At 65.3% G+C, this 41,625-nt stretch carries 42 protein-coding genes and 1 pseudogene; 25 read left to right on the top strand and 18 right to left on the bottom strand.

What is annotated here, in order from left to right; all coding sequences use genetic code 11:
- A partial coding sequence (locus tag ACR652_RS23920; RefSeq protein ID WP_434508976.1) for a DUF72 domain-containing protein occupies window positions 1-380 on the bottom strand: 380 nt, incomplete at its 3' end.
- A 115-nt stretch (window positions 381-495) separates the two neighbouring features.
- Between ACR652_RS23920 and rplM the strand changes: the two genes are divergently transcribed.
- Window positions 496-975: a 50S ribosomal protein L13 gene (gene rplM / locus ACR652_RS23915; RefSeq protein ID WP_434508975.1), complete on the top strand. Its 480-nt coding sequence runs from the start codon at window positions 496-498 to the stop codon at window positions 973-975.
- A 3-nt stretch (window positions 976-978) separates the two neighbouring features.
- The gene (gene rpsI / locus ACR652_RS23910) at window positions 979-1,473 is read left to right on the top strand and encodes a 30S ribosomal protein S9 (RefSeq protein ID WP_434508974.1); all 495 of its coding nucleotides are present in this window, start codon (window positions 979-981) and stop codon (window positions 1,471-1,473) included.
- A 162-nt stretch (window positions 1,474-1,635) separates the two neighbouring features.
- On the opposite strand, the gene ACR652_RS23905 is transcribed toward rpsI, so the two are convergent.
- The 3 genes from ACR652_RS23905 to ACR652_RS23895 all read right to left on the bottom strand — a co-directional run bounded on the left by ACR652_RS23905 (window position 1,636) and on the right by ACR652_RS23895 (window position 4,080).
- Window positions 1,636-2,517 (bottom strand): hypothetical protein, encoded by an 882-nt coding sequence (locus ACR652_RS23905; RefSeq protein WP_434508973.1) that lies wholly within the window; start codon window positions 2,515-2,517, stop codon window positions 1,636-1,638.
- A 71-nt stretch (window positions 2,518-2,588) separates the two neighbouring features.
- Window positions 2,589-3,791, bottom strand: coding sequence for a glycosyltransferase family 4 protein (locus ACR652_RS23900; RefSeq protein WP_434508972.1), 1,203 nt, complete (start codon window positions 3,789-3,791; stop codon window positions 2,589-2,591).
- Window positions 3,792-3,918: 127 nt separating this feature from the next.
- Window positions 3,919-4,080, bottom strand: coding sequence for a hypothetical protein (locus ACR652_RS23895; RefSeq protein WP_434508971.1), 162 nt, complete (start codon window positions 4,078-4,080; stop codon window positions 3,919-3,921).
- Here ACR652_RS23895 and ACR652_RS23890 point away from each other — a divergent pair.
- Window positions 4,079-4,549 (top strand): cupin domain-containing protein, encoded by a 471-nt coding sequence (locus tag ACR652_RS23890; protein WP_434508970.1) that lies wholly within the window; start codon window positions 4,079-4,081, stop codon window positions 4,547-4,549. The two genes, ACR652_RS23895 and ACR652_RS23890, sit on opposite strands and share 2 nt — an antisense overlap.
- Before the next feature lie 29 nt (window positions 4,550-4,578).
- Window positions 4,579-4,932 carry a DMT family protein gene (locus ACR652_RS23885; RefSeq protein WP_434508979.1) on the top strand — a complete coding sequence of 118 codons (354 nt, stop codon included), beginning with the start codon at window positions 4,579-4,581 and terminating at the stop codon, window positions 4,930-4,932.
- 2 nt (window positions 4,933-4,934) lie between these two features.
- Here ACR652_RS23885 and ACR652_RS23880 read toward each other — a convergent pair whose 3' ends face one another.
- A complete protein-coding gene (locus ACR652_RS23880; RefSeq protein WP_434508969.1) occupies window positions 4,935-6,269 on the bottom strand; it encodes a peptide MFS transporter in 1,335 nt (444 codons plus the stop codon).
- Between the two features lie 112 nt (window positions 6,270-6,381).
- Between ACR652_RS23880 and ACR652_RS23875 the strand changes: the two genes are divergently transcribed.
- From ACR652_RS23875 to ACR652_RS23865, 3 genes are read left to right on the top strand one after another with little or no spacing between them, the layout of a single operon-like run.
- Window positions 6,382-6,804, top strand: a complete 423-nt coding sequence (locus tag ACR652_RS23875; protein ID WP_434508968.1) for an SxtJ family membrane protein — start codon at window positions 6,382-6,384, stop codon at window positions 6,802-6,804.
- A gap of 16 nt (window positions 6,805-6,820) precedes the next feature.
- Window positions 6,821-6,973, top strand: coding sequence for a DUF5989 family protein (locus ACR652_RS23870; protein ID WP_434508967.1), 153 nt, complete (start codon window positions 6,821-6,823; stop codon window positions 6,971-6,973).
- Between the two features lie 9 nt (window positions 6,974-6,982).
- Window positions 6,983-8,818, top strand: coding sequence for a carbamoyltransferase family protein (locus ACR652_RS23865; protein ID WP_434508966.1), 1,836 nt, complete (start codon window positions 6,983-6,985; stop codon window positions 8,816-8,818).
- A gap of 160 nt (window positions 8,819-8,978) precedes the next feature.
- On the opposite strand, the gene ACR652_RS23860 is transcribed toward ACR652_RS23865, so the two are convergent.
- Both ACR652_RS23860 and ACR652_RS23855 read right to left on the bottom strand, forming a co-directional pair.
- On the bottom strand, window positions 8,979-9,446 hold the full coding sequence (locus tag ACR652_RS23860) for a flavodoxin family protein (RefSeq protein ID WP_434508965.1): 468 nt from the start codon (window positions 9,444-9,446) through the stop codon (window positions 8,979-8,981).
- A complete protein-coding gene (locus ACR652_RS23855) occupies window positions 9,443-9,616 on the bottom strand; it encodes a hypothetical protein (protein WP_434508964.1) in 174 nt (57 codons plus the stop codon). The genes ACR652_RS23860 and ACR652_RS23855 overlap by 4 nt, the downstream gene beginning before the upstream one ends.
- A 171-nt stretch (window positions 9,617-9,787) precedes the next feature.
- Between ACR652_RS23855 and argC the strand changes: the two genes are divergently transcribed.
- Window positions 9,788-10,702 (top strand): N-acetyl-gamma-glutamyl-phosphate reductase, encoded by a 915-nt coding sequence (argC, locus tag ACR652_RS23850; RefSeq protein WP_434508963.1) that lies wholly within the window; start codon window positions 9,788-9,790, stop codon window positions 10,700-10,702.
- A gap of 80 nt (window positions 10,703-10,782) precedes the next feature.
- Here argC and ACR652_RS23845 read toward each other — a convergent pair whose 3' ends face one another.
- Together ACR652_RS23845 and ACR652_RS23840 are read right to left on the bottom strand one after the other, a co-directional pair.
- Entirely contained in the window at window positions 10,783-11,805 is a 1,023-nt protein-coding gene (locus ACR652_RS23845) for a transglycosylase SLT domain-containing protein (protein WP_434508962.1), read from the bottom strand.
- 215 nt (window positions 11,806-12,020) lie between these two features.
- Window positions 12,021-12,491, bottom strand: a complete 471-nt coding sequence (locus ACR652_RS23840) for an outer membrane protein assembly factor BamE (protein WP_434508961.1) — start codon at window positions 12,489-12,491, stop codon at window positions 12,021-12,023.
- A 190-nt stretch (window positions 12,492-12,681) separates the two neighbouring features.
- On the opposite strand from ACR652_RS23840, the gene ACR652_RS23835 reads away from it, so the two are divergent.
- The 9 genes and pseudogenes from ACR652_RS23835 (at window position 12,682) to ACR652_RS23795 (ending at window position 21,546) form a co-directional block, all read left to right on the top strand.
- On the top strand, window positions 12,682-13,275 hold the full coding sequence (locus ACR652_RS23835; RefSeq protein ID WP_434508960.1) for a YceD family protein: 594 nt from the start codon (window positions 12,682-12,684) through the stop codon (window positions 13,273-13,275).
- A gap of 210 nt (window positions 13,276-13,485) precedes the next feature.
- Window positions 13,486-14,559 (top strand): phosphate acyltransferase PlsX, encoded by a 1,074-nt coding sequence (gene plsX, locus ACR652_RS23830; RefSeq protein ID WP_434508959.1) that lies wholly within the window; start codon window positions 13,486-13,488, stop codon window positions 14,557-14,559.
- Window positions 14,556-15,545, top strand: a complete 990-nt coding sequence (locus ACR652_RS23825) for a beta-ketoacyl-ACP synthase III (RefSeq protein ID WP_434508958.1) — start codon at window positions 14,556-14,558, stop codon at window positions 15,543-15,545. The genes plsX and ACR652_RS23825 overlap by 4 nt, the downstream gene beginning before the upstream one ends.
- Before the next feature lie 409 nt (window positions 15,546-15,954).
- A pseudogene (locus ACR652_RS23820) lies at window positions 15,955-16,284 on the top strand (integration host factor subunit alpha); the annotation flags it as partial.
- A 237-nt stretch (window positions 16,285-16,521) separates the two neighbouring features.
- On the top strand, window positions 16,522-17,910 hold the full coding sequence (gene radA / locus ACR652_RS23815; RefSeq protein WP_434508957.1) for a DNA repair protein RadA: 1,389 nt from the start codon (window positions 16,522-16,524) through the stop codon (window positions 17,908-17,910).
- A gap of 128 nt (window positions 17,911-18,038) precedes the next feature.
- Window positions 18,039-18,650 carry a CvpA family protein gene (locus ACR652_RS23810; protein ID WP_434508956.1) on the top strand — a complete coding sequence of 204 codons (612 nt, stop codon included), beginning with the start codon at window positions 18,039-18,041 and terminating at the stop codon, window positions 18,648-18,650.
- A gap of 104 nt (window positions 18,651-18,754) precedes the next feature.
- Window positions 18,755-20,242 carry an amidophosphoribosyltransferase gene (gene purF, locus ACR652_RS23805; RefSeq protein WP_434508955.1) on the top strand — a complete coding sequence of 496 codons (1,488 nt, stop codon included), beginning with the start codon at window positions 18,755-18,757 and terminating at the stop codon, window positions 20,240-20,242.
- 11 nt (window positions 20,243-20,253) lie between these two features.
- Window positions 20,254-20,811, top strand: a complete 558-nt coding sequence (locus tag ACR652_RS23800) for a Uma2 family endonuclease (protein ID WP_434508954.1) — start codon at window positions 20,254-20,256, stop codon at window positions 20,809-20,811.
- A gap of 3 nt (window positions 20,812-20,814) precedes the next feature.
- Window positions 20,815-21,546, top strand: a complete 732-nt coding sequence (locus ACR652_RS23795; RefSeq protein ID WP_434508953.1) for an SDR family NAD(P)-dependent oxidoreductase — start codon at window positions 20,815-20,817, stop codon at window positions 21,544-21,546.
- Window positions 21,547-21,630: 84 nt separating this feature from the next.
- Here ACR652_RS23795 and ACR652_RS23790 read toward each other — a convergent pair whose 3' ends face one another.
- On the bottom strand, window positions 21,631-22,155 hold the full coding sequence (locus ACR652_RS23790; protein WP_434508952.1) for a DUF992 domain-containing protein: 525 nt from the start codon (window positions 22,153-22,155) through the stop codon (window positions 21,631-21,633).
- Between the two features lie 270 nt (window positions 22,156-22,425).
- Between ACR652_RS23790 and ACR652_RS23785 the strand changes: the two genes are divergently transcribed.
- A complete protein-coding gene (locus ACR652_RS23785; protein WP_434508951.1) occupies window positions 22,426-23,259 on the top strand; it encodes an EcsC family protein in 834 nt (277 codons plus the stop codon).
- Between the two features lie 3 nt (window positions 23,260-23,262).
- Here the strand turns inward: ACR652_RS23785 and ACR652_RS23780 are convergent, their stop codons facing one another.
- The 4 genes from ACR652_RS23780 to ACR652_RS23765 all read right to left on the bottom strand — a co-directional run bounded on the left by ACR652_RS23780 (window position 23,263) and on the right by ACR652_RS23765 (window position 26,703).
- Window positions 23,263-24,468, bottom strand: a complete 1,206-nt coding sequence (locus tag ACR652_RS23780; protein WP_434508950.1) for an alginate O-acetyltransferase AlgX-related protein — start codon at window positions 24,466-24,468, stop codon at window positions 23,263-23,265.
- A gap of 3 nt (window positions 24,469-24,471) precedes the next feature.
- Complete coding sequence (locus tag ACR652_RS23775; protein WP_434508949.1) at window positions 24,472-25,980, bottom strand: MBOAT family O-acyltransferase; 1,509 nt, start codon at window positions 25,978-25,980, stop codon at window positions 24,472-24,474.
- A gap of 97 nt (window positions 25,981-26,077) precedes the next feature.
- On the bottom strand, window positions 26,078-26,467 hold the full coding sequence (locus tag ACR652_RS23770) for a PIN domain-containing protein (RefSeq protein ID WP_434508948.1): 390 nt from the start codon (window positions 26,465-26,467) through the stop codon (window positions 26,078-26,080).
- A complete protein-coding gene (locus tag ACR652_RS23765; protein ID WP_434508947.1) occupies window positions 26,464-26,703 on the bottom strand; it encodes an AbrB/MazE/SpoVT family DNA-binding domain-containing protein in 240 nt (79 codons plus the stop codon). The genes ACR652_RS23770 and ACR652_RS23765 overlap by 4 nt, the downstream gene beginning before the upstream one ends.
- Before the next feature lie 131 nt (window positions 26,704-26,834).
- Between ACR652_RS23765 and tyrS the strand changes: the two genes are divergently transcribed.
- Complete coding sequence (tyrS, locus tag ACR652_RS23760; RefSeq protein WP_434508946.1) at window positions 26,835-28,097, top strand: tyrosine--tRNA ligase; 1,263 nt, start codon at window positions 26,835-26,837, stop codon at window positions 28,095-28,097.
- Window positions 28,098-28,227: 130 nt separating this feature from the next.
- On the opposite strand, the gene ACR652_RS23755 is transcribed toward tyrS, so the two are convergent.
- Window positions 28,228-31,743, bottom strand: coding sequence for an AsmA-like C-terminal region-containing protein (locus ACR652_RS23755; protein WP_434508945.1), 3,516 nt, complete (start codon window positions 31,741-31,743; stop codon window positions 28,228-28,230).
- Between the two features lie 283 nt (window positions 31,744-32,026).
- Between ACR652_RS23755 and ACR652_RS23750 the strand changes: the two genes are divergently transcribed.
- Window positions 32,027-32,491: a peroxiredoxin gene (locus ACR652_RS23750; RefSeq protein ID WP_434508978.1), complete on the top strand. Its 465-nt coding sequence runs from the start codon at window positions 32,027-32,029 to the stop codon at window positions 32,489-32,491.
- 60 nt (window positions 32,492-32,551) lie between these two features.
- Here ACR652_RS23750 and ACR652_RS23745 read toward each other — a convergent pair whose 3' ends face one another.
- Window positions 32,552-33,514, bottom strand: a complete 963-nt coding sequence (locus tag ACR652_RS23745) for a tetratricopeptide repeat protein (protein ID WP_434508944.1) — start codon at window positions 33,512-33,514, stop codon at window positions 32,552-32,554.
- A 108-nt stretch (window positions 33,515-33,622) separates the two neighbouring features.
- Here ACR652_RS23745 and ACR652_RS23740 point away from each other — a divergent pair, with 108 nt between their 5' ends.
- The 5 genes from ACR652_RS23740 to ACR652_RS23720 all read left to right on the top strand — a co-directional run bounded on the left by ACR652_RS23740 (window position 33,623) and on the right by ACR652_RS23720 (window position 37,695).
- Complete coding sequence (locus ACR652_RS23740) at window positions 33,623-33,943, top strand: YbjQ family protein (protein ID WP_434508943.1); 321 nt, start codon at window positions 33,623-33,625, stop codon at window positions 33,941-33,943.
- A 49-nt stretch (window positions 33,944-33,992) separates the two neighbouring features.
- Window positions 33,993-35,216 (top strand): ribonuclease D, encoded by a 1,224-nt coding sequence (rnd, locus tag ACR652_RS23735; protein WP_434508977.1) that lies wholly within the window; start codon window positions 33,993-33,995, stop codon window positions 35,214-35,216.
- 492 nt (window positions 35,217-35,708) lie between these two features.
- Entirely contained in the window at window positions 35,709-36,077 is a 369-nt protein-coding gene (locus ACR652_RS23730; RefSeq protein WP_434508942.1) for a hypothetical protein, read from the top strand.
- Between the two features lie 278 nt (window positions 36,078-36,355).
- Window positions 36,356-36,721, top strand: coding sequence for a group I truncated hemoglobin (locus tag ACR652_RS23725; protein WP_434508941.1), 366 nt, complete (start codon window positions 36,356-36,358; stop codon window positions 36,719-36,721).
- A 17-nt stretch (window positions 36,722-36,738) separates the two neighbouring features.
- Window positions 36,739-37,695, top strand: coding sequence for an FAD-binding oxidoreductase (locus ACR652_RS23720; RefSeq protein WP_434508940.1), 957 nt, complete (start codon window positions 36,739-36,741; stop codon window positions 37,693-37,695).
- A 251-nt stretch (window positions 37,696-37,946) separates the two neighbouring features.
- On the opposite strand, the gene ACR652_RS23715 is transcribed toward ACR652_RS23720, so the two are convergent.
- Together ACR652_RS23715 and ACR652_RS23710 are read right to left on the bottom strand one after the other, a co-directional pair.
- Window positions 37,947-39,479, bottom strand: a complete 1,533-nt coding sequence (locus ACR652_RS23715) for a Ppx/GppA family phosphatase (protein ID WP_434508939.1) — start codon at window positions 39,477-39,479, stop codon at window positions 37,947-37,949.
- Window positions 39,472-41,625 (bottom strand): RNA degradosome polyphosphate kinase (locus ACR652_RS23710; protein ID WP_434508938.1); only part of this gene is annotated, 2,154 nt, incomplete at its 5' end. The genes ACR652_RS23710 and ACR652_RS23715, both read right to left, overlap by 8 nt.

The following is a 41,625-nucleotide window of genomic DNA, read 5'->3' as shown; positions in this document are numbered from 1 at the left end:
GCATCGAACTTCTTGGTCGGCGCGAACTGCCAGAGGATAGGTCCGAGCTTGTGCTTCAACTCGCTGAGGCCGCTCTTGAGGAACATGTCGATCGATGGCTTGGCTTCGGCGAGGATCTTGCGATTGGTGGTGAAGCGGTTGGCCTTCACGGCGAAGACGAAATCGTCCGGTGTCTCATCGTGCCATTTGCGGAAGGTCGTCGGCTTCTGGGTGGAATAATAGGTGCCATTGATCTCGATGGTCGTGACCTGGCGGCTGGCATATTCGAGCTCCCGGGTCTTGGGATGCTTGGCCGGGAAGAACATGCCCCCGCGCCATGGCTCGAAGGTCCACCCCCCGATGCCGACGCGGATTTCGCCCGATTGTTTGCCTTTGGCCATGATTTATACGGTATTATAGTACCGCTACCCTGAAATGCGCTAAAAATGGCGCTTTCTGCTTGCCCGGTCCAAACCGATCCCGTACATCGCGCGCCTTGTCCGGAGACATAATGCCATGAACACCTACTCGGCGAAGCCGTCCGAGATCGAGAAGAAGTGGATCCTGATCGACGCCGAAGGGCTTGTCGTCGGCCGCCTCGCCTCTGTCATCGCCATGCGCCTGCGCGGTAAGCACAAGCCGACGTTCACCCCGCACATGGATTGCGGCGACAACGTCATCGTCATCAACGCCGATAAGATACTGCTGACCGGCGATAAGCTCCGTCAGAAGACTTATTACCACCACACGGGTTATATCGGCGGCATCAAGGAACGCACCGCCGGCCGGATCATGGCAGGCAAGCACCCGGAACGGGTCGTCGAAAAGGCCGTGGAGCGCATGCTTCCCAAGGGGCCGCTCGGCAAGCGCCAGATGTCGAACCTGCGCGTCTATGTCGGCACCGACCACAAGCACGAAGCGCAGCAGCCGGTGAAGCTGGATGTTGCCGCGATGAATCCCAAGAACACCAACTTCAAGAAATCGAAGGCGGCTTAATCCATGGCTGAGGAAGTCAAGAATTTCAGCGATCTCAAGTCCACGCTGATCAAGGCGAAGCCGGCCAACGCGCCGGAAGAGGGCGCAGAGAAGAAGGCCAACCGCGACTCCAAGGGCCGCGCTTACGCGACGGGCCGCCGCAAGAACGCCATCGCGCGCGTCTGGATCAAGCCGGGCTCCGGCAAGATCACGGTCAACGGCCGCGACGCCGAGGCCTATTTCGCCCGGCCGGTGCTGCGCATGATCCTCCAGCAGCCGCTGGTCGTCGCCAAGCGCTCGGGCCAGTACGACCTGATCGTTTCGGTCGCCGGCGGCGGTCTCTCGGGTCAGGCCGGCGCGGTGCGCCACGGCCTCGCCAAGGCGCTGACTCATTACGAGCCGGAGCTGCGCTCCCCGCTCAAGAAGGAAGGCTTCCTCACCCGCGACTCGCGCGTGGTCGAGCGCAAGAAATACGGCAAGCGCAAGGCTCGCCGGTCCTTCCAGTTCTCGAAGCGCTAACGGCTGGGAGCGCTGCTCTCAGCGCTTCCAGGACCATGCAGAACACATCAAAGCCGGGCGTCGCCCGGCTTTTTTGTTCCCAGTCTCCTGGTCAATTTGCCGATGAGCCGGGCGCGCTTCGGCACACCATGCACCGGCCGGAAAAGCATCAGCCGGCACATCTCAAAATCTGAATGATCCGAGATAGTAATCCGGATAATTCGCGTCACAGGGCGCATCCAGATCCGTCGGGTAGAGCTCGTCGCTCTCGGAAACCGCATACATCGCCCTGTTCGCGAACGAGACCTCCAGCACGTTGGGGATCACCACATTCGAGAGATTGACCAGCGGGCTGCAGTTGTTTCCGTGCACATGAAACACGGAAAAGCGGCGATCGAGCTTCTCGAGCACGCGTCTGGCAAGCCTGTAGAATCCGGCCTCCGTCAACTGGCTCAGGCCGTGAAATTCGCAAATGATCTGCGAGACATATTCAAAGCATTCATCGGGCGTGCTGTCGATGACCGCCCACTCGTCCCCTTCGATATCAATCTTCAGGATGAGATGCGCATCACTGTTTGCGGAGCCCCGCTTTATGATCTCCGGAAGGGTGACGGAGTCTGCCGACGGCAGGGGCGTCACTTTCTTTTTGTGAAACGCAAGCAGGGGGTGCTGCGTTGGGGCGGCCTCGATCGTGTGATCGAACTGCTCGACAGGAATGCCGAGCTTCGCCAATGCAAAATCCCAGTTATCATCATTGCTGATGCCCAGCGATAATGCCAGGGATATCCTGGAGGGATCGTCGATCTGGACGTAGCCGCCATCATTCGGGCTGCCGAGTCTGATCTTGCTGTAGCCATCCACTCGATGGGGTCTCAGCAACCTGAAAAATTCCAGGATCGCTTTTTGCGATTCAGCGGAACAGTCGGGCGACGCAATCCGGCTATCGAGCTGTCTCTGGATTTGCTGCAGCCGAAGCCGCAGCTCATTCATCCTCCAGTCAATGTCATTGACCGAGGGAGGCAGAGTCCTCTTTCGCCATTCATCATAAATGTCCTTCAGTTTCATCTGGTCCGCTTCGATGGATGGGAAAGGAACGGCGACGACGGCTGGGCAGCCGAAGCTGAGCCTATCAGATTTCAGTTCGAGCAGTTGACTCTTATTTCGTCCAAGCTCCGAGCCATCATAGAGCCGACTTTCTCAAATGAAAGCTCCGATCGGATCGTCTCCCGAGCCGCACGGCCGAGTTTGCGCCTCAAGTCTGCGTTGTGGCTCGCGAATCGAAAGAGCTCCACAGCAGCGTCGTGTTTCGGCTCCGCCCACCATTGCCCTTCCCAAGCGATATACTCGCCCTCCCTCACCCGTCTCATATCGAAATCGACCAGCAAGCTGTTCGCTGGCGTCATGAAATCGAGATTTCCAGAGAACTTGGTCCCTATGACAAGCTTTCCGGCGGCCATGCATTCCGCCAAATTGAGACCGAACCCTTCTGACCGGTGGAGCGATACGAACACATCCGTCGCAGCCTGAAGTTGGGCGATTTCGACCGGCGACATGACCGCGTCGATGACGCGGATGTTTGCGTTTGATGCTGCAAGCGTCTTCAGCTCACGCTCGTAACGGTTTCTGAATGCGGAGCCATGACATTTGACAACCATCAGCGGGGAGGATTCAGCCGTTCCCGGAAAGGCGTCGATAAATGCCCGGATTGCGCCGAGAGGATTTTTCCGCTCCGGATAGGAGCTGAAATCGAAGGTCGTCAGAAAAATCGGTCGATCTGGAGGAAGGCGCAGCTCTTCTCTCGACATCGTCTGGTCCAGATTGTTGATCTGGACAGGCAGGGGGATAACCCTGACCCGTTTCGACGTTGCCGTCTTGAGAGAATTGGCGACGAAAGCGCTGGGAACCCAAATCTCCACCAGATCTTCGATCGCCCTTGTCCATATTCCGGGGAAGACTGGCAGCTCCCAAAAGAACAGCCCAATCTTTCGATTGTGAGAGAGACAGGATGGATCGACAAGACCTCTGAGATGTTCCTGCAAGATCGCATTGGCGTTGATGGCGAGCAGCGCCATATCGTAGCGGTTCTCCAAATGACCGGCGGATGGATAGAAGATCTCGTTTTTGGTATGGCCGGAGGAGAGAGCATGGCAGGAGAGTGGAAGCCCGGTGGATTTATAGGCTTCCGCGAGAGTTCGCGCCGCCTTTCCGAGGCCGTTCTCGGTGCTGAAAAACCCGTATATGGCGAGGCCGGGCTGACGAGTCGCCAGGCTTTTCGCCCACTGCAAATTCCTGGCGAAACTCGATAGGTTTTTTGCCGCCTGATTGACGCTCGTCAGCATTCGCTCTTCCCATATGAAGCAGGGCGCCATTTACATCCGGGCGAGCGCTGTTCTTTTTTCCAAGGTATTCGCGAAGTTGCTGAAATGTAACGCAATGCGCAGGTCAACCTCCGGCGCGAACCGGAGCTCATTTTTCATTAAAAAGTAATAAAAACGACACACGAATATTGTCGACTGGTAAACTTGACTGTTTTCGCGAGACCAGTTCCCTGCGCGCCTCTATGTCTTTTTCAGATGCCCCCGGCGCCGCTATCATGAGGCGCTGCTCACAGATGGAGACGCTGATCATGCGCGCATTGCCGTATTTTCTTGCCGGCCTGTTCGTCGCCCTCCCCGCCCTCGCCGCCGACCCGTCCGTCATCGGCGAGAAGAACGCCAAGGACGTCGTCACCATCCGCGCGCCCGAGGCGGCGACCTCAAAGCAGACCTTGCCGTTCTTTCCCGGCGTTTCCGGCCAAAACGCCGGCGCCAGGGGGCTGTCGCTGCTGAAGGTCGTGATCCCGCCGGGCGGCTCGGCGGCGCCGCATGTTCACAAGGGCTACGAGTCGGCGATCTATCTGCTGCAGGGCACGGTCGAGACACGTTACGGCGAGAAGCTCGAGAAGCGCGTCGTCAATGTCGCCGGCGACTTCATCTTCATCCCCGCGGATGTGCCGCATCAGCCGACCAACCTCAGCCAGACAGAGCCCGCGATCGCGATCGTCGCGCGTAACGATCCCGACGAGCAGGAGCATGTGATCCTGTTGCCGAAGCAGTAGACCGACGAAACCGCAACGAGGACTCCATGCTGACCTTTCTGCGCGCGCCGACTGTCGCGCCCATCCTGCTCCTCATCCTGTCCAATCTGTTCATGACAACGGCCTGGTATGGCCATCTCAAATTCCCCCGCCTGTCGATGCCGCAGGCGATCGCCATGGGATGGCTCATCGCGCTCATCGAATATTGCCTCGCGGTTCCGGCGAACCGCATCGGCTATGGCGCCTATTCCGCCGCGCAACTGAAGACGATTCAGGAAGTCATCACGCTGGTCATCTTCACCGGCTTTTCCTTCCTCGTGCTGGGCGAGGCGCCGAGCTGGCGGACGCTCCTGGGCTTCGCGCTGATCGCCGCAGGGGCCTTCTTGATCTTCCAGTCGAAATAGCGTCAGCGCAAAATGTCGCGGAGCGGCCGCCGCGCCGCTTCGATGATCAGCGCGCCCGTGGCGCCGAGGCCGCCGACGAGCAGGAAGAATTGCGCGCTGGTGAGATTGGCCCAGAAGCTGCCGATCCAGCCGGCGAGCAGATTGCCCAGAAACATCGAGGTGAACCACGCGCCCATCAGAGCCGAACGCGCGCCCTCTGGCGCCAGATGCGACACAAGCGACAGGGTGATCGGCGAGAAGTGCAGCTCGGAGAGCGTCACCAGCGTGAAATAGAGCAGCAGCCACAGCCAGCTCGCCTTGCCGCCGTCGCTGACCGCAGCCGCCAGCGCCATTACGGCGAAACTCGCGGCGACTCCCAGACAGCCGAAGGAGAGCTTGCGCACCGTCGACGGCTCCCACCCGCGTCGCGCCAGCCATCCCCAGAAGGCGACGAGCGGCGGCGTGAACAGGAAGATCATCAGCGGATTGAAGGCCTGAAACCAGGTGACCGGAATCTCGCCCCGCCAGCCGAACAGACTGACGCTGCGGTCCGTGAACTGCTCGGCCCAGATCGCAATCGTATTTCCCTGCTGCTCGAAGGCCGCCCAGAACAGCGCGGAGGGCAGGAACAGCCATGCAATGCCGAGAAAAGCGGGGCGGAACGGCATATCGCCGACGGCGGGCGCAGGCATCGCGCGCGGGCGATCGCCTGGCAATCCGGCGCGGCCGCGAAGATAGATCGTCAGGCCGATCGCCATGCCGACGCCGGCGCTCATGAATCCATAATGCCAGCCGAACTTTTCGCCGAGCGTGCCGCAGACGAGCGGCGCGAAAAACGCGCCGATGTTGATGCCGACGTAGAAGATGGAATAGGCGCGGTCGCGACGGGAATCGTTGCGCGGATAGAGCTCGCCGACCTGGGTGGAGATATTTGGCTTGAATGCGCCGCAGCCCAGCGCGATCAGCGACAGGGCGACCAGAAAAAGCGGCTCATAGGCCATGAGGAAATGGCCCGCGACCATCAGCCCCGCGCCGAGCGCGATGGTCCGCGTGCGTCCTAGCCAGCGATCCGCGACAAGGCCGCCGAGAATTGGCGTCAGATAGACCAGCCCTGTGTAAAGCCCGTAAATCTGTGAGGCGAGCGGCTGCGGGCCGAGTGGGCCGGACAGGGTCTCGAGCCCGCTCTTCAGGGCGGCGAGACCGAGCGCCGCGTCGATCCGCTCGGGCTTCAGCAGCTCGTCCACCATATAAAGAACAAGAAGCGCCCGCATCCCGTAATAGGAGAATCGCTCCCACATCTCTGAGCCGAAGAGCGTGGCGAGGCCCGGTGAATGGCCGGAGAAAACATTGAATTTCATGGCGTTTCAGCAAACCGGCGCGCGTGTTGTGGACAATGCGTTTCCCCGCGTGGTTGCGCTTGCGGGGCGACGTCGATAAGAGGGTTAATCCGTTGTCGTAGAGACAAAAGCAATGGCCGGTCACGAGACTCTCAAATCCAGCCGCAAAGTCGAATTGGGGTCGAACCGAAATTTCGGCCTCGTTTTTGCGGGCGTTTTCGCCGTTCTGGCCTTCTGGCCGCTGATCCGCCATGGCGAGGCCGTGCGCTGGTGGGCGCTGGCGCCCGCCGCCGCCTTTCTCGGCCTGGCGCTGTACGCGGATCACCTGCTGGCGCCGCTCAACAAGCTATGGTTCCGCTTTGGCTTGCTGCTGCACAGCGTCGTCTCGCCGCTGGTGATGGGCGCGCTGTTTTACGGGGCCGTCACGCCGGTCGCCTATGTGCTGCGGCTGATGGGCAAGGATATTCTGCGCCTGAAGCGCGCCGACGAGACGAGCTACTGGATCGAGCGCACGCCGCCCGGCCCCGCGAAAAACTCGATGGGCCAGCAATTCTGAGTCACGGGAGAAAAGCATGTCGTCCTTTCTGAAGGAATTCGTCGCCTATCTGCGCACGCGCAGGAAATTCTGGCTCGTGCCGCTGTTCGTGCTGTTCCTGCTGTTCGGCGCGCTGTTCTTCCTTGGACAGGGTTCCGTCGTCGCGCCCTTCATCTACACGCTGTTCTAAGGGCGCTTTATGCTGATCCTCGGCGTTTCCGCCTTTTATCATGATAGCGCCGCCGCGCTCCTGCGCGACGGCGAGATCGTCGCTGCGGCGCAGGAGGAGCGCTTCACGCGCATCAAGCACGACTCCGCCTTCCCGGAGAACGCCGTTCGCTTCTGTCTGGCGGAAGCGGGGGTCTCCGGCGCGGACATTGATCACGTCGTGTTCTACGAGAAGCCGTTCGTGAAATTCGAACGGCTCCTCGAGACCTATCTGGCGTTCGCGCCGAAGGGCTTTGAATCCTTCCGCAAGGCCATGCCGCTGTGGATCGGCGAGAAGATCTTCCAGCGCGACATTCTCACGAAAGCTCTGAAGGACGTCGATCCGGGGCTGGCCGAGGGCGACAAGCTGCTCTTCTCGGAGCATCACTTCTCGCATGCGGCGTCCGCCTTCTATCCGTCGCCCTTCGAGCGCGCGCTGGTCCTCACCATGGACGGCGTCGGCGAATGGACGACGACGTCGGTCGCGCTCGGCAATGGGTCCGATCTTCAGATCGTCAAGGAAATCCATTTCCCGCATTCGCTCGGCCTGCTCTATTCCGCGCTGACCTATTACACGGGCTTCAAGGTCAATTCGGGCGAGTACAAGGTGATGGGCCTCGCGCCCTATGGCGAACCGAAATACGCCAGGCTCATGCTCGACGAGCTGATCGACGTGAAGGCGGACGGCTCCTTCCGCCTCAACCTCGATTACTTCGACTATTGCACCGCGCTGAAGATGACGAACGACAGGTTCGACCAGCTCTTCGGCGCGCCGGCGCGCAAGCCGGAGGACCGTCTCGAACAACGTCACATGGACCTCGCCGCCTCCGTGCAGGCCGTGACGGAAGAGGTCGTGCTGCGCCTGACGCGCGCGCTCGCGGCGGAGACGGGCGAAAAGAATCTCTGCCTTGCCGGCGGCGTCGCGCTCAATTGCGTGGCGAACGGCAAAATCCTGCGCGACAGGAGCTTCGAGAACATCTTCATCCAGCCGGCGGCGGGCGACGCCGGCGGCGCGCTCGGCGCCGCGCTGGCGGGCTATTATCACCAGAAGGAGCAGCCGCGCCGCGTGACGCCCGGCAAGGACCAGATGAAAGGCTCCTATCTCGGCCCCCGCTACGAGCAGGCGGACATCGAGAGGCGGCTGCGCGACGTCGGCGCCAAATTCACCGTTGTCGGGGACGACGGCGTGATCGAGGAGACGGCGCAGGCGCTCGTAGCCGGTCAGGCGGTCGGCTGGCATCAGGGCCGCATGGAGTTCGGCCCGCGCGCGCTTGGCGGCCGCTCGATCCTGGGCGACCCCCGCTCGCCGACGATGCAGAAGGCCCTCAATCTCAAGGTCAAGTTCCGCGAGAGCTTCCGCCCCTTCGCGCCATCGGTGCTGCGCGAGCGCGTGTCGGACTGGTTCGAGATCGACTGCGACTCGCCTTACATGCTGCTCGTCGCCAATGTGCAGAAGAGCCATTGCCGCGAGATGTCGGCGGACGAACAGGCGTTGTTCGGCATCGACAAGCTGAATGTGCCGCGCTCGGACATTCCGGCGGTGACGCATGTCGATTATTCCGCGCGCATTCAGACGGTGCACGAAGACACCAACCCCCGCTACCATCAGCTGCTGACGCGCTTCGAAGAGCTGACGGGCTGTCCGGTGCTCATCAACACCAGCTTCAACGTGCGCGGCGAGCCGATCGTCTCGACGCCCGAGGACGCATTCCGCTGCTTCATGGGCTCGGACATCGAGTTCCTGGCGGTCGGCAACTGCATCCTGCGCAAGGCCGATCAGGACCCGTCGCTGGCGCAGGATTACAAGAACGCCTTCGAGCTGGACTGAGGCGCCCCCTCCCCAACCCTCCCCCGCTTCGCGGGAGAGGGAGCGGGTCCGGGCCTTCATCAGCAACGCTGATCGTGAACGTCCCCTCTCCCGCGAAAGCGGGGGAGGGACAGGGAGGGGGCCTCTCAATGGCAGGCCCCTCTCCACCACCAGCCCGCCCTCAAAACACTCCCGCGTCCAGCCCCGCCGCCATGAGCATGCCCAGCTCCCGGCATTGCTCCGCGAACTCGGGTCGCCAGTCCCCACGGCAGACCAGCGGGTCCTGGATCGCCCGCCAGCGCAAGCCCGTCACGATGGTCTGGACGCCGCGCAACGCGCCCGTGCCGTCGCTACCCGCGCGGACGGCGAGCGCATAGGGCCGCCCCTGCGTCCGTTCCAGGCAGGGGTAATAACAGCGGTCGAAGAAATCCTTCAGCGCGCCGCTCATATAGCCGAGGTTCTCGGGCGTCAGCAGAAGGATCGCGTCCGCCGCGAAGACGTCTTCCGGCCCCGTCTCGAACGGGCTGAGCGCGCGCGCCGCCACATCCCCGATGTCGGGCGCCCGCGCCCCGGCCAGCAGCGCGTCACGCAAAAGCTGCGTATTGTGGGACGGGGCGTGGGCGATGATCAGGAGGCGCTTGTGGCTCAATGCGGATGAAACTCGGGAATGCCGACGGCTCCAACCCAGACCGCCGCGCCGACGCTGCCCAGCAGAAGCAGCGCGCCGCCATAGGCGAAGACCGAAGCAACCGACGCCTGATAGACCGAATCGGCAATCACAGCGCCAAGGGATTTCAACATGTCGCGGATGGCGGTCATGGTGGAGCCTCGTGAGACCTGAGATCGGACGCCCAAGCGCGCCCCTTTCCTCATCTCAGTTATCGCGCGGCGCGGCCGGCGCCAGTGTTGCGGCAAGGCTGTCACAGACGGTTGTTGACAAGGCGCCATGCAGCGACCATCCAACCCGTCAGAAAGCAGGACAAGAGTTTCATGAGCACCAGGATCTTCATCGACGGCGACGCGGGCACGACGGGACTCGAAATCCGCGAGCGGCTCGCGGGCCGCGGCGACATCGAGATCGTCGCCATACCGCCCGAGAAGCGCAAGGACGTCGCGACCAAGCGCGACATCCTCGCGGCGGTCGACGTCGCCGTGCTCTGCCTTCCGGACGATGCGGCGAAGGAGACGGTTGCGCTCTGTGATGCGCTCGGCGACAGGGCCCCGCGTCTGCTCGACGCCTCGACCGCCCACAGGGTCGCGCCCGGTTGGGTCTATGGCTTTCCCGAGCTTTGCGCGGGACAGGCCGAGGCCATCGCCAAAGCGCCCCGCGTCGCGAATGTCGGCTGCTATGCGACCGGGTCCATCGCGCTCCTGCGCCCCCTTGTCGACGCGGGTCTGATCCAGCCCGATCAGCCCCTCGCCATCAACGCCGTCTCCGGCTATTCGGGCGGCGGGCGGCAGATGATCGAGGCTTACGAGACTGGCGCCGCCCCGGCTTTCGAGCTTTACGCGCTGGGGCTCGAGCACAAGCATCTGCCCGAGATCATGGCCTATGCACGCCTGTCGGCGCGGCCGCTGTTCGTGCCCTCGGTCGGCAATTTTCGTCAGGGCATGCTGGTGTCGATCCCGCTCGCGCTCGACGCGCTGCCCGGCAAACCCCGGGCCGGGGATTTCGAGGCCGCCTATCGCCGGCATTACGAGGGCGCGCCCCATGTGCGCGTCACGCCCGCCCCGGCGGCGGCGCGGCTCGACGCGCTGGCGCTGAATGGCACCGATGATATGGAGCTGTTCGTCTTCGCCAACGAAGCGCGCCGGCACGCGGTTCTGGTCGCCCGGCTGGACAATCTCGGCAAGGGCGCGTCGGGTGCGGCCACGCAGAACCTCGACCTGATGATCGGCGCCTGACCACAGACGTCACGGGCGGCCATCGACGCCGCTCGGATCCACCTCGCGCCTGAAAAAGGGGGCTGAAGCCCCCTTCCCCGTCAGTCGGTATAGGCTGTGACGCCTGCGGGAAGTTTTGAGGCAACGTCGCCGTAGCGGCTGGTGCGCTTGTCCATCATCGCCTCGAAGGCTTCGTGGACCTCGGTCACCGTGCGGTCTTTCAGCCGCCGCCCGTGCTGCTCGTAGAAGATCGGCTTGTTGGCCCTGGCGGGCTTCGGCAGGAGCGCCGCCGCCGACATCTGCGGCGACTCGACCATCGCCCGCATGAAGCGCTCAGTGTCTTCCGGCCCGAGGAAGTGGATCAGATAGGTTTCGCCCGGCGTCAGCGGACGACCGACCTTCTCGGCGATCTTCGCGCTGTCCTTCTTCAGCATCTCCGCCGCCATCGCGGCCGAGAGATAAGGATCGTTGCGCAAATTCAGGATTTTCGCGCGCTGGCGTCCGGCGCCCTCTTCGGCGGCCCTCGCCTCCTCGGCGCGGCCATAGCGATGGCCGAAATCCGCCAGCGCCTTCATCCAAGTCTTTTCGACAAACTGGAAAAGGCCGCTCGCGGAGGAGGTGCGGGCCTTGGCCGAGGTGTGGAAATTCGATTCCTTGTCGGCGATCGCCATCAGCAGCGCCGGGTCCATCTCCGTCTTGTTGGCGGCCTCGACCACGCGCTCGACGATGGCTTGCTGGACCTTCACCGGCCCGAAGCGCATGACGCCGCCAGCGGCGTCTCCGCCCGTGTCGTCCTTGCCGAAGAGACGATGCGCCCAGGTCAGAGCGGCCTGCTCGATCGAGAAGTCGCTGTCCAGAGCCTCGTCGTCCTCGCTGCCGGCGCGCGCCAGCTCCAGCAGATGGCCTGCGAGCGTGCGTTGCCTGGCGACGTGACTGAGCTTTTCGTAATAGGGCGTGTCGTTGCGCTGAAGCGTGAGGCTGAGGGCCGCGATCGTCGACAGAACGGCGCCGACGCAAACGGTCCGGAGAAGGACGTAGAACGAGCGGTCGGCGCGGATCAGCGCCAGTCTGTCGCCCAGTGTCAGTCTCCGCGGCTCATTGGCAGGCTGCGTCAAATCCGTCATTCGTCACATAAGCTCCTTCATCCGCGAAACTGCGGCACGTTCAAGAGCTTACGTGGAAGGAACGGCGAAAGATCGACGGCAGCCGCCACGCCCGCGCCACATTCAGAAACAGCTCAGCTACAGGCAAAACCTTAAAAACATTGGATAAAAAACAGTTAAGGCCGGAATCGTCCGATCCCGGCCACATTTACGCCACGCTGGCGGCGCCCCCGCCGTCAGATCGGAATCTTGGAGAGAAGGCTCTGGATCAGGTGATAATCCGGCCCCGCGACGGGCGTCGTGCGCGACAGGAAGTCGACCGGCTTGCCATCCTCCAGGCCGTAATCCGCGACCCGAACCACCTTTCGCGACTTGTCGAAATAGACCGCCATCACGCGCTGGTCGGTGATGTTCTGCGGCATGAAGGCCATCGAGCGTTCGAGGCGCTGGCTGACGTAATACCAGGCGTCGCCGCCGATGGTGGAGGTTGTGGACGGGGTGCCGAGGATCTGCATCACCTGCGGCGCGGCCATGCCCGGTTTCACCTGCTCCGCCTTGCGCTGGTCGATGATTGCGCCGCGATTGATGACGCCGTCGTAGCCCAGACAGCCGGAGAGCGCGGCCGCAAGGCCGACGGCCGCCGCGATCCGGACCATCGCCGCGCCAGAAAAGCCCGCGGAAAAGATACGAAATTCCGGCCCCGCCATACTGATCTCCAGGCTACCCGCCGCCGACGCGAAGACGTGTCGCGCGACTTCGTCAAGCAATTGCGCTTGCCTAGCCCTCGATCGCAGCGAAAGCAAGCCGGTTGGCGGGAAAACGGGAACGGCTGGCGCGCGCCGGTCGATGCACGTATCTAGAAAGCCTCACCATCGCCGGGCGGAAGGAGAAGCGGCCATGACGAAGGACATGCTCGGCGGACAGCCCGCCAAAAGCGAGCCCGCTCCCCTGTCCCGGCTGGCGTCGCTGTCCGAAACGCCGCCCGAGGGGCTGGACGTGGACATTGTCGCCAATGCGGCGGAACGCGCGGCGCTGGCCGAGCTCAACGGGCTGCCCGCGATCGACGCTTTGACGGCGGCGCTGCGCCTGCGCCGCTGGCGCGGAGACGGGCTGGAGGTCACCGGGGAGTTGCGGGCGCGCCTGCGCCAGACCTGCGTCGTGACGCTCGAGGACTTCGACACGGAGGTCGTCGAGTCGATCGAGATGCGCTTTGCGCCGCCCGCCGAGGAGCCCCGCCCCCGCTCGCGCCGGCATGAGCCGGAACCCGAGCCGCATGAACATGACGCGCTGGCGGAAGACCCGCCCGATCCGCTCGTGGGAGGCGTGGTCGATCTCGGCGCGCTGGTCGCCGAATTCTTCACCCTCGCGCTCGACCCCTATCCGCGCAAGCCGGGGGCCGAATTTGTCGAGCCGGCGCCGGAGGACGCCTCGAACGTCTCCCCCTTCGCGCAACTCCGGCGCTTGCGGGACGAACCGCCCAAGGACGCCTGACCCGCACGGGCCGGCGGGGCGCTGGCACTTGCGCCGCCGCCCCGCAAATGGCAATCACGCGCGCAGACAGCAGCAGCCTGGAGCAGGCGCGGCCGGCCCGGCCGGTCGGTCATCAGAGCGTCGCCCGCCCGCTGCACATGAGACAGACCGGACGCCCGCCCGTCTTCGGCGCAAGAGGCAAGGTCCGGCGTTGAGGAGACGACTGGGAAGATGGCGGAAAAAGTTCGGATCGCGGTCGACGCGATGGGCGGCGATTTCGGCCCGTCTGTGACGGTTCCCGGCTGCGCCCGAGCCCTCGAACGCCGGCCAGACAGCCATTTCCTTCTGATCGGCGACGAGAAGGCGATCCGCGCGGAGCTGGCGAATCATCCGCGACTCGCCGAAGCCAGCGAGGTCCGCCATGCCACGGTCTCCATCCGCATGGACGACAAGCCCAGTCAGGCGTTGCGCCAGGGCCGCCGGGTCTCCTCCATGTGGATGGCCGTCGAGGCCGTGAAGAAGGGCGAGGCCGACGTCGCCGTTTCCGCCGGCAATACCGGCGCGCTCATGGCCATGTCGAAAATCTGCCTGCGCACCCTGCCGGGCGTGGATCGGCCGGCGCTGGCCTGCCTGTGGCCGACGCTGCGCGGCCATTCCATCGTGCTCGACGTCGGCGCCTCGATCGGCGCCAACGCCACCCAGCTCGTCGCGCTGGCCATCATGGGCTCCGCGATGGCGCGCGTCATTCTCGGGCTGGAGCGCCCCTCGGTCGGCCTGCTCAATGTCGGCACGGAGGAGATCAAGGGCGTCGAGGAGGTCAAAGGCGCGGCGGCCATCCTGCGCGAGTCGAACCTGCCGGGTCTCGCCTATTCGGGCTTCGTCGAGGGCGACGGCATCGGCATGGGCGCCGTGGATGTCGTCGTCACCGAAGGCTTCACGGGCAACATCACGCTCAAGACCGCCGAAGGCACCGCCAAGCAGATCGCCGCCTATCTGCGCGCCGCGATGGGCGGCTCGCTGCTGGCGAAGCTCGGCTACCTTCTCGCGCGCGGCGCCTTCGCCGAGCTCAAGGGCAAGATGGACACGCGCTCGATCAATGGCGGCGTGTTCCTCGGCCTCGACGGCCTCGTCATCAAGAGCCATGGCGGGACCGACTCCGTGGGCTTCGCCCGCGCCGTGGAAATCGGCTATGAAATGGCCAAGAGCGACCTGATGAACCGCATCCGGGACACTGTCGCGCTCGCCCAGCAGTTCGAAAGCGGCTCCGCCGATCCCACCAACCCCCCTCAGGAAGCCGCCCAGTGACGACGGAACATTCCCTTTTGCGCTCCGTCGTCCTCGGCGTGGGCTCCTATCTGCCCGAGAAGACGCTGACCAACGACGACCTCGCGAAGATGGTCGACACCAGCGACGACTGGATTTTCCAGCGCACCGGCATCCGCGAACGCCACATCGCCGCAAAGGGCGAAACCACCTCCATGCTCGGCGAGAAGGCCGCGCGCGCGGCGCTCGCCGCCGCCGGGCTGACGCCGGACGACATCGACCTGATCATCGTCGGCACCTCGACGCCGGACTGGACCTTCCCCTCCACCGCAAGCCAGATTCAGGCCGCGCTCGGGATCACGCATGGCGTGGCCTTCGATCTTCAGGCGGTCTGCTCGGGCTTCGTCTTCGCCGTGACCACCGCTGACAAGTTCCTGCGCTCGGGCTCGCACAGGCGCGCGCTGGTGATCGGCGCCGAAACCTTCTCGCGCATCATCGACTGGGAAGACCGCACCACCTGCGTGCTGTTTGGCGACGGCGCCGGCGCCATGGTGCTGGAGGCCCGCCCCTCGACCGGCTCCATGGCCGAGCGCGGGGTTCTGACGACGCATCTGCGGTCGGACGGCCGTCATCGGGCCAAGCTGCATGTCGACGGCGGCCCGTCGGCGACGCAGACCGTCGGCCACCTCCGCATGGAGGGCAAGGAAGTGTTCAAATTCGCTGTGGGAAAGGTGACGGACGTGGTCGTCGACGCCTTCGCCGCCACGGGACTCAGCCCGGATCAGCTCGACTGGTTCGTGCCGCATCAGGCGAATCGCCGCATCATCGACATGTCGGCGCAAAAGCTCGGGATCGCGCCCGAAAAAGTCGTGGCCACCGTGCATCTGCACGGCAACACCTCGGCCGCCAGCGTGCCGCTCGCCCTGTCCGTGGCCGTCGGCGACGGCCGCATCAAGCAGGGCGACCTCGTGATGCTCGAAGCCGTCGGCGGCGGCTTCACCTGGGGATCGGCGCTCATCCGCTGGTGAGCGACTTTCTCACGCACCTCGGGAAAAGTTTCTTTTTAAACAGTGACGGCAGCCCCGCCCGCCTCCCCTGGCGGAGCGGCTCTTCTTCGCACGTACGTACGCAAGGGTCTGGAGTTGCTCGACAATTTCGCGTGGTGAGTAACAATAAGTAACATTGGCCACTGGCCCATGTCGCCAGTGGTGCAGTTTTGCCTATGATTTCACACTGATTTTTGTCACAAGACCTCTCAGTTTTTTTATTGCCAAGCTTGCCTTTTGTTCAAATTCCGAAAAAATCCAACTAATGCGACGGCTATGCTGGGCCGCCCATCGAGGCTGGCGAGGGCTCACGAACCAACCCTTATCTCGAAACGTTGCCGGCTCCCCAACGGGAGCCCTTTAAACCTTTGCTGTTACACAGGACTGAAAGATGGCACAGTCTTACCCCGATTTATCGGCCCCTCCCGCGTCGGCGACCACGCCCCCCAACACGGTCACCCGCGCCGATCTGGTTGAGGCAGTGCAACGCCAGACCGGCCTGCCCCGCGCGGATTGCGCGAGATATGTGGAAATGGTCCTCGACGAGGTTTTCGAGGCCATTGTCACGCGCCAGGAAGTCCGGCTGTCATCCTTCGGCGCCTTCCAGATCCGCGCCAAGCGCGAGCGCCAGGGACGCAATCCCAAGACCGGCCAAGGCGCGAAGATCACGGCGCGCCTCGTCGTGACCTTCAAGCCCTCCAACGTCATGCGGGCGCGCGTGAACACGCATTTCAAGGTCCCCGCCCCCCGCAAGTCGAATGGCGCGCGCAAGGCCAATGGCGCCGGGCGGCATGACGACGGAGCCCCGCCGAAGGGCGACGGCGCACAGACGCTGACGAGCTTCCCGATCGAGAGAACCGAGCGCGAACTGGGCGCTACCCGTTGAAACGGCGGGCGTCTGACAGACCTCTGACACCCGCCTCTTGACAAGCGGCGGCGGCGCATGCGCCAAGCGCGCATGGCAAAAGCGCGCTCCTATTTCGTCTGCCAGAACTGCGGCGCGATCGCGCCGCGCTGGCAGGGCCGCTGCGAGTCCTGCGGCGACTGGAACACCATCGTCGAGGAAAGCGACTCCGGCCCTGTTGCGTCTCGCGCGACTCGCGGCCGCGCCTTCGAGCTCGAGGGCCTCGCCGGCTCGGACAAGCCGGCCGAGCGCATCGTCACCGGCATAGGCGAATTCGACCGGGTCACCGGCGGCGGTTTCGTGCCGGGGTCCGTGCTGCTGCTGGGCGGCGAGCCGGGAATCGGCAAATCCACGCTCCTCATTCAGGCCTGCGCGGCGCTGGCGCGGCGCGGCGCGCGGGTGATCTACATCTCCGGCGAGGAGGCGGTGGCGCAGGTGCGGCTGCGCGCCAGCCGTCTCGATCTCGCGGACGCGCCGGTTGAACTCGCCTCGGCCACGCAGGTGGAAGATATTCTGGCAACCTGCGTGACGGGGCGACGCGCGGCCCTCATCATCATCGACTCCATTCAGACCATGCACACGGAGGTCGCTCCCTCCGCGCCCGGCACGGTCACGCAGGTGCGGGCCAGCGCGCAGGCGCTGCTGCGCCACGCCAAGACCAGCGGCTCCAGCATCATCCTGGTCGGCCATGTCACCAAGGACGGACAGGTCGCGGGTCCGCGCGTCGTCGAGCACATGGTCGACGCCGTTCTCTCCTTCGAAGGCGACGCGGCGCATCATTTCCGCATGTTGCGCGCCTCGAAGAACCGTTTCGGCGCGACCGGCGAAATCGGGGTATTCGAGATGACTGGGCTCGGCCTCGCCGAGGTCGCCAATCCTTCGGCCATCTTCCTCGCGGGACGCGACGCGACGGCGCCCGGCGCGGCGGTGTTCGCCGGCATGGAAGGCCAGCGGCCGATGCTCATCGAAATTCAGGCGCTGGTCGCCCCGACCTCGCTCGGCACGCCGCGCCGGGCGGTCGTTGGCTTCGACCAGAACCGCCTGTCCATGATTCTGGCTGTGCTGGAGGCCCATGGCGGGCTCAAGCTCGGCATGCACGACGTCTATCTGAACGTGGCCGGGGGCCTGCGCGCCGACGAGCCCGCCGGCGACCTCGCCGCCGCCGCGGCGCTCGTGTCGTCGCTGACCGGCGCCGTTCTGCCGGCCGACCAGGCGTTCTTTGGCGAGATTGGCCTGTCGGGAGCGATCCGGCCGGTGATCCACGCCGGGATGCGGCTGCGCGAGGCGGCCAAGCTCGGCTTTCACCAGGCCGTGCTGGCGCAAGGCCAGCAGATTAACGAGGACGAACGCCGCTCCGGCCTGACGCTGCGGCCCTGCGCCGACGTGGGCCAGCTCGTGGCGTCAATCGCCCAGACAGCGCCGCGGACGCGCGGGCGGGACTGATTTTAACCTTTCTGCTTCCCGCCGGCGGCTCAGTTGCGCTAGAAGCATGCCGTCGCGACCGCCGAGGCGACGGCCTGCCGCATCATGCTGGAATTTCGGGCGTCAGGGCGAAAACGAAGAGGACTTCGATGCCGTCATACCTTGATCTGGCAGTTATCATGATCGTGCTGATCTCCGGCATGCTCGCCCTTCTGCGCGGTTTCACGCGGGAAGTGCTGGCGATCCTGTCCTGGGTGGCGGCGGCCGCTGCGGCCTATTATCTCCACCCACTGGCGATGCCCTATGTGAAGCCTTACATCGCCAAGGAAGAGATCGCGCTGGCGGCGTCCGTCGCGTCGGTGTTTTTTGTTGCGCTCGTTGTCGTGTCGCTGTTCACGGTGAAGCTGTCGGACGTCATCCTCGATTCCCGGATCGGGGCGCTGGACCGTTCGCTCGGCTTCGTCTTCGGCGCGGTGCGCGGCCTGCTGCTCGCGGTGGTCGCGTTCGTTTTCTATAGCTGGCTGGTGCCGGACCCCAACCAGCCGGAATGGGTGCGCAACGCCCGCGCCAAGCCGATCCTCGCCGCTGGCGGGGACAAGCTGCGCGAAATGCTGCCGGACGACATCGACAGCATCATCGCGAAGATCAAGGCCAAGAAGGGCGGCCATCAGCCGGTGGAGGAAACGCCCCCGTCCGAGGCCGAGCCGGAGAAGGCCGATCTGCCGGCGCCCGACAAGAGCGAGGGCGGGGAGAAGCAGTAAGGGCGCAGGCTGCTGCGCGAGGCCGGACGCCCGCGGGCGTCCGGAAGAGCTGACAGATTTGACGCCCGCCGCCTCCGTGACGGCCGAGGCATGGGAGACGACGGATGACCGACACCACGCATCAGCAGATTCCCGGCCATCTGGACACACCCGACGAGACGGAAGACGATACGCTGCGCGAGTATTGCGGCGTGTTCGGCGTTTTCGAGTTCGAGGACGCGGCGGCGATCACGGCGCTCGGCCTGCACGCCCTTCAGCATCGCGGGCAGGAAGCCGCTGGCATCGTCACCTTCGACTCCGGCCGTTTCCATGGCGAGCGGCGTCTCGGCCTGGTCGGCGACCACTTCTCCAAGGAAAGCACCATCAAGCGCCTGCCCGGCTCGGCGGCCATCGGCCACGTGCGCTACGCGACGACCGGCGAGACCATGCTGCGCAACGTGCAGCCGCTCTTCGCCGAACTGAATACGGGCGGCTTCGCCGTGGCCCATAACGGCAATCTCACCAACGCGCAGGCGCTGCGCCGCGATCTCATCAAGGAAGGGGCGATCTTCCAGTCCACCTCCGACACGGAGGTGATGCTCCATCTCGTCGCGCGCAGTCGCAAGACGGCTCTCATCGACCGCTTCATCGAGGCGCTGCGCCAGATCGAGGGCGCCTATTCGCTCGTCTGCCTCACCAACAAGAAGCTGATCGGCGCGCGCGACCCGCTGGGCATCCGCCCGCTCGTCATCGGCGAACTCGACGGCAAATATATTCTCGCCTCCGAAACCTGCGCGCTGGACATCATCGGCGCCCGCTTCGTGCGCGACGTGAAGAACGGCGAGATCGTCATCATTTCGGAGAGCGGGCTGGAGAGCATCGAGCCCTTCCCGCCGCAGCCGATGCGTCCCTGCATCTTCGAATATATCTACTTCGCCCGGCCGGACTCGGTCGTGCACGGCCGCCCCGTCTATGAAGTCCGCAAGGCCATGGGCCGCGAACTTGCGCGCGAGCAGGTCATCGCCGCCGATGTCGTGGTGCCGGTGCCGGACTCGGGCGTTCCGGCGGCCCTCGGCTATTCACAGCAGTCGGGCATTCCCTTCGAACTCGGCATCATCCGCAACCATTATGTCGGCCGCACCTTCATCCAGCCGACGCAATCGGTGCGCGAGGTGGGCGTGCGCATGAAGCACAGCGCCAACCGCTGCGTGGTCGAGGGCAAGCGCGTGATCCTCATCGACGACTCGATCGTGCGCGGCACGACCTCTGTGAAGATCGTGCAGATGATGCGCGACGCCGGCGCGACGGAAGTGCACTTCCTCATCTCCTCGCCGCCGATCACCCACCCGGATTATTACGGCATCGACACGCCGCAGAAGGAAAAACTCCTCGCGGCGACGCATTCTCTCGAGGAAATGCGCGCCTATATCGGCTGCGACTCGCTGGCCTTCCTGTCGGTCGACGGCATCTATCGCGCCACGGGCTATCCCGGCCGCGACAATGCCCGTCCACAATTCACCGACCACTGTTTCACGGGCGATTATCCCACGTCGCTCACCGACCTCGTCGAAGAGAACCGCGCGCAGGTGTCGCTCCTCGCCGAGGCGAGCTGAGGCCCCGCGCCATGGCCGCGCCAGTCAAGAAGCCGATGACGGCCGCGGAATTCCTTCGCTGGGCGGAGGGCGCGGAACGGCGTCGAAGCGAGCTGTTTCGTGGAGAGATCGTCGCCATGGCCCCCGAACGGGCGGAACATGGTCGCGCCAAGGCGCATATATGGCGCGCGCTGGCCGATGCGATCGCGCGCGCCAATGCGCCATGCGAGGCGTTCGTCGACAGCCTCGGCGTGGCGGTCGACGAGCATACGGTCTACGAGCCGGATGCGCTGGTGAACTGCGGCGCGCCTGTCCCGCGCGATTCCCTTCTCGCGCCGGCGCCGGTCATTGTGGTCGAGGTCATTTCCCCGTCATCGCGGAGCCTCGACACGAACGTCAAGCTCTCCGATTATTTTCGTCTCGACAGCGTCGCGCATTATCTCGTCGTCGATACGGGCCGCCGGCTCGTCCTCCACTATGCGCGGCGGGAGGGCGAGATCGCCGTGACCTTCGTGAAGGACGGCGTTATCGCGCTCGATCCGCCCGGCCTCTCGCTCGCCCTCGCCGACATCTTCCCACAACCGGACTAGGCTTTGACCTCCCCCCGCATCGCTCTCGTCACCGGCGCCTCGCGCGGCATCGGCCGCGCCATCGCTCTCGAACTCGCGCGCGACGGCGCGCATGTCATCGCGCTCGCGCGCACGCAGGGCGCGCTGGAGGAGCTCGACGATGAGATTCGCGCTTTGGGCGCGGAGGCGACGCTCGTTCCCTGCGACGTCACCGATTTCGACGCGCTCGACCGGCTCGGCGCGGCGATCTTCCAGCGATGGGGCAGGCTCGACGCCTTCGTCGGCAACGCCGGCGTGCTCGGCCCGCTCTCGCCGCTCGCGCATGTCGACATTAAGGACTGGAACCGCGTGATGGCGGTCAACGTCACCGCCAACTGGCGGCTGATCCGCTCGCTCGATCTGCTGCTGCGCGCCTCGGGCGCCGGCCGCATCCTGTTCGTCACCTCCAGCGCGGCCTACAAGGCCCTGCCCTTCTGGGGCGCTTACGCGGCCTCCAAGGCGGCGCTGGAAAGTCTGGCTCGCACCTATGCGGCCGAGACCCGGGAGACGGGCGTCCGGGTGATGATCGCCAATCCGGGCCGGATGCGCACGCGCATGCGGGCGCAGGCCATGCCGGGCGAGAACCCGGCGACGCTGCCGACGCCCGAAGAATTCGCAAGAAAATGCCTTCCGCTGTTGCGGCCCGAATGGTCCGAAAGCGGAAGGCTGTATGATTATCCCACGGACAGGCTGATGGAGTTCCGTCAGCCGGATTAGAGGATCGGGAGAATGGCGCGTCCCCGGCGCTTCCCTCCCCGTGCGGGGGAGGGATTGCTCACGGGCGGCGTTCCCCCGCGCCCGTCAGTGGTGATGACGGTGATGCTTGTGAACAACCGGCGGCGGCGGCGGCGGGACATAGGTCAGCGTCAGGTTCTCGACGCCGGCGTTCCAGCCCAGGCCCGTGCCGGCCTCGATGTTGAAAGGCTGGAGGGAGAAGGTGTTGTCGGAGCCGCCGACGAGGATGGCTCCGCCGCCGCCGACGCCGATCTTGGCGGAGACGCCCGGACCCATGTAATTGCCCGCCAGCGCGCCGGGGCCGACATGCGCGGTCGCGGCGATCACGCCCCAGGCGAGCTCGCCCTGGCCATTGATGGAGATGTTCGGGCCGACCTTGGTCAGCGTGCCGGTGTAATGGGCGGGAACGCCGCCTTCGGCGTCATCGTTATAGGCGCAGTCGATCTGCTGATTCTCGACGAGAATGCTCAGAGTGTTGCCAAGCAGACGGCACTGAAGCGTGCCCACGCGGTCGCCGGCGAACGCGGCGGCCGGGCTCAGAAGCGCCAGAACGCAGGCGCCGCCAAACAGGCGCTTGAAACGGGTGGACATGGAAAACTCCTCCTCTTTTGCCTATCGGGCGCTTGAACGCCCTTATCCGCGACGCATTCTGCCAAGATGCAACGCATAAGGCGGAATATAGGAAATCCGGCGCGATCGCTACAGTCTCTAGGACAAGCTTCGCGCCCGTGATGTGCGCGACAGCACGCGGGAAAAATATCTCTCGATCTGTCAGCCTCTTGCGAAACAGTGCAGGGTTGATGATCTTGAAAAGGCGAATGATGGGGCGCAAGGAGACCGCGTGGATTGCGGAGAGAGGCGATGAGCGTCAACCTTCCGGTTTTATACGAGCCAGGCCTGTCCGCGTCGGACATGGAGGCGCTCAGGACCGCCGTCGAGGCGCTGGAGCGACAGAGCTTCGCCGGTCGAATCACGCGCCTGACCGGGCGGCAGATGGGCATCCCCGTCCCGGCGGAAGTTCATCGCGTGGCGATGGACGCCGCGCAAAGAGCGCTGTCGACATCGCTGAAATTCGCGCTGGCGAGTCTCGAAGGCCCGCCGAAGGGCGACACCACGCGCTTTCATAAACGCCTCGCGGCGGTGGCGGGGGGCGTCGGCGGCGCCGTGGGGCTCGCCAGCCTGCCTTTCGAGCTGCCGGTCTCCACCACCATCATGCTGCGCTCGATCGCGGACATTGCGCGCAATGAGGGGGAGAATCTGCGCCATCCTGAAACCGGGCTGGCCTGTCTGGAGGTTTTCGCGCTCGGCGGCCATTCCGACGACAATGTTCTCGAAGGCGGCTATCTCGCCGTTCGCGGCCTTCTGGCGAAATCCGTCAGCGACGCCACGCGCTATGTCGCGGGACGCGGCCTCGCGCAGGACTCCGCGCCCGCGATCGTGCGGCTGCTCGCGCAATTGTCGTCGCGCTTCGGCGTGGTGGTTTCGCAAAAGGCGGCGGCGCAGGCCGTGCCCCTGCTCGGCGCGCTGAGCGGCGCGGCGATCAATCTCGCCTTTACGGAACATTTCCAGACGCTCGCGCGCGGCCATTTCGCGATCCGGCGCCTCGAACGGATTTACGATCCGGTCACCGTGCGCGCGCTCTACGCCCGCATTGCCCGTGAGGAAGGCTATTGGGACGCGCCGCCAGCGACGTGAGGCTCACTTCGTCGCGGCGGCGAGAAGGTCGTCGACCTGCTTCATCTCTGCGATGACCGCCTCATTTTCCTCGAGCAGCACGATGTCGGCGCGCGCGAAGGCTTTGGCGAAGTCCGCGTCGGTCTCCAGATTGGGATCGCCTTCCTGCTCGAACGCCTCGCGGCTGTCGACGCTGTGCCGCGAACGGCTGAACTTCCCCGGATCGTGACGCACATAGTGCCAGAAATCCGCCGTCGCCCGGCAGGACGACTCGATGAGGTCGATGAGAGGCTCGATGGTGAAACTGCCGCCCGCCGCGAAAATCATCGGCCTTCTGTCGCAGGCGCCGATGCTGCGGCCGGAAATTTCCGCCGTCGGATACCGGCGGTCCGGCCACAGGAGATTGAGCAGCCTCAGGAGATCAATATCCGTGCCCCGCGCCTCCTCGCGCGGGCGCCAGTCGAAATCATAGTCCGGCAGCGCCGACGGCCCATGGGCGTTGACGCGACGCGTCAGATCGCGCGCGGCGAGCGCGGCGCCGAGATAATTCCAATGCGTGCCGCCGCGCGGGAAAAGACCGATCGGATAATCGCGCGCCTTTTCGGTCATCAACGAGGCGCCGTCGACATAAGCGATCCCATGCGCGTCGAGCGCCGCGCGGTACGGCGCGAGCTTGTCGGAATGAAGCGCGCGCGCCGGACAGGAGACGTGCGGCGGCAGTAGCCCGCTGTCGCGCGCCGCTTTGGAAGGGGAAATGAGGTAGACGAAGCGCTTGCTCTGCGCCTCGACGGCCGTCTGAATGGCGCGCAGCCGCATAGCCCAGGCGTCGACCGCAACCGGGTCTGGCGGCGCGCCGCGCGCGCAGAATTCCTCAATGTAGAATTTCTCGAACAGCGTGCGCTCGCGCCCGATGAAAATATCCGGCGCGCCGGAGGCGCCGAAAACCGAATAGAGAAACTGGTTCTTGATCCGCACTGAAATCGGAAAGACGGGCTGCGTCTGTCCGATGCGCGTGGAGACCGCCTTTTGCGTTTCGCCCGACAGCAGAGCGTCGAGCGACCAGGGCGCCGGCTTCGGCGCGGAGACGCCCCACAAAGGCTCGGCGCTGCGGATGCGCAATTTGGGCCAATCCGCCGAGACGGCGGCGTTCCAAAGGTTGATGAGCAGCATCACGCCGAGGAAGCCGGCGCAGCCGAAGATCGGGAGACGCTGAAGAAAGCGTGCGCGCATGATCTAGAACCGGAAATAGATGAAGGGCTTGAAGGGGTCGGCCAACCCCTTCGCCAGCGCCGCGAGGAAGAGCAGCGCCAGCGCGCTGTTCGCCAGCAGGGCATGACGCCGCGCAAGCGACAACCAATCGATTCCGCGCGCGACGCCGATTCTTTGCAACACGCAGACGCCCGTGGCGGCCACGGCCACGACGGCCTGCTCCGGCGCCATGGCGAACGGCGCGGCGCCGGCGGCCCAGGGCCGGGCCATCAACGACAGGAAGGCGCCCGCCTGTTGCAGCGATTCAGCGCGGAACACGGTCCAGCCGATCATCACCACGATCAGCGTGACGAGGTTGGCGAGCCAGTCCGGCAGGCGCCTGAGCCTGTCGACCAGAAACAGCCTGTCGAGCACGAGAAAGACGCCGTTATAGGCGCCCCAGAAAATATAGGGCCAGGCGGCGCCGTGCCAGACGCCGGACGCCAGAAAGCAGATCCACAAATTGAGATAGGTGCGCGCTTCGCCGTGCCGGTTTCCGCCCAGCGGAAAATAGAGATATTCGCGGATCCAGCCCGTCAGCGACATATGCCAGCGCCGCCAGAAATCGGTGATGCTCGTGGCGATGTAGGGCATGTTGAAATTTTCGAGCAGTCGGAAGCCGAACATGCGCGCGAGACCGATCGCCATGTCGGAATAGCCCGAGAAATCGAAATAGATTTGCAGGGTGAAGAACGCCACCCCCGCCCAGGCGTCGGCGAAACCGAGAGTCGCGGCGTCGCGCGAAAAGATCATGTCCGCGCCGCCCGCCATGACGTCGGCGATGAGCAGCTTCTTCACTACGCCGAGCATGAAGCGCGAAAAGCCGTTCACGAAATCGTCGACATCCGCATGCGGACAGCTTTCGAGCTGCCCGGCGATATCGTGATATTTGATGATCGGACCGGCGAGCAGCTTGGGGAAGAAGAACACGTAAAGCGCATAGAGCAACGGCCCGCCCGCCGGCGCCGTGACGCCGCGCCAGACGTCGACGAGATAGGTGATCTTCTCGAAGACGATGAAACTCACGCCGATCGGCAACGCAATGTCGGGAATATGGATCCCCGGCAGCATGATCGCCTTCAGCAGCGCGTCGACGTTGGTCGCCAGAAAGCCCGTGTATTTGTAATAGACCAGGATCGCCAGATTGCCGATGACGCCGAGGGCCAGCCATCGCCTTGCGTCTCGATCGGCGCGCTGACGCGATGACGTGACGAGCCGCCTGTCCGCGAGGACGCCAACGCCGCCCTCGGCAAGCTCAACGTCGTGCGGGCGATCCCGCGCGGTGAGCGCCGCGACCTTTTGCGCCGCGACAAGATCGAGCGCCACGGAGGCGAAGACGACAAGGATGAACGCCGGCTCGCTCCATCCGTAGAAGACGATGCTCGCCAGAAGCAGGATGAGCGCGCGCGGGCGCCGTTGCGCGCCGAAGAAGAGATAGAGCAGATAGACCGCCGGCGCGAAGACAAACAGGAACAGCGGCTCGTAGAAAAGCATGAAAGGTCCAGTATTTCTCCGCCGGGAGCGCCGTTTCGGCCCGTCTTACCAAGGCTGACGGCGCGCAGCAAGTTTGAGCGCGCCGGCCGTTCCGCCCTTACCCCAGCAATTCGACCCCATGAAGGCGCGAGAACTTCCGGTCGAAGGTAACGGTCTTCTCGCAGCGCCGGGCGCGGCCGATTTCGTGGATGATGGCGTCGGAGAGATCGGCGCCGTCATGCGCGAGCGCCGCCTTCACCGCGGCGGCGTTCTCGATCACGAGCTGGCGAGCCGAGACAAGCCCCTCGACAATGGCGGACACATTGGCGCGTTCGAGATTGTAGCAGGTCTCCAGAACCCAGACGATCTCGCAGATCACGATCGACGAGACGAACCCCGGGCGGCGCGCGGAAAGTTCTGACTCTATGACTCGCGTGGCCGCCGCAGCCTGCGCGGCGTCGTCTTGCGCCAGGTAGCGCACCAGCACACTCGTATCGAGCGCGATCACCTGCCGCTCGCCCTGCGCCGGATGGCCGCCTCCATGTCCGCAAGCGACACGGGCCTCGCCGGAGGCGCGACGATCCCTTTCAATTTCCGAATGTCGCCAGCGTCCGGCCGAATGAGAAACGCGCCGTCCCCGGCCGGTTCGAACGTGACGCCATCGCCGCTGTCGAGCCCGAGCGCGCGGCGCACCTCGACCGGGAGGGTGATTTGCCCCTTGCTGGTCATCGTGGCTCTGGACATGATCGCCTCCCATATTCCTTACCTATCGTAAGGAGCGAGCCGCAACAAGGCTGAACGAGAAGCAGCCCCGATCGGCCGAACGCCCCGTCCCGTCTTGCGCGCGGGGGCCGCAGCCCCTATCACCCTGCCCCATGGCCGACGATTTCTCTCCCAAATCAGACTTCCTGCGCGTGCTCATGGAGCGCGGCTTCGTGCATCAGTGCTCGGACTTCTCCGGCCTGGACGAAAAGGCCGCCGCGGGCGGGCTTGCCGCCTACATCGGCTTCGACTGCACCGCGCCGTCGCTGCACGTGGGCTCGCTCTTGCCGATCATGATGCTGGCCTGGCTCCAGCGGACCGGCGGCCGCCCGCTGCCGCTCATGGGCGGCGGAACCACCCGCGTGGGCGATCCTTCCGGCAAGGACGAGAGCCGGAGACTGCTGACCATCGAGCAGATCGACTCCAACAAGGCGTCCATCCGGCGCGTTTTCGAACGCTTCCTGAGCTTCGGCGACGGCCCGACCGACGCGCTCATGCTCGACAACGCCGACTGGCTGGCCAGCCTGAACTATATCGACTTTCTGCGCGACGTCGGCCGTCACTTCTCGGTCAACCGCATGCTCACAATGGATTCCGTGAAGTTGCGGCTCGAGCGCGAGCATGAGCTCTCCTTCATCGAATTCAATTACATGTGCCTTCAGGCCTATGACTTCGTCGAGATCAACCGCCGCCACGGGGCGCTGCTGCAAATGGGCGGCTCCGACCAGTGGGGCAATATCGTCACTGGCCTCGATCTCGGCCGGCGCATGGGAACGCCCCAGCTTTACGCGCTCACCTCGCCGCTGCTGACCACCTCGTCGGGCGCCAAGATGGGCAAGACCGCCGCCGGCGCCATCTGGCTCAACGCCGACATGCTGTCGCCCTACGATTACTGGCAGTATTGGCGCAACACGGAAGACGCCGACGTCGCGCGCTTCCTCAAGCTCTTCACCTTCCTGCCGATGGACGAGATCGCTCGGCTGGCGGCGCTTCAGGGCGCCGGGATCAACGAGGCGAAAAAGACCCTCGCCACCGAGGCGACGGCGCTGATCCATGGCCGCGAGGCGGCGGAACAGGCGGCGGAGACCGCCCGCGCCACTTTCGAGGAGGGGGCGCTCGCCCTGTCGCTGCCGAAGGTCGCGGTCGCGGCCGATGAGATCGCCGCCGGCCTCGGCGTGCTGGCGGCCTTCGTCAAGGCGGGGCTCGTGACCTCGACCGGCGAGGCGCGCCGTCAGATCAAGGGCGGCGGTCTGCGTCTGAACGATGTCGTCGTCACCGACGAGCGCGGGACGCTCTCCGAACAGGACTTCGAGAAAGACGGAGTCGCGAAACTGTCGCTGGGCAAGAAGAAGCACGTTCTGCTGGAGCGGGTGTAGCGCGCCCCTGTCCCTCCCCGCTCGCGCGGGAGCGGGGACGCTCACGGTCAGCGCGCTCGATGAAGACGCGCATCTACCCCCTCTCCCGCGAAGCGGGGGAGGGTTGGGGAGGGGGTCATTCCAGCCGCCCTTACTGCCGAGGCGGTCCGCCCGGTATGCGGGTGGTGCCGTCCAGAACGCCCATGAGCTTTCGCATCATGCCGGGCGCGATGGCGGAGAGCGGGTTGACGCTCACCACCGGCTCGGAGAGCGAGCCCGTCACACGGTAGCTGAGCGCGAAAATGCCCTCGTGCTGGCCGCCCGCGATGACAAAGCCGAGCACCGGAATATTCGAGAGCAGGCTGTTGAGCGCATAGGCCGGCACATAGGAACCCGCGAGGTCGAGGCGGTCGCGCGCGAAATCCACGAAGCCGTCGAAGGTCAGGCCGATCTCGGGGCCGGACAGGACACCCTCGCTGGCGGACAGGCGCCCGCTGGCCCAGGAAAAGCCCGCCTGCAAACGCCCCACCTTCACCAGATCGGGATCGAAGCGCCAGTTGCCGCGATCATCGGCGCGTGTGGCTCCGCCCTGCGCCATGAGCTGGCGCATGGTCGGCTCGCCCTTCACGAAGAAATCGCGCACATTGATCGTGCCGTCGGCGCGGTTTTGCCCGAGCTGCACGCTGGCGTTCAGCACGCCGCTTTCCATCTTGCGATAGATATCGAGGAACGCGAGGAAAGAGCCGGCGTCATTGGTCGAGATTTCGACCTGAGGCAGGTTGTTCTGCGCCCGCGCCAGCGCCACGGCGAGCTGCTCGCGGCCGAAGGAGCCGGTGAGCGAGACGAAACTCAGCTTGCCCCCGGCGCTTCTCAGCTTGAAGTCGACGTTGGACAGGATCTGCTTGCCGTGGCCCGTCACGATGGGCGACTTGAACTCCACATCGACGTCCTCGCCGGCGCTTTTGGCGCCGACGCCGACCATGGGCTTGTCGCCGCCCGAGCGGATCAGGGAGCCGAGCATTGGCCGTGCGTCGAAATTCGCGCCGCGCGCATTCACCTTGAGCGTCTCGCCGGCGCGCGAGATGTCGAGCCGCATGTCGTCGCCGGGCGAGAGCCGGACTGGCGCCAGCCGCGCGGCGCGCAGCCCGCCTTCCTTCGACAGTTCGATCACCCCCTGGGCCTGCGCCGGGGCGGCGTCGAAAACGAACTGATCGAGCGCAATTCCGTCCCCGCGCCGGACCAGAACGAAAGAGGCCCGGGCTGGCCGGCCGGCCGGCTTCGACAGACCCGGTATGGGATTGTCGAAAACGGTCCTCGTGAGGTCGAGATCGATGTGGGTGTCGAGGTCCTCGACCGGCAGGGGCGTCTTCACGATCGCCGAGATCGGACCGCCGAGCCCCGAGATGGCGAAGCCGGCGCGCTGCCGCGCGGCCTCATCGAAGGTGAAGGTCACCTGCGCCTGCGCCGGACCCTTCTCGCCGAAGGCGCGGCGCACGTCGAGCGTGGCGACGGCGCCGTAGAGGCGGCCTGTGCCGGAGACATGCAGCCCCGTGGCGTCGGCCAGAACCCGCAGCGTCGCCCCCTCGAGCCGCTCCTTGCCGATCAGCCGGTCGATGGTGAGATTGCTGGCGGTGGCGTCGATGGCGAAAGTTGTCGCATCGTCGCGCGGATGGTCGCCAATGTCGAAATTGACCCGCAGATTGCCGTCGATCTGGCCCTTGATCGCGCCCGGGTCCACGGGAATGGAGGCGTGGCTCGCGACAGCCGGAATCGCCAGAATGTCGGCGACCGCCTCGACGCTGCCCGCCACCTTCAAATCCAGCACGGCGGGCGTGGGACGCAATGCGTTGTCGGCGACGAAGAAGCGACCTCGCTCGATGGTCAGCCGCCGGCCCGGCGCGGCTTCGATCATGCCCGAGCTGGCGTCGAACGCCGCCGTGCGGCCCGTCACATGCACCCGCCCGGCCACGCCCGTGATCGGCGCCATTCCCGGCAGCACGTCGATGAGGCTGACGTTTTCCACATCCGCTTCGAGCGTCACCGAGTCGTCCGGCGGGGAGCGCTCGTAGCGCATGGCGATGAGCGCAGCGCTGTCGAATGTCCCCGCCGCATGGGCGCGCCGCACAAAGCCCGTCGGAATATGATCCACGAACCAGGTTCGAACGGGCGGCGTCACATGCGTCGGCCAGAGCCGCGACAGGGCGCGGATCTGCGCGTCCTCCACGTCGAGCGTGTAGGAGACCTGCGTCTCGCCCCGGAAAAGCAGCGCCCCGGTCGCCGTCGCCCGCACTTCCGGGCCCGACAGCGCGAATCTGTCGACAAGCACCCGCCCCTGCCCGGCCATGAGACGGGCCTGCAAGCCGCCCTCGTCAAGGACGACGATCTTCTCGCCGGCGCGCTCGGGAGCCACCTGGGTGGGCCTCACCAGCCGCATGGAAATGGTCCAGGCGTCGGCGCCGGGGTCGGCGCCGGGCGGCAGTTCGGCCGGGGCCGCCGCCTCGCCGGTCAGCGCCATGTCGAATCCACCGGCCTTGAACTGCACGGGGCCGATCAACGCCTTTCGCTCATGCCGGCTCCAGACCGCCTCGCCGGCGATCCGGTCGATCATCACCGGTTCATGGTCGGGCTCGTCCAGGCGAAAGAATCCCTTGCCAACCTCGAACGCGCCCTTGGCGTCGAGCACGATGTTGTCGGGCGAGAGCGAGAAGCTCATGTCGATTCCGAGCGGCGCGTCGGTGTCGAAGCCCGATGGCCGGAAGCCGCCGATCAGCGAGATCTCTTCGAGCGTCAGGCCACGCACGCGGGCCTCGAAGGAGCGCGGACGGCCCGGCTCGCCTCTCGCCGCGGCCGTCGCAAGCCAGCGCCCGGCGGGGCCGGTCGCCCCGAGGCTGAAGCGCATTGCGCCGTCGGTCTTGGTGAGGGACAGCGCAACGTCGCTGTAGACGATCACGCGGTCGATGGTGCGGTCGTCGATCGTCAGCCGGCCATGTGTGAGCCCCACCTTGTCCAGCGCGCCGAGGGGACTGCGCGGACTCGTGGCGAAATCCATCACCGCGCGCAGCGCGGCGGCGCCTGTCTTGAGCAGCGCGACGCGCTCGACCTCCCCGGCGCTCGCCGTGGCGGCGCTGGGCGCCGCGGCCGGCGTCGGCGCGATTTTCGTCGCCGCGACGGGATCGGCGCCGGCCGATACGGCGACCGTGCCGTCCGCCTGCAGCGACAGCCGCACGTCCAGATCGAGGATTTCCAGCCGGCTGAGCTTGACGTCGCCAAGGAGGAGCGACGGCCAGTCGAGCGACAATTCGGCGCGCGGCGCCGCGAGGATCGCGCGGCCGTCCGTCTTGACGACGAGACCATCGACGGTCAGCGCCGGGCCATGGCCGCTGCTGGCGATGGAGGCGCCCTGAAGTCCAAAGGCAAACTGACCGGCGAAATGACGGTCCAGCGCGGCGACGATACGCGGCGCCAGCCATGTGAGGCTGATCGGCCCGGCCGAGAGCGACAGGAAGAAGGCGCCAACCGCGAGCGACAGCAGCGCCACGGCCACAAGGCCCCCATAGCCGCACAGACGCAGCCATCCCGCTCTCCGCCCGCGCGCGCGCAGCCGCGCCGGGGGAGCATCGTCCGCCAGCGACTCATCGCGGTCGTCGCGCCCTACCTGATCGGTCAAAAATCCTCGCTTCAGAACCCGGCGCCGGAAACTGGCGCAAACGTCGGAGCGGCGCTCTTGCCCGGCCGGCGCCTTCCCTGCATTGTCGAGCCAATTTTAAGTGTGGTTGCGACGAAAGGAAGGCGCAATGGCGACAAATCCGCCCGGCAGGAACCCGGCCACCGCCAAGCCCACGGCCAAAAAGCCCGGCGGCAAGGCGACATCGACCGAACCCTCAGCCGCCGGGGCAGCGACGACGGCGGCGGTAAAAAAGGCGGCGGCGCCAGCGCCCGCGGCGCCGAACGTGGTTCTGGAGCCAGGCGATTCGGCGCCCGCCTTTTCGCTCCCCGGCGCCGGAGGCGAGACGGTTTCGCTCGCCGCCCTCAAGGGCAAGAAGGTGGCGCTCTACTTCTACCCCAAGGACGACACCTCGGGCTGCACGAAGGAAGCGATTGAATTCAACGCCTTGCGGGAGAAGTTCGCCAAGGCGCAAACGGTCGTGGTCGGCATGTCGCCGGACTCTCCGAAGAGTCACGACAAGTTTCGTGACAAATATGCGCTCGCCTTGCCGCTGGCCGCCGACGAGAACCGGGAGATTCTCTCGGCCTATGGCGTCTGGGTCGAGAAAAGCATGTATGGGCGCAAATATATGGGCGTTGAACGCTCCACCTTCCTCATCGACGAGTCGGGCCGGATCGCAAGAATCTGGCGCAAGGTGAAGGTTCCCGGCCATGCCGAGGAGGTGCTGGCGGCGGCCGAGGCGCTGTAGGCCCCTCCCCTTTGCGTCGGCGCCCTCCCAGCAAGGAGGGGGGCGCCAACGCAAGGAACATCAGTGCTCGTGCTCGACCCCCGCCGGCGCGGCGTCGGCCGGGGCTGCGCCGGCGGCCTTTTTGGCGATGATTTTCGTGACGTCCTCCACGCCCTTCTTCGCCGGCGCAAGGTCGGGCTTGAGGGCGAGGGCGGCCTCGTAGTCGGTCCGCGCGCGCTCGAAATCCTTGCGGGCCCGCCAGGCGTTGGCGCGATTGAGCAGCGCCGTGGCGTTGCGCGGGTCCGCCTTGGCGGCCGCGTCGAAATCGGCCAGCGCCTTGTCGTAATCGCCCTTGGCGTAGAAACAGCCGCCGCGCCCGATCAACGCCGAAACGAGTTTGGGGTCACGTTTCAGCGCCTCCGAATAATCGGCGATGGCGCGGTCGTGCTCGCCCTTCGCGTGAAAATAATTCGCGCGGGCGGCCAGCGGGCCGGCGGTTTTCCGGTCGAGCTTCACCGCCTCATCGATGTCCGCGAGCGCCTTCCCGGCCTCGCCCTTGGCCCGCCAGGCCGAGGCGCGGGCCATGAAGGCGGCGGCGTTCTTGTCGTCCTTCGCGATGGCCTGATCGTAGTCCGCGATCGCCGCGTCGAGGTCGCCGGCCGCGTGACGAGCGGCGCCGCGCGCCAGCAGGACGATGGCCGCCCCCGGCTCGACCTCCAGCGCCTTGCCGTAATCCTCGATGGCGCGCGCGTAATCGCCCTTGGCCTGCCAGGCCCCGGCGCGGTTGACATAGGCCGCGAGCTGATTGTGCTTCGACTCCTTGCCGATGTCCGCGATGACCTGCGTGCAGCCGGCGATGCGCTCGTCGGGATTGGTGGAGCGGCAGAGCTTCCAGCCGGGGCTGACGCCCGGGTCATGTGCCGCGCCCGCTTCCAAGGACACAATGAAGCCGGCGCAAAGAGCGACCGCCGCCGCCGCGCGGGGGACGCTGGAGGAAAAGGCGACCATGGGTGGGATTGGCTCCGTGACGGGGAAAATCGACAATTGTCGATCCTACTCCCGCAGTCGCCGCGCGCAAACGGGATTTCCTTCGCTTGCAAGCGGCTGGCGCGCGGATACGCTAGAGGACGCCCAGCGATTCGGAGCGCCTGCATGATCGTGTCGACAACCAATGAAGTCGCCGGCTACCGGATCGTCCAGCATCTTGGACTGGTGCGCGGACTGACCGTCCGCTCCCGGTCGGTGGTCGGAAACCTCGTCGGCGGCATTCAGTCCGTGTTCGGGGGCAAGCTTTCCGCCTATGTCGAGCTTGCCGAGGCTGCGCGGCAGGAGGCGTTCGAGCACATGTGCGCCCATGCGGAACAGGGCGGCGCCAACGCCATTGTCTGCATGCGCTACGACGCCACCGAGATCATGGACGGCGTCACCGAAGTCCTGGCCTATGGCACGGCCGTTGTCGTGGAAAGAGTCTAGGCGCCGAAAATGCTTCTGCCGCCGGGCGAAAATGGGTAAACTGATTTCGATGAGCCTTTTGACCACAACCGACGAACTTGCGGCCGTCTGCGAGCGGTTTTCCCGCCACCCCTTTGTGACGGTCGATACGGAGTTCCTGCGCGAGACCACCTTCTGGCCGAAGGTCTGCGTGATCCAGATCGCCTCGCCGCAGGAGGCTGTCGCCATTGACGCCCTCGCCGAGGACATAGACCTGTCGCCGTTTTTCGAGCTGATGGCCAACTCCGGCGTGGTCAAGGTCTTCCACGCGGCGCGGCAGGACCTCGAGATCATCTGGCGGCTGGCGCGGCTGATTCCGGCTCCGCTCTTCGACACGCAGGTCGCGGCCATGGTCTGCGGTTTTGGCGAGCAGGCGTCCTATCTCGAGCTGGTCAAGGCGATCAGCCGCGCCAGTCTGGACAAGTCGTCGCGCTTCACCGACTGGTCGCGCCGTCCGCTTTCGCCGGCCCAGATCGACTACGCCATCGCCGACGTCACCCATCTGCGCGACATCTACACCACGCTGCGCGCGCGGCTCGAACGCTCCAACCGGCTGGAGTGGCTGGCCGACGAGATGGAAACTCTGACGTCGCCCGCGACCTATGAGCAGCATCCCGAAAACGCCTGGGAGCGTCTGCGCCATCGCGCCCGCAAGCCGCGCGACCTCGCCGTGCTGATGGAGCTCGCCGCCTGGCGGGAGGCCGAGGCGCAGAGCCGCGACGTGCCGCGTTCGCGCGTCCTCAAGGACGACGTTCTCGTCGAAATCGCGCAGTCGGCGCCGAAGAACGCCGAAGCGCTCGCCAATTTGCGCTCTTTGCCGAAGGGAATGGAGCGCTCCCGCGCCGGCGCGGAGATTCTCGCCGCCGTGACGCGCGGCCTTGCCCGCGACCCGGCGAGCATGCCGCGCATCGAGCGGGAGCGGCGCGGCTCGAACGGCGCGACTGTGGAGCTGCTGAAGGTGCTCCTTCGTCAGGTGACGGAGCAGACGGGCGTGGCGGCCAAGATGATCGCCACGGTCGAGGATCTGGAAGCCATCGCGAGCGACGACCACGCCAATGTGCAGGCGCTCAAGGGGTGGCGCCGGACCATTTTCGGCGAGAAGGCGCTGGAGCTCAAGAGCGGCCGCCTCGCGCTCGCTGTTGAAAACGGCAGGGTCGTCACCTTCGACTGGCAGGATGGCGAGGCGCAAGAGGCTCCCGCGCCTCGCGAAGCCGACGCCGAGACCAGCGCCGTGGAAACCTCCGCCTCCGGCTGACGCGCGCCCTCTCCACCCTGAATGAAACTGCGGGCCCGTGTCGTGGACGCGGGCTTTCGCGCGTCTCCAGGCGACCGCGGCAATGGGCCGCACGATACCCGGCGACCGTTCCACAGCATGAACACGGCCGCAGTTGCATCGGGAAATTGAGGCGCCAAGCGAAACCTCGATGCTCAAGATTTGGTCAAATTGATAGATAGGTTCTATCAATAGGTCTCATAGGCGACTGGATTTCCGCGCTTTTCCGCCTTCGGCGATGGATCGCTTGCAACGCTGCCAAATGTGCCCATTCTGGGACCATCGGTCGCAGCGAAAATCTGATAAACCTATTCATTTTCAATATATTGTAATCTTATTTCGCATTGCGTCATTGACATGTTGCACTGCGGTGTTAGCTTCTTTGCAGCGATGGAAGCCGCTTGTCTGGACGGCTTGAAAGGCTCGTCGCTAAATCGCTCTTCCTCCCGGAGCGATAGAAGAAAGGAATAGACCATGAAAACACGGTTTATCGCGACGGCGCTTTGCGGCGCCCTGGCCCTCGCGGCTGCGACGCCCGTGTCGGCCGCCGACTGGTCCGAGACGACAATGAAACCGCTGATGGCGGCAAGTCTCACCGCAGGGGGCGTGCATGTCGTGAGCTATTTTCAGCCGATCAAGGGCGTCTGCCGCCTGACCATGGTGATTGGCGGCCAGGACGGAGAAACACAGGACGTCCCCCCGACCCGGGTCGAGTTGACCATTGAGCCCGGCCGCGCGGCCTATGTCGACAACGCCGACGGCAAGTCGTCCCGCTTCACCTGCCTCTACAGCGCGGAGGCGATGAATGTCGTGCGCACCGAACGCCTGGCGCTCGCGCGGTAGTTCGACACGACACGGCGGGCGAGCCGCCAAGGCGGCTTTCCCGGAAAAAGGACATGCGCCCGGCCCGTGGCCGGGCGTTTTTCAGCAGGAACGCCTCTCCGGAACGGCGCTCACGAAACAAACGTCAACATTCCATCATTTTGTTTCATTTACGGAAACATCAAGGGTTGCGCGGGCCTTGGTGGAGCCATGTGATTTTCGTTTACTGGACGTTGCCGGCCGCGGCCTCGAAAAATAGCGTCGCCCCGTCAATCACGACGACGAGGGAAACACCGAACATGTCGAGCCTTTACGAGCGTCTCGGCGGTGAGAAGGCCGTGAACGCGGCCGTCGAACTGTTTTACCGCAATGTGCTGGCCGACGGCCGCCTGGCGCGCTTCTTTGAAGATGTGGACATGGACCAGCAGATCGCCAAGCAGAGGTCCTTCCTGACGATGGTCTTCGGCGGGCCGAACAACTACACCGGCCTCGACATGCGCAACGGGCACAAGAAGCTCGTCGAGAAGGGCCTCAACGACTCGCATGTCGACGCCGTCATCGAGAATCTTGACCGCACGCTGCGCCAGCTCGGCGTCGGCGAGAATGAGGTCAAGGAAGTCTCGGCGCTCGCCAATTCCGTCCGCGACGACGTGCTGAACCGCTGATGGCTCAGGGAGGAGACTTGGCGCTTCTCACCTACAAGGATCGCCCGGTGGATCTCGCGCCGGGCGAGACCGTCCTCGACGCTCTCACGCGCGCCGGCGTCGACGCGCCCAGCTCCTGCCGCGCGGGAACCTGTCAGACCTGCCTGCACCGGGCCGTTGAGGGAACGCCGCCGCCCGAGTCGCAAAACGGTCTGACCGCCGCGCAAAAGGCGCTCGGCTTCTTTCTTCCCTGCGTCTGCCGCCCCACGCAGCCGCTGACCATCGCGCCGCCCGACGACGCCGGCGCCCGGCTCGAAGCCACCCTGCGCGCGATCGAACCGCTGTCACACGACGTCGTCCGGCTGCGCATTGAAACCACGCCCTTCCCCTATCGGCCGGGGCAGTTCATCGAACTCATCGCCGACGACGATTTGCGCCGCCACTATTCCCTGGCGAGCCATCCCGACGAGGACCCCTATCTCGAACTGCACGTCCGCCTCCATCCCGGCGGCCGCATGAGCCGTCGTCTCATGGCGGAGATGAAACCGGGGCACAGGCTTCATGTGGCCGGCCCGCGCGGAACCTGTTTCTATGAAGGGGTGGAGCTGGACCAGCCGCTGGCGCTGATCGGCGCCGGCACGGGTCTCGCGCCGCTCTATGGCGTCTTGCGCGACGCGTTGCGGCGCGGCCATCGCGGCCCGATCCGCCTCTATCACGGCGCGCGGGACCGCAAGGGGCTCTATCTGGCCGATGAACTGCAGGCGCTGGCGCAGAGCCGAGAGAATGTCGAATACATTGCGGCGGCGCTCGATCCGGACGCCCCCTTCGGCGGCGACATCGCCGCTCTCGCACTCGCCGAAGAGCGGGCGCGGGTCGGGCAGACAGCCTATTTCCTTTGCGGCGGCGAGGGTCTCGTGAAGCGGCTCAAGCGCGATCTCTTCATGGCGGGGGCGAGCATGAAGGCCATTCGCTCGGATGTGTTTTCGGCGGGTTGAATGCGAATGCTGCTCGTCCCCGTGAATGGGAGGTATGGGGATCATGCCGCCAGACCGACCATGAAACCCAAGCACAAACGCTGCTCGTGGGCTTATCCCTCCCCCTCGCGGGGAGGGCGGCCCCGCGAAGCCGGGTCGGGTGGGGTCAAAGCCCCATCATGGCTGTAGCGGCTCGAACCCCACCCGGCGGTCTTCGACCGCCGACCTCCCCGCAAGGGGGAGGTATGGGGATCACGCCGCTGGACGAGCGCTCATCCGGCTATCTCGATCTGCGCATCCATCCCCAGCAAGCGGCCGACGCTCTTGAGGCGGTTGAGAACCCGCTCGCTGCCGAGATCCTCGAAATCGCCCGGTAAGGTAAGGGTGAGAATGCGCTTGCGCACGATCAGGCTCGTGCGCGGCAGGATGCCGGGCATCGACGCCGACACCAGATAGGCCGCGCGCATGGCCGCGCCCAGCACGCGGGCGCGCACCAGGAGGCGCGTCGTCAGCAGGCTGCGCACCATGCCGATGCCGCCGCCGCCGTCCGGCCCCTCGTGACGCATGATGATCGCGAGCGACAGGAAGGCGCGGCCGGGATGGTCGATCGAGACAAACGGCCCCTGCGTGACGATGTTCATCGCCCGCTCGGCGCGATATTCCGGATGGGCGCGCCAAGCGATGTCCGACAGCAGGCAGGCCGCGTGACGCAGCCGCTTTTCCTCCGGCGTCTCGTCAATGTCGCTCGACGCCATGAAAGCGTCCGTCCAGGCGATCAGATCGTCGCCGTAACCGGGCGCGCGCGCAAACAGGGCTTCAAGCTCGCGCGAGCCCGACAGCAGAGGGTCGACCTTGCGCTCGTCGTCCGACAGACGCTCGAACAGCAGCCCCTCGCGCACGCCGGCCGCCGAAATCACGATTTCCTTGGGCCGCGCGCGGCGGATGATCTCGTCGAGCACGATCGCGCCATAGGCGAGCAGCGGGCGGCGCGCCGTGGATACGACGTCGATATCCTCGATCGCCGCGCTGTCCACATGCTCGACAAGCGCCGCGAAATCGGCGGCCTCGCTCGTCTGGATGCGGTAATTGTGCATGACGCCGAGCGGATAGTTGCGCTGGCGCATATGCAGCTTGGCGAGCGAGCGCCAGGTTCCGCCGACGGCGTAGAACACGCGGCCCTTCAGCGCGTCGAGCGGTTTCGCCTCGGCGATCGCCTTGCGCGCAATGCGCGTCGCCTCGCGCGGCGAGCGCTTGGAGGCGTCCATCAGCGCAAGGCCGCCGAGCGGCAGGGTCACGCCCTTGCCGAGATCATGGCCCCTCACGTCGATCAGCTCCAGCGAGCCGCCGCCAAGATCGCCGACAACTCCGTCCGGCTGATGCACGGCGGAAATCACGCCCAGCGCCGACAGCTCCGCCTCGCGCTTTCCCGGCAACAGATGAATGTCGCGGCCGATGGCCTCACGCGCCGCTTCGAGAAACGCCGGGCCGTTCTGCGCGTCGCGCGCCGCGGCCGTGGCGATCACCTCGATGTCGCGCACGCCCATCATCTCGCAGAGCGCGCGATAGCGGCGCCGCGCCTTCAGCGCCTTGCCGACGCCCTCCTCCGGCAGACGGCCCGTCGTCACCACGCCCTTGCCGAGGCCGCACATGGCCTTCTCGTTGAAGATCGGCGTCGGCGCGCGCGAAAGCCCCTGATAGGCGACGAGGCGCACCGAATTGGAGCCAATGTCGACGATGGCGACAGGCTTCGCCGCGCTCGGCGGCGCCTGCTCGACCGGACGCAACCGCAGAAAGCCCTTAAGCATCTTGCTTGCGCTTCAGCAACGAGCGCGGACGCGAGTCCTTGAGCGACTTGCCGCGCCCGGAGAGGCTCGGATGCGTCATGAAATATTGATGCGCGTTGAAGCGCTCTTCGCCCTCCGGAGGCGTGATGCGCTGCGACGAGCCGTCCGGCAGAACGCGATAGCTCTGCTCATTGTCCATGAGATTGGCCATCATGATCTGATCGAGCAATTGCTGGTGCACGGTCGGATTGACGATCGGCAGCAGCACTTCGACGCGGCGGTCGAGATTGCGCGGCATGAGGTCCGCTGACGAGATATACACCGACGCACGCGGATGCGGCAGCGGATGACCGCTGCCGAAGGCGTAGACGCGCGCATGTTCGAGAAAGCGTCCGACGATGGACTTGACGCGGATATTCTCGGAAAGGCCCGGCACGCCCGGCCGCAGACAGCAGATGCCGCGCACCACGCAATCGATGGGAACGCCCGCCTTGGACGCGGCATAGAGCGCGTCGATGAGTTCCGGATCGACCAGCGCATTGCATTTGAGCCAGATCGCGCCGGGCTTGCCCGCCTTCACCGACTCGATTTCCTGTCCGATGTGTTCGAGCAGCTTTTTCTTCAGCGAAATGGGCGAAACCGCCATGCGTTCCAGCCCGGCTGGCTCGGCGTAGCCGGTGATGAAATTGAAGATGCGCGACACGTCGCGCCCGATCGCCGGATCGGCGGTGAAGACGGAAATGTCCGTGTAGATTCGCGCGGTGACGGGATGATAATTGCCGGTGCCGATGTGGCAGTAGGTGGCGAGCCCGGAGCCTTCGCGGCGCACGACCATCGAGAGCTTCCCGTGAGTCTTCAGCTCGATGAAGCCGAAGACGACCTGCGCGCCGGCGCGTTCGAGATCGCGCGCCCAGCGAATATTGGCCTCCTCGTCGAAGCGCGCCTTCAACTCCACGAGCGCCGTGACGGATTTGCCGGCCTCCGCCGCCTCGACCAGCGCGCGCACGATCGGGCTGTTGTTGGAGGTGCGGTAGAGCGTCTGCTTGATGGCGATGACGTTGGGATCGCGCGCCGCCTGTTGCAGAAATTGCACGACGACGTCGAAGGATTCATAGGGGTGATGGACAGCGAGGTCCTTCTGCTTGATGGCGAGGAAACAGTCGCCGCCATTGTCGCGCACGCGTTCGGGGAAGCGCGGATTATAGGGCTTGAATTTCAGATCGGGCCGGTCGAGCGCGACCAGTTCCGAGAGATCGTTCAACGCCAGCATGCCGTCGATTTCGAAGGTCTCGCTCGGCTCCACCTCCAGCTCGTCGGCGACCAGCGCGCGCAGGGTCTCCGGCATGTCGGCGGCGACTTCGAGCCGGATCACCGATCCGCGCCGGCGCCGCTTCAGCGCCGTCTCGAAGAACAGCACGAGATCTTCCGCTTCTTCCTCAACTTCGAGATCGCTGTCCCGGATGACGCGGAACAGCCCCTGCCCGCGCAGCAGATAGCCGGGGAAGAGACGCTGCGCGTTCATGGCGATCAGCGTTTCGAGCAGCATGAAGCGCTCGCGCCCGCCCGCGGGATTGGGCAGATGCACGAAGCGCTCGATCTTCGTCGGCAGGCGCACGAGCGCCTGAAGCGTCTTGCGGTCGCCCGGCCGCACCAGCTCCAGCGCCAGCGTGAAGCCGAGATTGGGAATGAAGGGGAATGGATGCGCCGGATCGACGGCGAGCGGCGTCAGCACCGGGAAAATGCGGCTGAGAAAGTATTCCTCCAGCCATTCGCGGTCGGCCTTGGAGACGTCGGAGGGCTCGACGATGACGATGCCAACTTCCTCGATTTCGCGGCGCAGCTCGCGCCAACGCCGCAGCTGCTCATTGCTCAGCAGCACCACGCGCTCGTTGATCTTGACGAGCTGCTCGGAAGGCGTGAGCCCGTCTTGAGAAACGGCTGTGAGCCCGGAACGGATCTGGCCCCGCAGGCCCGCGACGCGAACCATGAAGAACTCATCGAGATTATTCGCCGAAATGGAGAGGAAGCGCAGCTGCTCGAGCAGCGGATGGCTCTTGTTGGAAGCCTCCTCCAGAACGCGGCGGTTGAACTCGAGCCAGGAGAGCTCGCGATGGATGAAACGGCGTGGGCAGACCGCCCATTCTTCGGGGCGCTCCAGAAGGGCGTC

The sequence above is a fragment of the Methylocystis sp. genome, assembly GCF_051061225.1.
Classification (GTDB): Bacteria; Pseudomonadota; Alphaproteobacteria; order Rhizobiales; family Beijerinckiaceae; genus Methylocystis.
Note: the sequence above shows the minus strand (reverse complement) of the source record. Positions and strands in the feature narration are given on the sequence as shown.

What these genes read in the sequence shown, in the direction of transcription:
- rplM (WP_434508975.1), top strand. Translation starts at nt 496, where the DNA reads ATGAACACCTACTCGGCGAAGCCGTCCGAGATCGAGAAGAAGTGGATC.
- rpsI (WP_434508974.1), top strand. Translation starts at nt 979, where the DNA reads ATGGCTGAGGAAGTCAAGAATTTCAGCGATCTCAAGTCCACGCTGATC.
- ACR652_RS23905 (WP_434508973.1), bottom strand. Translation starts at nt 2,517, where the DNA reads ATGAAACTGAAGGACATTTATGATGAATGGCGAAAGAGGACTCTGCCT.
- ACR652_RS23900 (WP_434508972.1), bottom strand. Translation starts at nt 3,791, where the DNA reads ATGCTGACGAGCGTCAATCAGGCGGCAAAAAACCTATCGAGTTTCGCC.
- ACR652_RS23890 (WP_434508970.1), top strand. Translation starts at nt 4,079, where the DNA reads ATGCGCGCATTGCCGTATTTTCTTGCCGGCCTGTTCGTCGCCCTCCCC.
- ACR652_RS23895 (WP_434508971.1), bottom strand. Translation starts at nt 4,080, where the DNA reads ATGATCAGCGTCTCCATCTGTGAGCAGCGCCTCATGATAGCGGCGCCG.
- ACR652_RS23880 (WP_434508969.1), bottom strand. Translation starts at nt 6,269, where the DNA reads ATGAAATTCAATGTTTTCTCCGGCCATTCACCGGGCCTCGCCACGCTC.
- ACR652_RS23875 (WP_434508968.1), top strand. Translation starts at nt 6,382, where the DNA reads ATGGCCGGTCACGAGACTCTCAAATCCAGCCGCAAAGTCGAATTGGGG.
- ACR652_RS23870 (WP_434508967.1), top strand. Translation starts at nt 6,821, where the DNA reads ATGTCGTCCTTTCTGAAGGAATTCGTCGCCTATCTGCGCACGCGCAGG.
- ACR652_RS23865 (WP_434508966.1), top strand. Translation starts at nt 6,983, where the DNA reads ATGCTGATCCTCGGCGTTTCCGCCTTTTATCATGATAGCGCCGCCGCG.
- ACR652_RS23855 (WP_434508964.1), bottom strand. Translation starts at nt 9,616, where the DNA reads ATGACCGCCATCCGCGACATGTTGAAATCCCTTGGCGCTGTGATTGCC.
- argC (WP_434508963.1), top strand. Translation starts at nt 9,788, where the DNA reads ATGAGCACCAGGATCTTCATCGACGGCGACGCGGGCACGACGGGACTC.
- ACR652_RS23845 (WP_434508962.1), bottom strand. Translation starts at nt 11,805, where the DNA reads ATGACGGATTTGACGCAGCCTGCCAATGAGCCGCGGAGACTGACACTG.
- ACR652_RS23840 (WP_434508961.1), bottom strand. Translation starts at nt 12,491, where the DNA reads ATGGCGGGGCCGGAATTTCGTATCTTTTCCGCGGGCTTTTCTGGCGCG.
- ACR652_RS23835 (WP_434508960.1), top strand. Translation starts at nt 12,682, where the DNA reads ATGACGAAGGACATGCTCGGCGGACAGCCCGCCAAAAGCGAGCCCGCT.
- plsX (WP_434508959.1), top strand. Translation starts at nt 13,486, where the DNA reads ATGGCGGAAAAAGTTCGGATCGCGGTCGACGCGATGGGCGGCGATTTC.
- radA (WP_434508957.1), top strand. Translation starts at nt 16,522, where the DNA reads ATGGCAAAAGCGCGCTCCTATTTCGTCTGCCAGAACTGCGGCGCGATC.
- ACR652_RS23810 (WP_434508956.1), top strand. Translation starts at nt 18,039, where the DNA reads ATGCCGTCATACCTTGATCTGGCAGTTATCATGATCGTGCTGATCTCC.
- purF (WP_434508955.1), top strand. Translation starts at nt 18,755, where the DNA reads ATGACCGACACCACGCATCAGCAGATTCCCGGCCATCTGGACACACCC.
- ACR652_RS23800 (WP_434508954.1), top strand. Translation starts at nt 20,254, where the DNA reads ATGGCCGCGCCAGTCAAGAAGCCGATGACGGCCGCGGAATTCCTTCGC.
- ACR652_RS23790 (WP_434508952.1), bottom strand. Translation starts at nt 22,155, where the DNA reads ATGTCCACCCGTTTCAAGCGCCTGTTTGGCGGCGCCTGCGTTCTGGCG.
- ACR652_RS23785 (WP_434508951.1), top strand. Translation starts at nt 22,426, where the DNA reads ATGAGCGTCAACCTTCCGGTTTTATACGAGCCAGGCCTGTCCGCGTCG.
- ACR652_RS23780 (WP_434508950.1), bottom strand. Translation starts at nt 24,468, where the DNA reads ATGCGCGCACGCTTTCTTCAGCGTCTCCCGATCTTCGGCTGCGCCGGC.
- ACR652_RS23775 (WP_434508949.1), bottom strand. Translation starts at nt 25,980, where the DNA reads ATGCTTTTCTACGAGCCGCTGTTCCTGTTTGTCTTCGCGCCGGCGGTC.
- ACR652_RS23765 (WP_434508947.1), bottom strand. Translation starts at nt 26,703, where the DNA reads ATGTCCAGAGCCACGATGACCAGCAAGGGGCAAATCACCCTCCCGGTC.
- tyrS (WP_434508946.1), top strand. Translation starts at nt 26,835, where the DNA reads ATGGCCGACGATTTCTCTCCCAAATCAGACTTCCTGCGCGTGCTCATG.
- ACR652_RS23740 (WP_434508943.1), top strand. Translation starts at nt 33,623, where the DNA reads ATGATCGTGTCGACAACCAATGAAGTCGCCGGCTACCGGATCGTCCAG.
- rnd (WP_434508977.1), top strand. Translation starts at nt 33,993, where the DNA reads ATGAGCCTTTTGACCACAACCGACGAACTTGCGGCCGTCTGCGAGCGG.
- ACR652_RS23730 (WP_434508942.1), top strand. Translation starts at nt 35,709, where the DNA reads ATGAAAACACGGTTTATCGCGACGGCGCTTTGCGGCGCCCTGGCCCTC.
- ACR652_RS23725 (WP_434508941.1), top strand. Translation starts at nt 36,356, where the DNA reads ATGTCGAGCCTTTACGAGCGTCTCGGCGGTGAGAAGGCCGTGAACGCG.
- ACR652_RS23715 (WP_434508939.1), bottom strand. Translation starts at nt 39,479, where the DNA reads ATGCTTAAGGGCTTTCTGCGGTTGCGTCCGGTCGAGCAGGCGCCGCCG.